Here is a 57,671-nt window from a genome sequence, read left to right as displayed (position 1 = left end):
GAACTTCCAGCGCAATTTGAGCACCGGGGAAGTCGAAGTGCAGGATTCCGTCATTTATCATAAAACCGAATACCGCGAGCGCAGAAATCACTACGCCTTCTACTCTGTCAACCGCCGCATCGACGGCTTCGATACGGACCGCGAATCGTTTGTAGGCCTGTACAACGGCCTTCACGAGCCGCAGGTCGTCACCGCAGGCAAAGCGACGAATTCGATCGCTAGCGGCTGGTCTCCGATCGGTTCCCATGAAATAAAGCTGTCCCTGGCTCCAGGCGAAGAACAAAGCCTGATCTTCATTCTTGGCTACGTGGAGAACGAAGAAGATGAGAAATGGGAAGCGCCCGGCATCATCAACAAGAAGCCTGCCCTGGCAATGATCGAGCAGTTCGCGACTGACGAGGACGTCGATCGGGCAATGCAGGAGCTGGCTTCCTATTGGGATGGCTTGCTGTCCAAGTATCAAATCCAAAGTGATGACGACAAGCTGAACCGGATGGTCAACATCTGGAATCCGTATCAGTGCATGGTCACATTCAACATGTCCCGTTCCGCTTCCTATTTCGAATCCGGAATCGGACGCGGCATGGGCTTCCGGGATTCGAACCAGGATTTGCTTGGCTTCGTTCATCAAATTCCGGAAAGAGCCCGGGAGCGGATTCTCGATATCGCGGCAACCCAATTCGAGGACGGCAGCGCTTATCACCAGTACCAGCCGCTTACAAAGAAAGGCAACAATGAAGTCGGCAGCGGCTTCAACGACGATCCGCTGTGGCTGATCCTTGGCACATCCGCCTACATCAAAGAAACCGGGGACATGAGCATCCTTGACGAGCAAGTTCCGTTCGATAGCAATCCAGACAATACGGCCACCTTGTTTGAGCATTTGAAGCGCTCCTACTACCATGTCATCAACAACCTTGGCCCTCATGGCCTGCCACTGATCGGCCGCGCCGACTGGAACGATTGCCTCAACCTGAACTGCTTCTCCAAAGAACCGGGCGAATCGTTCCAAACGACGGCCAACATTGAAGGGCGTGTGGCGGAATCCGTCTTTATCGCCGGATTGTTTGTCTTCGTCGGTCCGGATTTCGTGAAGCTGTGCCGTCTCCGCGGCTTGGAAGAGGAAGCTGGCGAAGCCGCAGCTCATATGGAAACCATGCGCACAACAACGCTGGAGCATGGTTTCGACGGCGATTGGTTCCTGCGGGCTTATGATCATTACGGCGAGAAAATCGGCAGCAAGGAGAACGAGGAAGGTCAAATCTTCATTGAGCCGCAAGGCATTTGCGTCATGGCCGGCATCGGCGTCGAGGAGGGTCTGGCTCAAAAGGCGATGACCTCCGTTGAAAAGCGCTTGGATACGAAATATGGCATCGTTCTGCAGCAGCCGCCGTATTCCAAGTACTACCTGAACCTTGGCGAGATTTCATCCTATCCTCCTGGATATAAAGAAAATGCCGGTATTTTCTGCCACAATAATCCTTGGATCATGATCGGGGAGACCGTGCTAGGCAACGGGGATCGCGCCTTCGAGATTTACTCCAAAATTGCCCCAGCGTATCTTGAGGAGATCAGCGACATTCACCGGACGGAGCCTTATGTATATTCGCAAATGATCGCGGGTAAAGATGCGGTTAATCACGGAGAAGCGAAGAACTCCTGGCTGACCGGGACGGCAGCTTGGAACTATGTGGCGATTACGCAGGCCATCCTAGGCATTCAGCCTGAGTTTGACGGCCTGAAGCTTGATCCGTGCATTCCTTCCTCCTGGAATGGCTTGCAGGTAACCCGCGTATTCCGCGGAGATACGTTTGAAATCTCTATCAAAAATCCAAGCCATGTGTCCAAAGGCGTGAAGAGCATCACGATTGACGGCAAAGCCATTGAAGGCAATGTCATCGCTCCAATCGGCGATGGACGCACGCATCAGGTCGAGGTTGTGCTTGGCTAAGCTTGCAACTCTTATCCATTTATAAACAATAAACAGCCCACCATCCTTTGATAGGATGATGGGCTGTTGCTTTCTGCTAATCTGACGCTAGTTAAAATTTAGCGGCAACCACTTCAATTTCAACCAAACCGTCCTTCGGCAGCCGTGCGACCTCAACGGCGCTGCGTGCCGGATAAGGCTCGGCAAAGAAGTCGGCATAAGCCGCATTGACGGCCATAAAATCATTCATGTCCTTCAGGAATACGGTTGTCTTCACGACATCCTCCATACCATATCCCGCCGCTTCCAGAATCGCCTTCACATTGAGCAAAGAACGCTTCGTCTGCTCTTCTACAGTTGCCGGAAATACGCCGGACGCATCCATGCCGAGTTGTCCCGACGTGAACAGCAAATTTCCGAATCGAACCGCTTGTGAGTACGGCCCGATCGCTCCTGGTGCCTCTGTTGTCGCTACTACTTGCTTGACTTGTTGTTGTTCCATTGGTATTCTCTCCTCTTCTCTATTTGTTTATTTTATTGTCTCTTCGTCATACTCCCGCAGCATTTCCTGCTGCTGTTCAGGCGTCAGCTTGGCAATACCGATGCCGGTAAAACCTAAAATCGTGGCGAAGAAAATCCCCGTCCAGCAAAGCACTGCCCAAGGCAAATAGCTAAGCGTTGCGACGCCCAAAGTTCCTGCCATATAAGCACCTGCAGCCGTCCACGGCAGAATTGGTTCGATGATTGTTGCAGAGTCTTCAATCGTCCGCCCCAGGTTCTTCGGATGCAGGCCGCGGCGGATATAAGCTTCCCGCAGCATTTCGCCCGGCATCAGGATGGACACTTGACCGTTGCTGGTCACGCCGATCATCGTCAAACCGGTGATGATGGTCGTAACGATCAGCGAGCCTGTCTTATGAACGAACTTCAGCAGTTTGTTAACGATGAGCTCCAGGGATTTCGTCAAGCTGATCGTCCCGGCGAACGTAATCGCACTAAAGCAAATAAGCAGCGTTCCCATCATCGAATTCATCCCGCCGCGGTTCAAAAGACGCGGAATATCGGCAATAACGGTGTCAGCATTAAAACCGGCAGCATGCACCATCGCAACATCAAAGCCGTTGATTACCGAAGATACAACATCATGCAGAGTAAATCCTTGGAAGATCATCGCATTCGCCATCGCGAAAAAGGATGAAAACAGCATGACCGGAATTGTAGGCTTTTTCGTGATAGATCCGTATAAAACAATGAGTACAGGAACCAGAAGCAGCAAATTCCAGTCGAAAATCGTATCTAAGGTCGACATGATCATTCCAACCTTCTCAGGTACTACCGCGCCTGCAGCGTTCGCATTAAGCCCGGTAATGACGTAAACGATGCCCGCAACAACAAACGATGGCAGCGTCGTATACAGCAAATGACCAATATGTTCATACAAATTAACGCCTGTGGATAGTGCAGCAATATTCGTCGTATCGGAAAGCGGAGACAGTTTATCGCCGAAATACGCGCCCGCGACTACTGCACCTGCCACAGCCGCCAAGTTGACATCCATTCCAGCGCCAACGCCCATAAAGGCTACCCCGATCGTTCCGGCGGACCCCCAGGAGGTACCCGTACAAATCGAAACTACAGAAGTTACGAGAAACGCTGTAATTAAAAGAAACTGCGGGTTAATCACTTTCAAGCCATAGTAAATCATCATCGGAATCGTTCCACCGACCATCCATGCCCCGATCATAAAGCCTACCGTAATCAAGATCAGGATTGCCGGCATCGTCTTGGCTATTTTCTGCGCGATCGATTCCAAAATATCATCGTACTTATAACCCAGCTTAACGGCGATCAGGCCGGCCACGACCGTAGACGCGATGATTAACGGCTCTGGCGGCAGCTCGAACATGACGTAGCCCAAGCTGAGGAATAGCACCATCGTCAGGATGGGAAGTAGGGCCAAGAATAATGTCGGTTGTTTTACATTAGGGTTTATGTTCTGCTTGCTCATGATGTATTTTCCTCCTAAATTAGCTCTTCTTCAATGGATAGGCTGCAGCCATCCGCGTCAAGGCTTCTTTAAGCACGCTGCGCGGCGCGGCAATATTAATGCGAATAAAGCCTTCGCCTTCTGTCCCAAAGGAGCACCCGAAGCTCACGCTTACTCGTGCGGTTTGCTCGATCCAGCGCTTTAAACCGCTTTCCGCCTGGTCGACAGCTCGGCAATCGACCCATAGCAGATAGGTACCTTCTGGTTCAATGACTGTTAATTCCGGCATATGCTCTTGGATAAACGTTTTTGCATAAGCCATATTATCTCTTAAATATTTACGCAGCGCCTCAAGCCAATCATCGCATGCGGTGTAGGACACTTCCAAAGCCGGTACCGCGAAAAAGGTCGGGTTATGGATGCCGGCTTGCTGCAAGGCCTGCTTGAATCGCTCCCTGATCGTCTCGTTAGGGATGATGATATTGGAAATTTCCAAGCTCGCCAGGTTAAACGTCTTACCTGGGGATGTACAGACGATGCTGCGCTGAGCAATTTCCTCCGACAGCTTGGCAATGACGGTATGATCATGCCCTTCGTGGACGAAATCGGCGTGAATGTCGTCGGAGATGATCAGGGCGTCATACTTGATGCACAAAGCGGCGATCCGCTCCAGCTCCGCTCTCGTCCATACGCGTCCCACCGGATTGTGGGGCGAAATTAGAAGTACGATTTTTACCCCTTGCTGCATACGCAGCTCCATATCTTCGAAATCAATTTCATAACGGCCGGAAACGAGCTTCAAAGGACTTTCTACCAGCACGCGATGGTTTAAAGTAACCGCTTTAGCGACGGGCTGATAAACAGGCGTATGAATAAGAATGGCGTCTCCCTCATTCGTAAACTGCTGAATGACCAAGGATACCGCTTGTATGATCCGCGGACAAAATACGATCCACTCCTGCGGCACCTGCCAATGGTAGGAACGGTCCAGCCAATTCTGCACTGCATTGTAATAGGAAGCAAACGCATCCGTGTAACCGTAGATGCCATGTCTTGCGAACGCTTCAAGCTTCTCTACTACTGCAGGCGGTGCTTTCACATCCATATCGGCCACCGATAGAGAAATCATGTCCTCGCCCATCGATTCGACAAGACCATCCCATTTTGCACTGTTCGTCCCTATGCGTGAAACGACTTCGTCAAAGTTGTATTCCATCCTGCATCCTCCTTGATGTCCATTACTGGGTGCATGCCCTCCCCGCCTATCTCAGCTTCTGCAGGTAACGATACACTGTAGGCTCGGAGATCGATAGCGCGCTGGCGACCTGGGAGACGCCCCCTTTAAGCAAGAATACTCCCTGTTCATTCAATTCTTTCACGATTTCGATTTTTTCATTCGAGGATAGGCGGTCAATCGGCAGATTCAATTTGCTTAGGGCATTGGCGATAATATGCTGCAGCAAATCATCCACATTGCCTTGTAGAAATTCCGATTCCTGAGGCTTGTCCTCGGCAGCCATGTCCATAGGCACCGGAAGCGTAAGCGAACCGCCCTGCAGCACATGATTGATCCACTCAGCCGCAACCTCCATATGTGTAATATCGATGTTTAGACACATCAAGCCTACCAGCGTCCCCTCGGTATTCTTAATAAAATAAGTCGAGGATCTGAACTGCTGTCCCCGGGAACCGGTGGCCTTGTAATTAACGATATACTGTCGATCCCGATATGCCTCTCCCTTCAATATTTTGAGCACAAGATCCGTGGAACCGTCTCCAATCTTCCGACCGCTGATATGCCCATTTTCAATGAAAATGATTGAACGCTCCGGATCGCTGATATCATGAACGACCACTTCGCACTTTGGACCGACAATGGCCGCGATAAAAGAAGCTATCGGAAAATAGGACTCCAGCAGCCGCCGAGTTGCTTCCATTCGTATCCCCTACTCTCGTTTTATTGTTTGGATGATAATAATTTTCTTATCTTGATAATAATTTATTATCTAATTTTATGATAAAAGATGCTTTAAGCGTTTTCAAGTGTTTTTTCAGGATAATTTCCTGCCAATTTCCGCCACTAGTTCTACCAAATTTTCGAAAATCGATATATCCGCTTGGCCTTTCGGATGATATAATGGGATAAACATCCTATTTTTTAAGGAGGGCATCATTCTTATGTCATGGTTCAACAGACTTCCCCTTGGCGGAAAGATTTCAGCAGCTTGCTATTTCATCGCCGCCCTATTCGGAATACCGACGCTGATATTATTCATTCTACAGGGCCACTTATTGACGGGGATCGTCTTGGTTGTCATTCTAGGAGCGCTTACTATCCCTTTTACTCGCTACGTTCAGAAAGCGCTTACGGAATCATTCGATGACATCTCCAACGCTTCGGCCAAAATTGCCAAAGGTGACTTCACGAGCCGTATCAGCGAATCGGGAGCCATGGACAATTTAAGTCGGACTTTCAACAGCATGATAGACAGACTTCGTAAAATTCTGCAAGAGACATCTGATATTACCCGTAAAGTCATGGATTCCAGCCGGGCTATTTCGGACAGAAATGAGGAGCTCATCCACGTTATGGGCCAGGTGGCCCAGTCCTCGAACGAATTGGCGATCGGAGCCAACGAGATTTCCGAGGATGTCAGCGACATGACGGACTCGATCCGCCAGATCGAAGATAAGGTCAGCAATTATACCGATTCTACCAAAGAAATGAATGACCGTTCCCGCGAAACGCTGGGACTTGTCGAGAAGGGCCGGGAATCCGTATCCAGACAGGCCGAAGGCATGCGCCGCAACATAGAAGCCACGCAGAAGGTGGCGGAGTCGATCAATGAGCTCGCCGTGAATGCCCAAGGCATTACCCGCATTACGGCTACGATTTCGGAAATCGCTGAGCAGACCAACCTGCTGTCGCTCAACGCCTCGATCGAAGCGGCTAGAGCAGGAGAGCATGGCGCAGGCTTCGCCGTCGTCGCCCATGAGGTCCGCAAGCTGGCTGAGGAATCCACCGCCTCCACGAAAGAGGTATTCAGCCTCGTGCGCAGCATTGAGAACGACGTGAAGCTGGCCGGACAAAATATTAAGATTAACGAAGAGGTCGTACAACAGCAAAATCTGATGATCCGGGAAGCCGAGCAAATTTTTGCGCAAATCGTACAGAGCGTGCAATATATTTCCGAGCAAATCGAAGCTTTCTCCCAAGAAAGCGAAAGTATGCTGGACAGTGCGCACCATATTTCCCAATCCATTCAGAACATTTCAGCCATTACCCAGCAGTCTGCTGCTGGTACGGAGCAGGTATCGGCTTCGATGAATGAGCAGATCCAATCGATCCAGAAAATGGCGGAAGAAACAGAAGCCATGAAAAACGCGGTTTTCCAGCTGCAGAAAACGATACATATTTTCAAATTCTAGATGTTGATGCAAAAAGAAAGAAGCCATGGCCGGAGGCCATGGCTTTCTTCATCCTGCGTTCTTATTGCGAAACGGCTCTTAGGTGCACGACTCTGCTCTCGAAATCGCCCCTAATGTTGGTGATCGGCAAGCCGGCCGCCATCAACCGGTCACCGCCGTAGACGGTATCCGAATCTCCCAACTGGTAGTCCAGCAGCGGGTCGAGACCTTCCAGCTTTACGCGCTTCAGCGGTGCATTCGGCTCGGCGAGTACATGGAAGTAGAACAGCAGCGCTTCCCTCCGGTCTTCGCTGACGAACATCCATGATGTTTCATTGCCTTCGAAAGGACTTAGCAAGCGATACAGATCTCCCTGCTGCACCAACCCGCGAATTTCCTTATAGCCTGCGATCTGGGCTTTGGCGATTTCCACTTCCTCCGGCGTAAATGTCGTCAAATCGAGCTCATAGCCGAAATTACCGGACATGGCTACGTCCCCGCGGAATTCCAAAGATGTCTTGCGGCCGACCTGATGGTTCGGCACCGCCGACACATGAGCGCCCATCGTCGAGATCGGGTAGACGATACTTGTGCCATATTGGATTTTCAAGCGCTCGACGCCATCGGTATCGTCGCTCGTCCAGGTTTGCGGCATGTAATAGAGCATTCCCGGATCAAAACGCCCTCCTCCTCCGGAGCAGCTCTCGAACAGAATATGCGGGAACTCGCTGGTTAAGCGCTCCATCAACTCATACAAGCCGAGAATATACCGGTGTGCCGTCTCGCTCTGCCGCTCGGCAGAGCTGAGCGCCGAGCCGATCTCCGTCATGTTGCGGTTCATGTCCCATTTAATATATGAAATCGGCACGCTGGCAAAAATATCGCTGAGCCGCCCGTACAGATATTCCCGTACATCCGCGCGCGACATATCGAGAATAAGCTGGTCGCGCGCCTCGGTTCTGCGGTGATTCGGCACGTGCAGGCACCAATCTGGATGACTGCGGTACAATTCGCTGTCCGGGGAAATCATCTCCGGCTCGAACCATAGTCCGAACTGCAGCCCGTTCCGCTTCACCCGCTCCACAAGATCCTTCAAGCCTTCTGGCAGTTTGCGGCGATCCTCGAACCAGTCGCCAAGCGAGCTGTTGTCGGAGTTCCGCTTGCCGAACCAGCCGTCGTCCAGCACGAACAGCTCGATACCGAGCTCACCGCCCTTTTTAGCAATGGCTTCAATCTTATCGGCATTGAAATCAAAATACGTAGCCTCCCAGTTGTTGACGAGAATCGGGCGTTCGCGATCCCGGTGCACGCCTCGGCACAGTCTCGTACGATACAGCTTGTGGAATGTACGAGACATGCCTCCAAGCCCTTCTGCGGAATAGACGAGTACAGCTTCCGGTGTCTGGAAAGATTGTCCCGGCGCAAGCTTCCAGGAAAAATCGAAAGGATTAATGCCAAGCGATACGCGCGTCGTTCCGAATTGATCCACTTCGGCCTCGGCGGCAAAATTCCCGCTATAAATCAAACTGAAGCCGTATACCTCGCCCTGGCGCTCGTTCGTCTCGGGACGGAGCAGCGCGAGAAAGGGGTTAAACTGATGCGAGCTCGACCCTCTGCGGCTGTTGATTCCGGTTACCCCCGGCGCAAGCGCTCTTCGCTGAATATGGCGCTCTCTAGCCCAAGCTCCGGATAAATACAGCGCATCGTAATGGGCATCGGGCAAGTCGATCGAAGCGCTCAACGCGCGTTCCAGTTGGAGTGGTTCTCCGGCTTCGTTCGACAGCCTAGCCGATCTAGCTATGGCGCTGAATTGCTCGAATACCGTGTAATACAGTGTTACGCTTAGCCCTGCATCCGCATCATGCAGCACCAGTTCCAACGTCTCAGCTTCACTCTCTTGCTCGATATAAGTCGCTGGAAGCCCTTCCAAGGCTGGTTTTCCGGCTACGATGCGGTGGGATTGATACACCAGCTCGGAAATGCGGGTTCCGTCGGACAGCTTGACCTGGTAGGCCGGGTTCCGGAAATCGCTCGTGCCATACTGCGGGTACTCCTGCGGCAGAGTGTCCAGCGATATCGTCTTATCATCCGGAAATGGATTAGGACAGAACGAAGAGCGCTCCACCCTGTAGAGCAAATCATTCAAATTACTTCCTTGCCGAAGCTGCGGACCGAAATATACATGTGCAGGCAAGCCCCGCACGAGTTGAATTACGTAACTGGTTTGATGCGATTGCAGATGAAAAATACCGGAAGTTTCGTCATAATAAATAGGCATTCCATATCCTCCTATCAATAGCTGATACCCTGTATTCTACTATGTTCTCCTAGTTACGTAACGTCAGTAAAGTGATATTCTATATGGAATTTTGTGTCCTAATTTCAGTGGATCGCTCAATCTGTGTCATCTTCATGACGTGAATTGGCCTGATCATCCGCTGCCTCTGCCTGGCCTGGTTGCTTGGTTTCGGCCGGGGTATGGACTGTATTTTTGCGATGATGACGATATTCCCTAGCTTTAAGCAGCCGCTTGCGGTGTACGATCCAGATCGGGGCAGCAATGATGCCGATGAGCAGCAAAATCGGCAAGGATCCGGACAAAATAATGATAATCCATTCCACAACCGTGGATAATGCTTTCAGGCTGCCGTCCAAAGCGCTCCACGCCCGGTTACCGAGCGGCTCCTTTCCCTTGGTAGAAGGTTTGATCTGGTTCACCTCCGGTTGATATAACCGGATCTCCACCGTAGAATAGGCCACGTTTTGGTCAATGTAGCGCATCCGTCCCCGGATTTGCTCGATTTCAGTCTGAATCCGCTCCAGTTCATTAGCAAACTCCACCATTTGGCTGCTCTTCGTTGCTTCCTTCAGAAACTGCAAATATCTGGATTCCATCGCCTGCTTCACTTTGAGCCGCGACTCCAAATCGACATACTCCTCGGAAACATCCTGCCCCTGCATACTGCGCTGCAGTGATTCATGCTCCAGTTTCTCCAGCCGGTCCAGAAATGAGGAAAATCCGGACGACGGCACCTTTAGGATAATCGTGCCGCCCTGCTCATGCTGCGACTGATTCTCGGTAAACTCCACAATGTAACCGCCAGCCATGGCCACCAAATTCCGTACCTCGGACTGGGCCTTGCCATAATCCTTCACTTCCAGTACGACGTTCGCCCGGTATATCAGCTTCTTATTCAGCCCGGCCGAGGCATCGACCCCCTGCATCCCAGGGCTTCCCCCTGACATCTGAATGTCGCCGGTCTGCGGAACGGACAACTGCTCTCCTACAGGCGTTTCCTTGCTGTCGGCAGCCTGCATGCTCTGTTCGGTTGCTGTGCTCATGCTAACATTCGCGCTCGAGCTCATGGACTCAGACTCCGAAGAAAAACCGCTGTCCGCCCTGCTGTCGGCTGCTTTATTGTTGCTCGCGCTTCCGCACCCGCCTAACAGCAAAGACAATGCCATTATGCCTATACATAGTACCAATTTCCATTTCTTGATCATTCTATTACCCCCTTTGCACCCTGGACGCTTCCATTGTTTGGAAAGTTGCAGCAAAGCGGTAATTATTTTGTCTGACGACGTAGGCTCCTAAGCCAAATAAAAAAAGAAGAACAGGGTCTAAGCCTGTTCTTCTCAGTTTGTTTGATGATGAATTTAATGTTATAGGAAGATAACCATAGACAGGATAAACATAAAGATCACGCCTGCGATCATAGGAACCGACGTTCTTTTTACGATAGCAATTGGATCCGTCTTCACTGTACCAGCAACGATCAGCACGACGGCTGCCACCGGCGACACCGCGCGGAACAGATTACCCGAAAGTCCCATCGGCACCGAAATTGCAATCGGGCTGATTCCTGCTGCGTCCGCTAATGGGACAATCAGTGGCACCATTGCGAAGATCAAGGCCGTGCCGCTGCCGCTAAGAATAACGATCAGCGCCGTAATGGCTACAAGGACAAGCGGCAGAATGAAGTCTAGTCCGTTTCCTTGAATATTTTGCATGGATTGCTGAAGCGCATCTACCAGACCGATGGATTTCAGCCCTGTAACGAAGACGGAAGCCGCAACGAGCAGAGCAACGATCGGAACCGCTCCGCCCATGCCTTTAAAGAAGGATTCCGTTTTTTCGAGTACGCTTTTGTCGCCTTTATGGCGAATGATTTCGCAGACGATAGCGAGCACGAACGACACTAAGGTCGCCACCTCTACGCTAAGTTCGATGGCATTGCCTGTCGTAAGCTGAATCGCGTAAGTACCCAGCAGCAGGATAATCGGGAAGATCGGCAGGATTGCATACACTGTTTTGAACAGCTTGCCGCCCTTGATCTCAATGTCTTCCTTGATTTCATGATTCATCTCGGCATCAGCCTGCAAATGGCTGGATTTCTTGTCCATCCGCTTCTGCCAATAATAATGAACCAGTGCAATAAAGATTAAGGTCGGAATAGATACGATAGCATGATATCTGAATACATAGTCCGTTACCGACATGTTGGCGAACATCGCGTGCTTGGCCAATTCCTCCGCGATGGCGACGTTGTCGCTTCCGAGCGGCGTAGGAACGATCGTAGCGGATGTAGCGATGACCGCCGCCGCAGAAAGCGCCGACATACCCGCTTTTCTAAGGATTGGGAACAAGGTTGCCAGCAAAATGATCGCCAGGTTCGATGCACTCGGAATGACGAGAGACAGCAGATTGCCTAGCAAAAATACGATAGGAACCAGAATATAAGCCGACTTAATTTGGGAAATAGGTTTCGTTAAAGCGCTGACCGTCACTTCGTTCGCTCCAATGGAGGACATATAAGCGGTATAACCTCCAAGCAGGAGGATGATGAAGCCCGCAGCCGTGAAAGTCTGCTTGAACTGAATCACGATCACCTGAAGCGGATCCAGCCACAACGAACCCGTCGATTCGAAATCCTTAACAGCGACACCGTTGCCCATTGCCGTTGCGACCAATATTAAGATGATCCCCATGAGAAAGAGAGTGATTTTGATGTCCATTTTCTTGATTAACATATAAATGACGATAAGTACAGCGACAATCGCTGAGCCGTACATGACTAAATTAGACCCCATAAAGACGTTCCTCCTAAAGATGCAGATTGGGTGCTGATAAAAACTAAAAATCAGATGCAGATCACAGTATCCTAAGATCAGGCAAAGATTCGTAGTACGGAGCCCAGTTGATCAATCGTAGCTTAGTTGCACTTGCTCAAGCCTTCCATAAACCACATTTTGAACATTTGCGGGTCAATATCAACGCAAACTTTAGCGTTGCTGTCCTGGCCAAGATATCCTTTCAGATCGACAACGGTACAGCCGGATGTTAGGGTACCGCTTAGTTCTATATCCACGAAAGTATCGGCAACGGTGAACATTTCCGGTTGCAAAAGATAGGCAATCGCACAGCTATCGTACATTTTCAGTCCCGTCTTCATGCTGCCGCCTCTATATTTTTGGAACAGCTGATAGATCATTCGTCCCGTCTCGTTCATATCCTTCAACTGCTCGCTATCTTCAGGATACACGAGTGCTTTCAATCCAACGTCAAGCCCAACCATGACGACAGGCAGATTGCTTTGGAACACAATCTTCGCCGCTTCCGGATCGGCAAATATGTTGAATTCGGCCATAACTCCGGCGTTGCCGCGGGCCGTCGATCCGCCCATGATAACCACTTCGGCGATCTTCTCTTTCACTTCCGGGTACATTCTCAATAGAAGCGCGATATTCGTCAAAGGACCGATCGGGACTAATGTCATCGGCTGCTCACTTTCCATAATGACCCGATACATCGCGTTGACCGCATTCTCCTGCAACAAGAGCTCTTTCGTTGGCTCTTCGAAATCATAGCCGTCCATGCCAGTAGAGCCATGGACATTACTCGCATCGATCGGCGCTTTGATCAGCGGTCTATCCGCACCCATCGCTACCGGGATGTCTTTCTTGAAAAACTTCAGCAATTTCAAGGCATTCAAAGTCACCTTATCCAGACCCACATTTCCGGCTACAGTCGTGATTAAGCGAACATCCACTTTCTCGCTATACAAGGCGATCGCTAACGCAACTGCATCGTCGATTCCTGGATCGGTGTCAATAATAATTGGTCTTTTGTTCATTGGATTCGTCCTCCTTGAATAAACTGCGCAACTTCATCTCTAGTAGGCATTCCGCTCTGAGCCCCAAGCTTCGTTGTCGAGAGGGCAGCAACGGCATTGCCGTATTCGCAAGCATCTCTCAAGTCCATTCCTTGGCTTAAGGCAACGGCCAGTCCCCCGTTAAAAGAATCTCCCGCTCCGGTCGTATCAACGACCTTGATTGTGTAGGCCGGGACATTCACTTCTTGTCCTTTATCCATAACCGATACGCCCTGGCTTCCTTTCGTAACGACCAGCTTGCCGCTGATATCCTCGTCATGAAGCTGCTCCTTCAAGACGGCCTGCTCGTGTTCATTTGGCGTAAGATAGTCCACCTGACGTATCAGCTCTGCTGGCAGCTCCTGAATCGGAGCCGGGTTTAGGATAACGGTAACCCCGTTCTCTTTAGCAATCTCAACTGCTTTTTGCACACCTTCCAGTAGTATTTCCAGTTGCACAAGAAGAATATCACTATCTGCGATAACTTCTCGCTTAGATTCTACAAAAGATGCGGTTACATGATGGTTAGCTGCAGGCACGACAATGATACTGTTGTCCTGATTGTAGACGGTAATCGTAGCTGTTGCCGTATAACCTGTAACCGGTTCCACATCACTTACATCAACACCTTCGTTTCTAAGGTGCTGCAAGATGTCCTGACCAAAGCGGTCATTCCCGACACAGCCAATCAAACGAACGTCTGCTCCAAGCCGTGCTGCCGCTACCGCTTGATTGGCTCCTTTTCCACCGGGATTCATTTGAAACTGCTTGCCCAGGAGCGTCTCACCGATTTGAGGCACTTGAGTTGTTATGGTGACTAAGTCCATGTTGATGCTGCCAACAACAGTAATTTTAGGTTTACGCTCCATTCCTATTTCTCCTTCTTAGGTTGATTCTCTCTCTATAAGGGTTACATCCAGTATTTTATAAGTCTCCTGATCCGTGGTCTGCTGTTGTTCCATTAAGCTGACCAGCAGCTTGGTTGCCTTCTCACCCATTTCGTAGATAGGCTGTTCTATCGTGGTTAGTTCCGGCGTGGTCGCCTTGGACAAGTTGATGCCGTCAAAACCGATGATGGCTATATCTTCGGGCACTTTTTTGCCAAGCTGATATGCCGCCTTAATCGCTCCAATAGCCATAATGTCATTCGCCGCAAAGATTCCATCGATATCAGGATGCCTTTGCAGCAGTTCCAGCGTCGCTTGAATGGATGACTGCATGTCATATTGGCCCTCCGCGATATATGTTTCGTTGAACCATGGCTCTTCACCGACGATTTCCTTGTAGCCTTCACAGCGCTCTTCCGCATTGACTACACTGCTGTGTCCTTTAATGTGGCCAATCCTGTGGCAGCCCTTGCTCTGTAAAAAGCGCGTTGCCATCATGGCCCCTTTCTTATTCTCTACGACAATCGTCGGCAGGCCTTTACTAATCACACGGTCGATACTGACGACCGGGATGTTAAGCCGTTCGATTTGAGCCGCGGTCAGCGTATTGGAAGAAACAATAATACCGTTTACATACTGCTGCTGCAGAACATCCAGGTAGTTCTGTTCCTTCTTCTCATCTCCATCCGAATTGCAAAGAATTACATTGTATCCTAACTGAATTGCCGTATCTTCAACCGCTCTCGCGAGCTCAGGAAAGAAGGGGTTCATAATGTCGGGCACGATCAAACCGATGGTGCTGGACTGTTTCTTGAACAGGCTTCTTGCCACCTCGTTCGGCTTGTAATTGAGCTCTTTAATCGCTTTTTCAACTTTAACCCTCGTATCCTGGCCTACATATCCGCTATTGTTCAAGACTCTGGATACAGTCGCTACAGATACGCCTGCATGCTTGGCAACGTCTTTGATTGAGATCATATGTTCACTCCACTCATAGGTAACCGGTTACACACAAAAATATACTCCCCATTTCGTAAGAAGTCAATATGTTTTTAATTTTGGGCAAAAATCCTTGTACTTTGAAAACCAGAATCAACTATTCTTTCATTTTCAAATTAACTAATTCACGAGATCACCAGCAGCAATATTCCGGTGATCTCGTGGTCCTTTAAGACAGACCTACATATTTTTCAACTTGTAAAATTCGCCTTTTAAGTTCAACAGCTCGTCGTACGTACCGCTCTCCACGATTCTCCCCTTCTTCATGACCACGATGCGGTCCGCATTCTTCACGGTCGATAAGCGATGAGCCACGATAAACGTCGTCCTGCCCTGCATCAGCTGCTCCATCGCTTGCTGTACATGGCGCTCCGACACATTATCCAGCGCCGAAGTCGCTTCATCGAGAATGATGATTTTCGGATCGCGGACAAGCGCCCTGGCTATGGCAATCCGCTGGCGCTGGCCGCCGGACAGCTTGCCTCCATGCTCGCCAACTGTAGTGTCTAGCCCATCTGGCAGGCTGTCAATGACATCTTGCAGATTCGCCATCCAGATGGCCTGCTGCAGCTTCTCTTCGGAAATATGCGGAAGTCCATACGTGATATTCTCCCGAATCGTCCCGGAGAATAAAATATTGTTCTGCAGCACGATGGCCAGAGACCGGCGGTATCTCCTCATGCTCAGCTCATTCATCGGGATCCCGTCGATCATGATTTTCCCCGACTGCGGCTTGTAAAATCCAATAATCAGATTCAGAATGGTCGATTTACCCGAGCCGGACTCCCCGACAAACGCAACGGTCTCTCCCGGCTTGACGGTTAAAGAGAAATCCTGCAGGACATGGCGCCCCGATCCTTTGTACTTGAATCCGACTCCTTCAAAACAATATTCGCCCACGATGCGCTCGGGCTTCTGCCGTCCTTTGTATTCCTCCGTCTCATCGGATATGATCACTTCCGTAACCGAATGCAGGGACTCGAAGCCTTTGACCAGATTAGGGTACACGTTCAGAATCGAGCTGACCGAGTTGATAATCATAGCAAAAAAGCTCTGATACATCACAATGTCCCCGATTTCCATGTATCCCCTATAAGATAAGTATGCAGTAAAGAACAAGCATCCGACCTGGAATAATTGAAACACGGCCCAGTTCGTAGAACCGAAGTAAGCCTCCAATATGTCCAAGCGGTACCCGCGCTCCCGGATGTTCTGCAAAGCGTCATCTACCTTGCGTATTTCCACTTCCTCGAGGCCATGGGCCCGGGTGACCGGAATCATCTCGACGGTTTCAGACACCTTGCCGGACATTTCCTCGATCTTTTTACGTACCTCGCGGTTTTGCTTCGACATTTTTGAGCGAAAAAAACGTACAAGGGTGATCGCCGTTGGAGCCATTAAGACGAAAAACAACGCGACAACCCAGCTATGGTATAACGTAAGTCCAATAACAATAATGAGATTGATGGCCGCCGGAATAAGGCTAGTCATCATTTGCCGCGACAAAAAGTCGATGGCTTCCACATCCCGCAGTACTTTGGACTGGAGCCGGCCGGCGCTCATATCCCCGTGATAGCTTAAGGATAATTGCTGCATCTTTCGCACCAAAGTACTGCGGAGCCCTGCCTCCACATGCCGGACAGCCTTGCTGATGTAGCTGACATGAAGAGTATGCATCGGAATATTCTGCAGGATCACAACGATGATGACACCTAGATTGATCCAAAACTCGCGCATGGAGTGGCGGTCGGGATAGCTGACGATATTGATGATATTTGCGGTAACGATCGACAGCACCCATTGAGGAGACGATTTGATCGCATAGCAAAATGCAGAAAGAGCTACCTTGCTGATATGTTCGCGATACAATCGGCCCAGCAGCCTTAGCGGCTTGATCTTGGCGTCCTGCTCGTTTTCGAACACTTTGGAATAATCAAGCGAAATCTCTGATTTAGCCATGTTGTTCACCTGCTTTTTAGCTTATGATAGGTATATCGAATCAGGCCAATGTGAGGGCACAATCAAGTATAGAACTCTCCCTATGTAATCTCTATAACATCTTCGGTCTGATTTAAAACGCAAGTTTTAACCAAACCGGACATGAAGGAGCTTAGAATATATGATTACGACTTATCCTGACCAGCTGTTTCCCCATCTTCGCTCCGAAGCCGTGCTGTTCGCGCCGCACACAAGAACGGTTGAGCATGGCTGGATATGCGGACGCCATATTCATCATATGATGTTCGTGGTGATGGGCGGGGGCGGACCTGTAGAGGCTGGCGGTCCTGCTGCACCAAGCGACTGGCTGGAAGACATCTCCCGCAAGCTTGGCATCAGCCGCAGGCACTGCCACCGGATATTCCGCCAAGCCTATGACATGCCGCCGCGCGACTACTTAATGGTGCTGAAGCAGCAAGAAGCCGTACATATGCTCATGACGAGCAGTGAATCCATAGAGCGTATCGCCCACCGTATCGGATATGAAAATGTGCAAAGCTTCAGCCGGCAATTTACCGCATGGGTCGGCTGCACCCCTGGAAATTTTCGCAGAAACAATCGATAGCGGTAGAAAGCCAACAACGGCTCGAGCCTGATGCCCGAGCCGTTTCTTTTTTGCCGATTGCTGCAGCCTATTTGCTTTTTCCTTTGCTTTTTCCGTTACTTCCCCCCGTTTCATACCAATCGAATTCATTCCAGTTGCTCTTGATCTGCTCGATCTGCTTCCGCATGCTTGTGCCCTCCAATTCCGCGACAAGTAAATATGTAATCCCGAGAATCAATGCGATCGTACTAAGTATAGTCGGACCATCACCGATAAAGTTCAACATTTCATTGAAGTGATCTGCGTTCCATGCGGAGGAATTAGACCCATAAATTGCTGCAGCCAAGTATCGTATGCCGTACAGAAATGCCGCGATCATAATCAAGAGCATTCCTGTAGTCCTTCTATGCATCATTTATCACCTCAGCATATGTATGTATTCGGGACCAAACGGTGTATGCCTCTGTCCTCATGTCACAATTTTACAAGTAGTTAATGGCATTATACAAGGGACTTAACTCATACTATTCAATCTTGCTTTATACTAAAAAAAAGAGGACGATAGCGAGAAAAATCCCGCTATCTTCCTATGAAAACTGCAATTTAAACTAAATTAGGCCCTATATCTTCATCCGCTGTAGTCTTAAAGCATTCAAAACGACGGAAACGGAGCTCAGAGCCATGGCAGCTCCTGCAATCCATGGGGCTAACAACCCAAATGCTGCGATCGGAATACCCAGAGAATTGTATCCAAGCGCCCAAAATAAATTTTGGCGAATATTGCTCATCGTTTTGCGGCTCATATAAATCGCATCCGGGATGCTGTTCAGGTCGCCTTTCATTAAGGTTACATCAGCTGCTTCCATCGCAATATCGGTCCCTGTTCCGATAGCCATGCCTATATCGGCCATCGCTAGGGCTGGAGCATCATTGATCCCATCGCCGACCATGGCAACCTTTCTCCCTTGCTGCTGCAGCTTCTTGACTTCCTCGGCCTTCCCTTCCGGAAGCACCTCGGCCAGTACGGTCTCTATGCCAGCCTGCTTGGCAATGGCTTGAGCGGTACGCTCATTATCTCCGGTGATCATGATAACGTTAATGCCCATCTCTTTCAATCTGGACACGGCGGCCTTGGAGGTTTCTTTTATAGTGTCGGCAACCGCGACAAGCCCTGCATACTTCCCATCTACCGCCACGAGCATCGCCGTCTTTCCCGCTTGCTCCAGCGCATTCATCCGTTCATGGACCGCATCGCCGACTTGTACGTCCTCTCTTGCCATTAATTTGCGCGTCCCAATCAGGATATCTTTACCTTCGACGGAAGCTCTGACTCCGTAGCCAGGGATGGCTTCAAAGCTTGCTGCATCTGGCGGTGTTACGCCTCTCTCTTGTATACCAAATACAATCGCTTCCGCCAGCGGGTGCTCCGAGTTTCTCTCGGCCGCTCCGGCCAGCCGGAGGAATTCCTGCTCAGCCATCTCCTCAGGATATACATCGGTCAACTCGGGTTTGCCTTTCGTAACTGTCCCCGTCTTATCCAATACGATCGTATCGATTCTATGCGTCGCTTCCAAATGCTCCCCGCCCTTGAACAGCACGCCCAGTTCCGCCGCGCGGCCAGATCCGGCCATGATTGAAGTTGGCGTAGCCAATCCGAGCGCACACGGGCAGGCAATGACCAGAATAGCGATCGCGATCTCAAGCGCATGGGCGAAATTGCCCGGTGCGGCCCAGAAATACCAGACGATGAAGCCTAGTATGGCAATCCCAACCACTATGGGAACGAAAATACCCGAGATGACGTCTGCAATCCGCTGTATCGGCGCCTTGGAGCCTTGGGCTTCCTCCACGACCTTGACGATTTGCGCCAAGGCTGAATCCTTGCCGACTTTGGTCGCTTCCAGCTTCAGGCTGCCGTTTTTGTTGATCGTTGCTCCGATGACGGAATCTCCCGCTTTTTTCTCTACCGGAATACTCTCCCCGGTTAGCATCGATTCGTCAACCGACGATGCTCCTTCAACTACTTTACCGTCCACCGGGATCTTCTCTCCAGGCTTAACGATGACGATATCGCCGCGAAGCACATCCTCTACCGGAATACTCTGCTCCTGCCCCTCCCGGACGACAAGAGCCGTTTTGGCCTGCAGCCCCATCAAACTCTTGATCGCTTCCGAAGTGCGTCCTTTCGCTAATGCCTCGAACCACTTTCCAAGAATAACAAGCGTGATCAATACAGCACTCGTCTCATAATACATTTCTGGAGCATGCTGTCCACCGCCTGACATCCACTTCAACGTTAAATATAGGCTGTAGAAATACGCGGCAGACGTTCCAAGCGCAATAAGCACGTCCATATTGGCGCTCCTGTTGCGCAGCGCCTTATAGGCTCCTGTATAGAACTGCTTCCCGATATAAAATTGGACCGGTGTAGCCAGCGCCAGCTGGACCCATGGATTCATCAAAAGATCAGGCAGCCAGATCCATGACAGGAACGAAAAGTGGCTTACCATCGCCCCAAGCAGCGGCAGCGATAAGATCGCAGAAATGAACAGCTTGCGTTTCTGCCGGGCAATCGCCTGTTCCCGGTAATCGCCCTGGTCTGCTTGCTCCTGCTTTACTACAGCTTCATAACCGAGCTTCGCAACGCGCTCCTGTATATCTTGGACGGATACCTCCCCGGGGTTATATTCTACCTTTGCCGTTTCCAGCGCAAAATTAACGGACGAGCTGGATACCCCTGGCATTTTGGCTATCGTCTTCTCGATTCTAACCGCGCAGGCCGCGCAATACATTCCGCGCAGCTGCAAATCAGCAACATCCTTGGCTACGTCGTAGCCGAGCTTATGAATCGTCGCTTCCAGCTTGGGAACGCCGGTGATTTCCGGGTCATACGTCACTGTTGCCCGCTCTAAAGCGAAATTTACGTTCGCTTCCTGCACGCCTTCAAGCCGGCCAAGACTTTTCTCGATCCGGTTGGCACAAGCGGAACAAGTCATTCCCGTAATTTGCAAAGAAGCCGTATTATTCTCCTTGCCCATTTTAGTACACCTCAATTCTATGAGTCATGCCACACGAACCTGTCGTCCATGCAGCATGTTATGTACTTATAAAATATACCCCCACGGGGTATATGTCAATCCCTAATTTCATTAAGGTCAGGAGGTAAGCGGTGCAGCGTAGCTTGTTCAAACCCATAAGCTAAGCGAATCAAAATGGGCTCGCTGAAGGCCGTACCTACAAAAGTTATTCCGTGCGGCCCTTTCGTCGTATACCCCTCCGGGGTAATAACCCCTTCCGAAACAAAGCCTGCAGGCACAGTAATGGATGGATATCCTGCCCGGGCAGCGAGATCGTTGACATCGTCGTCCCCCAAAATTAGCAATGCATCCAAATGATATTGCTCTATTGCAGCAGCGATTCCCTGTCTCCCTGCCAATTCGAGATTTCTCCGCTTACTGTCCAAATACGCCTGCTCGGTCAAGGTACCGCTTGTCCGGTTCGACGAAAGCAGCATATCCTGTCCGTATTTCAAAGCGGCCTCCGCATGCTGCTCGTTAAACCGGATTACATCCTCCAGCGAACGAGCATTAACTGTTTCCGGCAGTTTCTTCAAATAGTCATTCAGATATTTCTTAAATTCGAAAAGGAGTACATTGAAGTCCCATTCTTGCCCCTCACATGGCAGCACGACAGGATCGATGATCGTTGCCCCTTCGGCCTCAAGTACATGAATGGCTTGTTCGACCAGAGCCAATCTCCCTTCGTCAAGTTGCCGATAATAATATCGCGGAATGCCGATGCGAGCCCTTGCCAGGTAAGTGCGGTCGAGGAACGGCCTATAATCCGATAACGCCAATCGGTCCTTCGACATAGTCGCAGCATCCCTCGGATCTTGGGCAGTGAGCGCACCCAGTATAATCGCAGCGTCGGCAACCGTGCGCGCCATTGGACCCGGCGTGTCCTGCGTTTCGGTCAAAGGGATGATTCCATGCCGGCTAATCAGGCCTACCGTCGGCTTAATTCCGACAATGCAGTTATGACTGGCTGGGCTGATAATCGAGCCTGTCGTTTCCGTGCCAATCGCCGCAGCAGCCAAGCCGGCGGCAACTGCCGCAGCCGACCCGGAACTTGAGCCACCGATAAAGATCTCTCCTGGGCCATAAGGATTTAACGTTTGTCCGCCTCTTGAGCTGTATCCTGCCCACATCGTGCTCGACATGAAATTTGCCCATTCGGTCATATTGGCTTTGCCAAGAAGAACAGCGCCGGCAGCGCGCAATTGCAAGGCGACGGAAGAATCCTCCTTCGGAATGGAATCCGCCAAAGCTATTGAGCCCGCGCTAGTGCGGGTCTGGTCATGTGTCCCGATATTGTCTTTCAGCAAAATGGGAATACCGTGCAGCCCTCCCCTGCTGCCCCGCTCCTTTCGTTCCCGATCCAAAGCTCGCGCTATATCCATCGCTTCCGGATTGACCTCAATAACCGACTTCAGGCGATGATCATAACGATCAATTCGTTCCAAATATGCCGCAACCAATTCCTCGGAACTAATCTCCCCCTTCTCCATCGCCCGCTGCATCATATCCATGTTGGCCTCGATAATCCATTCTTTAAGCTGAATCCCCATAGCCTGCTCCCCCATTCCTATATACTTAACAATTTCTACTCTTATTTTGCACGATCCGCAGATAATAAAAAAGCCAACACGAGCATAGCCGTCCCTGCAATCCTAGCCTGTTTCTTATCCAACTTCCTGTTCACGCTATACCTCCCTCAGATGAAACATTCTGTGCTTGCCGCAATATTCATTAAGTATATGCGCATTAGAACTTTTGAATTGCATATATCCATGTTAAATAGGCTATTTTCGGAATAAACAAAATATGACCTAACTCGCTGAAATACAGCAGAAAACGCAAAAAAGGCCCTGAAACGCTTGTGGCGGTTCAGGGCCTTGCCCGTCTATAATGATCATTTATTGCGGATTTGTCGTCCAGATGCCAGCGGTTTTCACAAAAACGCGCTGCGGCAGCTTCAAAGTGGCCAGCGCCAGCTCAGCGACGTCTTCCGGCTGCATCATCCGGTCTTCGTCACCGATACTCAAGCCCGCATTTACGGCAAGCTCGGTATTAACCGTACTCGGCGTCAGGGCGACAACGCGGATATTGTTTTTACGAACCTCCTGCATGACGGCCTCCGTCAGGCCCATGACCGCAAACTTGGAAGCATTGTATGCAGAGCCTGTTGCAAAGCCTCTTTCACCGGCTGTCGAAGCGATGTTAATGATATTCCCTTGATTTTGAGCGATCATTTTAGGGAGCACTGCCCGGGTCATGTAATAGGTTCCCATTAGATTAACCTGGATAATTCGCTCCCATTCCTTCGGATCCATGTCCACCAGCTTGCCGAATTTGGCAATGCCGGCGTTATTGATGAGGATGTCCACGCCGCCTAGCTCGGTTACCAGCGCATCCACCGCCTTCTCTGCCGCTGACTGATCAGAAATATCGGCGGAAGCAACAGCTACCTTAATGCCATGCTGCTCTCTCAGCTCGGATTGCAGCGCCTCCAAATCAGAAGCCGTCCGGGCGATCAAGCCTAAATGAACTCCCTCCTGTGCTAATGCCTTTGCGATTGCCTTGCCAATGCCTTTGCCTGCGCCCGTAATAATGGCTACTTGATTATTCAAGCTCATTGCTATCTCTCCTTTTTCTAATCCTAACCAAAAATGATATATTGGTCACTCCACACCCTATTATAGCGAATCGCCTATGCCTATAACAAATTATGGAACCCAAAGATTAAAGGGCACATTGCTCGATTTCAAAACCAAGATCTTCGATCATTTGATGATCCGCATTCACCGCTTGCCCTCCGGTTGTCAAATAATCACCGACAAACCATGAATTTGCCGCATAAAGAGACAGCGGCTGCAAATGTCTAAGACTGGATTCTCGGCCTCCAGATACGCGAATCTCCTTGGATGGGCAAATGAAACGGAATAATGCCAGCACTTTGAGCGCTTGCAGAGGTGTAACTTTCTCCGAAGCTTCCAGCGGGGTTCCCGGAATAGGCACCAGAAAGTTGACCGGAATCGAGTCGGCATTTATCTCGCGAAGCGCATAAGCCATTTCCACAATTTCGGCCTGGCTTTCCCCCATGCCGATAATTACGCCGGAGCAGGGCGACATCCCCGAGGTCTTCACCTTCTCAACCGTCTCCACGCGCTGCTCATAGGAATGCGTCGTCGTAATGGCGGAGTAATTGGCTGTACTTGTGTTCAGGTTATGGTTATAACGATGGACACCTGCCTCTGCAAGGCGTTTAGCTTGGTCATCGCGGAGCAGCCCGAGGCAGGCGCATATTTTGAGAGGCATCGTGCTGCGGATTTCCGTAACAGCCTCAATCACTTGTTCCAGCTCCCGCGGAGTCGGCCCCCTGCCTGACGCTACAATACAATACGTACCCGCCTGACGGGCCATCGCTTCACGCGCTCCCGCCAGCAATGAATCTTTATCGAGTAGGGAATATTTAGATACAGGGGCGCTGGAAACAATCGATTGCGAGCAATAGCCGCAGTCCTCAGGGCAAAGGCCGCTTTTGGCGTTCATGATCATGTTCAGCTTCACTTTGTTGCCGTAATAATGGCGACGAACCTTATATGCAGCCTGCATGATGGACAGAATCTGCTCATCTTCCCCCTGAAGAACGGACAACCCTTCTTCCATTGTTAACCGTTTCCCTCGCAATGCTATATCCGCAAGCCGCTCCCAGTCTGTCTGTATTTTCTCTTCAACGTTGTGCATATCTGCACCATCCTCTCTGGGTATGTATCGAATGACTATGGATATCCCAAAATAATTGTCAACTTATTTTAATATATTTGGTTAACAATAATGTTAAACGAGAACATCTTACCAGAGATGTTTCCCGGTTGTAAATACCCTCTCGCGGATTCCCCGGTAAAATGCCGTAAGCTCTTAATATCCAAGAAGCGTTCGTGCACACATTTATAATGCCTGCACAACCAGAGTGCCCGCCTCTTCTCCTATGACTTGCATCTATACCAATAGGTATATAAATGCCGATAATTCAATTTTTCATACAGGCGATTCGCAGAGGCATTGCTCTGCACAACGAGTAAGTAGCTTTGTACGGCCCCGTTCTCTTTCGCCCATTTCAAAATGTGCAGCAGCAATTGTTCACCGTGGCCCATGTTGCGGTACGCCTCATCCGTAACGATGTCATATAAGCCAACATACCCCTGCTCAATGACGGCAAGTCCGCACGCAACCGGCCTGGAATCGTTCAACAATGTGAAGAATCCTTGTTTCAAACCAGGATTTTTCAATAACTTTCTCGTGATTTCCTGCTTCTCTTGTGACAATAAATTCATGATGGACAGCGTTTCTAGCCAGCCTTCACTCAGTTCTTCCTCAATAAGAATTTCCTTCATTCGTGGTTCTCTTATGCCGCTCATATCGTCTAAAATTTTCACGCTTGAAGGCTCGGCGATCGTATAACCACGCTGCTCAAGCCGCCGATCCAGCGATTCAGGCACAAACGGAGTCATCTTGAATATCGTGGTTAAACCGACTGAATCATACATGTTCTCGCAGTAATCAATTTGCTGTTCGATATTGCTAGTGTCGTTCGAATAAATGGCTTGAATCGAATTCGATCTCTTGGTGTATCCTTCGGCAAAACGCAGCAGCCAGCCTTGATGCACGATTGTTTGCAAAGAAGGCCAGGCATTTAAAGCAAGTTCCTCGATCTGTAGTGACATCAATTCTTTCCTCCCCGATTTTTCTTCCATTGCTTTCCTGTATTTTATCTTAATTTTGAAATGGAAGAAACGCCCACTTTCATATGAATAAGCGCAACAACAGAGCCGCCCGAAATCGAGCGGCTCTGTTTCATCTATCTTTGCATTACAGCGAACATTTTGCATCAAATCTACTACAGCTTAAATCTGCCCACCATCGCCAGCAGGTCATCAGACATCCTCGCAAGCTCGCTGGAGGAGCCAGAAATTTGCTGCATCGTCGCGACCTGCTCCTCCGTAGCAGCAAGAACATTCTGAGTTCCTAATGCATTGGAATCGGAGATTTGCGCAATCGTGTCAAATGCCGCCTGAGAAAAAGCCCGTATATAGTTTCGCACCGATACTCATCTTCATCGCCATTCTCCCCTTCTACCCTGCCGCCAAAATTTTGTTTGCTTCTTCACGGAACTGCTTTGCCGCTTCTTCAGAAGTGAGTTCATTATTCAGTACTTTGGCCTCATAGCGTTTGAGGACGCTCAGCACCTTAGAGCCCGATTTCGGGGCCGGGGGGTCGATCTCCCGGGAATGCTTCTGCACATACTCGATATATTCATACTGAACCTTCTCATTATCGCTGATTAACGGCATGATCTCCTCGCGAATCTTGGCGGAAATCGGCACGCCGCGCTCTCCCAGCAGCACTTTATTGGCCTCAACGTCGTTTGTTATGAAATCTACGAACCTCGCTGCCGCTTCTTTATGCTTGCTGTATTCCGTTACCGAAAAAAACGTAGCCGGACGAATATAGTTGCCTTCCATGCCTCCCGCAACCGAAGGAAGAGGAAGAATCTTTACCACTTATCCTCGTCATAGGAATAAGTGAATGAAAAAAGACTGCTCGTGATGAGCAGCCTTCATAGATTAAGAATCATGAGTCAATTATTTCACCTTAGTTCATCTATGAACTAGCATTTACAAATCATTAATTGATTGCCGTCTGGGTCCCTGAAATTGAACCATTGATCATACATGATTTCCGTTGTCAGTTCTACCTGCTTGGATTTCATGTAGTCGTATGCTTGCTTGATGTCATTCGTGTTGAATTGAAATGCTGGCGCTTCGAAGACATTGTCTCCTGTATAAATTTTGCTGTCCAGTATGAGGTCGGTTCCGCCGTTCATGGGCAAAATATACAAATGTCCAAACAATATTTCACCATCCGCAGGAACCCCTAGAATATCGCAGTACCAGTCGCGTGCCTGTTCAATGCAGCTTACCGGGATAAAAATCCCGCCAATTTGACTTAAAATCGGACTAAAGCTCACCAGCACAACCTCCAGTAACAAGCATTTTCCACAATTATACATACAAAAATGAAGGCTGTCACTTTGAAAATCTTACGTAAGCTCTCTTAATTTCCGTTTTAGAAGCGTCTAGGTTTATTTTGAATTGGTACTAATGAGTAAGTTCGTTTCGTCAATTACTCTCTGTCCCTCTATTTCAATTTTATAAATGGCTTCGTCCACGGAGAGTGAATTTTGTATGGCCTCCTCAACAATTCTCTGTCCAACAACTTTAAATGCATTTAAAATTTCATAATCTATATAATCATAAGGATTATTACTGTTAGTTACAGGATTTAATGAGTATAGCGGGCTTAGGTCATGGTGATCAACTGCTTGAATGAGTTCAGTCCTCGCAGGTAGACCATTGATTAGTTGACTATCAACATTAGCCTTCATTTTATGAATATCCCCTGTAATGAATTCGATTAATTTCCAAGCTTCTTCAGCATGATCTGCCGTTGAGGATATGCCGTAAATCTCCTGGATATCATAATAATCGCTTTGGTCAGACATCCGAGTCGCAACAGGTACGGTTACCAGATCCCATTTAATCGTCGGTGCTCCAACAAACTGACTATGAGCATCAAAGTTATATGCAGCCGAATAAGATTGAATTTCCATAGCAGCTTTGCCAGTTAACATCGGTGAAGGCACAATTTCGCCAGTCATAGTGTCCTCTTGATCATAAACAACGTTATAACGAAATAATTGAATAACGTCTGAAAAAATTGTCTTCCACTCATCCGATTGAAAATTAACTTTCAAAGATTCGGGGTTAATAAATTGAAGACCTTCCGTCTGACCCACTCTTAAAATCATAGAAAAAGCAATCGCTGTATAATAATTTGATTTAAATCCATATATTCGTTCTCCATCAGATCCTTGATTTGGAAACCTTCTTGCTAGATCGAAAATTTCTTTCCATGTCATTTGGCTTTTAGGAAGTGGAATCCCGTTTTTCTCAAAAAGGTCTCGATTGTAATAAAGAGCGTGACTGATAAATGACGGGCTCAGTCCATATATACCTCCATCTATCTCTGAACGCAATGAATTAACAACTACAGGAGAAAGCTCTGATATTGGAAACGCAGTTTTATGTATTTTGTTCTCCAAATTGATTAATTTCCCTTCCTCAATCAATCGGTTATAGACATGTAGTTGATCTATAAATAGAACATCTGTAGAAGGTTCAACGGATTGTTCATTCATTTCTTGACTAATAATTTTTATTGTAATATATGGATATTTTTTCTCAAAATCATGAGCATACATTTGATAAAATTGTTGTTCAGAAGGGTAATTGATTGTGAGAGTAACAGGTTCATTCTGCTTCCCAAATGAACAGCCACTCAGTGACAACAATAAAATAATTAAAATAATACGTCCTCTGCCTGTCATTATATTCCTCCAATATGTAGAAGAGGTGGTGAAAACCACCCCTACCCTTGCAACATAAATACTAGATAAGCTTATTCGTTAAATAGATATAATTCAGGTTGTCTAATTTACCAAGTATCTGATGCATACGATTGATCACTAGATGTTCCATCTTTATAATACGTTCTTGATGCCGTCTGTAAAGTATGAGAAGTGGAACTGGAGTATGTCTTGTCCTTTGTATACCATGCTGCTTCGTTTCCCTTAGTAGAAGTGGATGCTGTCCCGCTTTCTTTAAGCGATGTGCCTTGATATAAACTACCCTGAACATTAAGACTCTTAAAATTAGAATTTGTTGAAGATGCATAAGACTTTCCTACAATGTAAGAATTCGAAGTTTGTGAGTAATTAATGTATGCGTAGGTTTTTGCATCTGAATCTTTTTCTGCAGCGTAACCTGGTAATACACTAATAAGCGCCATACCGGTAACAACTACTACAACACTCAACTTTTTCCTCATACAAAATTTCCTCCCTTAGATAATGAATTTTGTCAATCGGAAGAACCTTCTTATGTAGGTATTTCATGTTGTAGGAAAGCTTATAAACTAACACTAGTAATTAGCTTACAAACTCGTATTCATATATGCAGAAGTCAAATGACTTCACCTACATCATTTCCCTTCTTTCAATCCCCCTAGTTCTCGTTCAGCTTCTTGCTGTAATACATCCAAACCTTCCTGTAAAGAAATTGAGCGATTTAGTATCTTATCTATTATTTGACTGAATAGTTCGCTATCTACTAAAGGGAGTTCCTTGCTCTCATCGTTTAATTCAGGGGATAATTGATAAAATGGCAGAAGCTGATCCTGATTCAATGTGTTTAATTGTTCCAAACGTGTTGAAAATCCATCATTTGATTGGTAGTCCCAGCGTGCTGCTTCGTTGGAAACAAAAAACTTCAGCAATTCCCAAGCCGCTTCCTTATTGCCAGATGAGTTAACTATCGCATATATTCCTGGGATCCTAATCTCATCTGATCGATCTGGCTGCTCCGGGTCGACTGGCATGGTCACAATAGACCATTTAAAAGAAGGCTTTTCTTGCTCAATTCTCTTATAATCCTCGTATGAAATGACGGCCATCGCTCGTTTGCCGGATAGAAAGGGAGATAAATAATTATTAAGATCAGCATTTAAATCAAGAGAACCGGATTCATAGGCTCGAAGTACATTCTCCCATACTGTTACCCAAGAACTGCTATTCAAAGTTGCTTGATTGGGATTACTAAAGAATTGAAGCCCTTCTACCTTTCCGATATGCTGTATTAACTCAAATGGGGATGAATATCCAATAGATATACCCTTCAATTCGGAATTAAGCGTTGAAAACTTGGCTGAAAGTGTCAGAATCTCCTCCCAGCTCATCTGATCGTTAGGATATTCGACATTGAATTGATCAAAAAGCTCTTTATTAAATATAATGGCTCTACTATAAAAGGTCGGGGGTAAACCATATAACTTCCCGTTCCCATATTCTCTTGTTAGTTCAATAACACTTGGAACAAATTGTTCCAAATCTAATTGATCTCTTTTGATAAGGGATTCAATATCGGTAACCAATCCGGATTCTATGAAATTCTTTATTCGAAAAGATGGGATATAGATGATGTCAACGGGATTTTGTTTTACCCATAATGAAAAATCATCTGATTGGATTAGTCCTTTCGTAGATACGATATTCAACCGCATATTAGGATACTCTACTTCAAGCAAATTCGAATATCTCTGCTTAAAATGTTGTTCACTCGTATATGCTATATCAATTGCAAGCTTAGCATCCTTTGGAAATGGTTCAGTCGATCTCATAGAGCAACTAGTTGTGATCATTGCTATTAATATAGTAACTGCTAATAGTGGAACTGACTTAATCAATGTTGAACCTCCATACAGTTTTTTACTTATATATCATATTATTCCAGTAACTCCATATTGTCAACATTACCCAAATAGTCCTCAACAAAAAGCATACTATTCATTTTCTATTTACTTCTATTAGTTGATCCAGCTTCTCAATGAGCAGTGCATCTTTTTCCTCCATTCTCCTTAATCTGACATCGATACTGATTATTCCAAAAAAGATCAGCAATAATATAATAACGACTAAAAAATCCATAATGTCCAGTCCTCCCAAAATAACTCTGCAATTTTATTAGAACCAATCAATGCGTCTCGTCCTGATACAACAAAATGACCCAGCTCTAAGATTCGCTCCTATCTTAGGCTGGGTCATGTAGTTGTTGAGCTTTATTTGTATCCCTTAGTAAACACCGGATGGTTTGATGCGTCAGCCTTAGAAAAAAAGTGTGTGGTTACTTATTCCTGCTTGCCTAGCACGTCTATCAACGCACGAGGAAGGCTGAATTTCTGATTATTGATAATGATGCTGGTAAGATCCTCACTTGAATGCTCGTCGTTCAGATGCTTGATCGTCTGGACTTCATTCATCAAACGCTCCATCTGATGATCCAGTTCATCTGCGGTATCTGCGGCGTCCTTGAGTTCCTGCAGCAGGCGCTCGGGTACAGATTGATTATATTTATAAAAAATTTTATGCTCCAGGCTAGCCCAGAAGTCCATGGCGATGGTGCGGATTTGCACCTCGACGCATACCTGCTCAACGCGGTCAGACATAAATACCGGAACCTCGATCAGCAGATGCAAGCTTTTATAGCCATTGGGCTTCGGATTTTTGATATAATCCTTAATTTCGAGCACTTTCAAATCATTTTGCTTCTGCAGCATGTCGCTTACCCGATAAATATCCGATACAAAGGAGCAAGTGATCCGCATTCCTGCGATATCCTTCACCGTTTCCCGAATCGATTCAAAGGAGAAATCCGCGCCTTTGCGATACAGCTTGCTCATGATGCTCTCCGGCGATTTCAGCCTCGTCTTCGTATGCTCGATCGGGCTATAGTCATGGAGAGATTCGAACTCTTCTTTCAAAATTTCAATTTTCGTCTCCATCTCGTCCAAGGCAAATTTGTACGTCAATAAAAAACGGGTAATTTCGTTGCGCATCATCTTCAATTGCTCTATTTGTCGTTCGCTCATATGGCTTTCCCTTCCTGCTAATTCACTTTTCTATTATTATAACGAATTCGCATTCCCGATGCACGAAGCCAAGAGCCGCCTTACTGGCTATCGCCGTAAACGAATTCAGGACACCGCTCCATGCCGCCCTTCATACCATTGGGCAATCCCAATCATGACGCTCAGCCAGAACCCGCTAGCCAGCAGCGCTCCTGCAATATCGCTTGGATAATGAACGCCTAGATAGACTCGGCTTATGCAAATCATCACTACCATGAAACAGCTAAGCACAATCAAGAGGATACGCCCCCATTGAGGGCGGATATGCCGCCATAAGAGGAAGGCCAACGCCCCATATAATGCGAAGGCTGCCATGGCATGCCCGCTGGGGAAGCTGAAGCCCGTCTCTTCTACCAATCGATGCACGAAAGGCCGCTCTCGCTGAAAGATAATTTTCAATAGCTTATTCAGTAAAGACGCTCCGCCTAGAGTAGCAGCGAGAAACAATAATTCCATCCGGTGCTGCAATACGAAAAACAAAATAAGCATAGCCGACAAGGTGATCAGAATCGTAAACTTGGTCGCGCCCAGCGTGGAGAAAAAGACCATAATACGGGTCAATGACGCCGCCTCGAAGCTCTGTACCCATGCCGCCACATTGAGATCAAAGGAATTTAGCGGCTGCCGGACCGCAAAAAAAGCAACCACGCCAAATCCGGCTAATGCCAGCAATGCCCAGAAAATGACATGCGGACTTACAACAGGCCGCTGTCTATGCGAATATCTCATTACATTACCTCTCTTCTTGTGTCACTTCCATGATAAGTCACGGTAATGGTATAGTCTCATCTTTATGCATCTTCACGCTCAGAACAAGTCCGATCGCCATCATATTCGTAATCAGAGAACTGCCCCCATAACTGATAAAAGGCAACGAAATCCCCGTTAAAGGAACGAGCCCGATATGCATCCCGATATTGACGAAAATTTGGAACACCAGCATGGCCGTAATCCCGACCACGAGATATGAACCCGCCCTGTCTTTACTATCGATAACGATGTTGATCAACCGGGTCACCAAGCTAAAATACAAAAGCAGCAGCACGGCCGAACCCAAAAAGCCGTATTTCTCCCCGATTACTACAAATATAGAATCGGAGTAGGCGTAAGGAATATATCCCTGCTCCAAGAAAAATCCTTCGTCCCCGGTCAAGCTGCCGGAGCCAATCGCCAGCATCGCGTTCTTGACATGCCATGATTTATCAGGGTCGCTGGCAGGATCCAGGAACGTCTGTATTCTGGCCATTTGATGCGGCTTGATCACCTTGGCCAACAATGCATTATCGGCATAATACAGCCAAACGATCACTCCGATTATCAAAATGACACCGCCTAGGAAAATGAGCATATATCTTAACCGGATATTGCCCATCCAAAGCATACTCAACAGCACGCCAATAAATACGAGCGCCGTACCCAAATCAGGCTGCTTCATAATAAACAGCACCGGAAGCAGAAAGACCAGGCAGATCGGCGCAACGTCCTGAACCAAGCGAAGCTTCCTCCCCTGCTTCTTGCTCAACATATGGGCAACAAGCAGTATCGTAAATATTTTGGCAAGTTCCGAAGGTTGCAGCTGAAATGACCCGATGCTTAACCACCGAACCGCACCGTTGATGTTCTCCCCTTTAAATTGAACAAATGCCAGCATCCCTATCCCAAATGTATAGAGGATATATATCAGCTTGCCGAAAATGATCCTGTAATCAAAAGAAGCCGCAAGCAGCATCAGGATGGCAGAAAAAGCGATGAGCAGCATGCTGTTCTTATGCAGGCCCTCCAGCTTAGTCCCCGCTGTTGCTCCATATACGGCTACCGTTCCGATGGCATTTAAACACAAAATAATGAATAATGTGACTTTATCCAACTTTTTTAACTTTTCAAAAAAAATCATACTTGACCTCAATTCATGATGCAGAATCGTCGCTGCGGCGGACTAGTTCGTCATCTCTTTTAAGTCGATGTTTTCGTGGTATCCTTTTCTGTCCTGCAGCTTCAATGTGCCCTTGTCCCATTCATAAATATCAAGACCGTTAACCCCCGCGCCGAGCGACCACCCCAAAAGGATTTCTACGGCCCCATCCCTGTCCACATCATAGATGCCCGCATAGTCCAGACCATGACCGCTGCCCTCGCCATGCCAAACAATCTGCCAAACTTCCTGACGTCGCATCAGCAGAGCCGCTTTCAGCGTTCGTTCGCGGCCGTCGTCCTGTTCATATACAACGATAGCCTCATTCTGTCCGTCACCATCCAGGTCACCGTAGGAAATGCCGTTGTTAGGTTTACCGTCAGGCATAGTAAGCAGCCGCGCTCCATCAGGCAACAATGCTAGCAGGCTCGTATGCATTCCATCTCCACCGCTATATCTATCATCAACAGCATACGGAGCCGTGATCAGGTCGCTTGGCATCGAAGGAATCCCGCATCCGCCCAGCATAAGCAGCACTGCGGCCACCAGTAATATTTTCATGAGCTTATTTGACATATTACGTCCTGCTCCTCACTTATTCTTTGTCCTATTCTAAATGGTTTAAGAATCTAAGAGGTTATGAAATAGTTAAAATTCACTTTGCTTCCCTACCGGAAGATAAACCGATACTTTCGTGCCTTTACCAGGCTCGCTATCAATCTTAAGCTGTCCTTGATGAAGCTGAATGATCTGCTCGGAGATGGACAAGCCCAATCCGCTGCCGCTCATCTTATGATTTCCCTTGTAAAACTTCTGAGGCAAATTCCGGAGATCCTGCTCCGGAATACCGGCTCCCGTATCCTCGACGGCAATCATGACCTGTCCTTCGGCCGGGCACGCCGAAATAACGATAGACCCGCCAGAGTCCGTAAATTTCAGCGCGTTGTCGAGCAAATTAATCATGACTTGCTTCATACGATTTTCGTCAGCCGAAATAACAGGCAGCGGCTCCGCAATTGTAACCTCTAGTTCAATGCCCTGCCGGGCAGCCCTAGGCCGCAACTGTTGACCAATATTCGTCAAGAACTCCTTTAATTGGAGTGAAGACCGGTTAAGCTCCATTCGCCCGTCCCCAAATTTCGAAAAATCGAGCAGTTCATCAACCAGCTCCGTCAAGCGATCCGTTTCCGACTCAATGATGTCAAGACCTTCCCCCAATGTAACCTTCCCATTCCAGAGATTGGCCTTTAGCGTAACGACCCAGCCTTTAATCGACGTTAGCGGGGTACGCAGCTCATGCGAAACTGAAGAGATGAAGTCATTTTTGAGCTGGTCTTGCTGCTGTATTTTTCCAGCCATCGTATTTAGCGTATCTGCCAGCGCACCCAGTTCGTCGTCATATGGCTTCTCCGCTCTAGCGCTGAAATCTCCATCCGCTATTTTCTCAGCGGCCCGCTTTAGTCCGGTAATGGATTTCGTAATCGTCCCGGACAATACGATGCCGACAGCGGCAACAACCGCAATCACAACAAGGCCTATAGTCACTAGAATGACAGAAATTTGCCTCACCGTCTCCTTCGTTTGCATTAATGAGGTTACGAAACGTACGGCACCAATCGCCTGGCCTTTGGCTAATAGCGGATAGGAGACTGCAAGCACCTCCTCCTGCGAAGACGAATCGCGGCCACGCCATACATCGGCATTGCCAGCAATTGCGCTTTGCACGTCCGGATAACCGGCCATATTTTGCCCTAGCCGATAACCCGTGGAATCTTGGATCAGTTGTCCTGAGGAGCTAATGATTTGGGCCTGACCGGCAAAATTATGCGAAAACCCTCTTAATAATCGTTCGGCCTGCTGCTCCAAATCGTCATTCGCAAAGTATTGTTCATAAAAAGAAGCCGACAACTCGGCCTGGGTAACCATGGTACGCTCAATATTGTGGTAGTAATAATAGTTCACAGCGGCAATCAATATGGCCTCAAGGGTGATCACCGTAATCAGAATGACGAGCAGATAGCTTCCGACCAGCCTTTTGCGAATGCTCACTTCAATCTTCCTTCCTCCAGCGATAACCGACGCCCCAGACGGTCTCAATCATTTCGGGCTTGGAGCTGTCCTTCTCCAGCTTCTCCCGCAGCTTCCGCACATGAACATCCACTGTTTTCGTATCACCGATAAAATCTTCGCCCCAGACCAGATTCAGCAGCTCATTTCTCGTTAGAGCTACGTCCGGATTCTCCATAAACGCCTTCATCATCTGAAATTCCTTGGGAGTCACGTCGATAACTTCGTCCTGCTTATAGAGCTTATTCGAGGTCAAATCGAGGCGGATCACTCCGGCGCGGAGAACAGTATGATCCGATTCCCGCTTATTCCGGGTACGCCGCAGCACCGTGCGAATTCTGGCCGTCAGCTCCAGCGGATTAAACGGCTTTACAATATAATCATCGGCTCCGAGTTCAAGTCCCTTGATTTTATCCAAATCCTGACCACGAGCCGTCAAAAATACGATCACCACTTCAGAATCTATTTCTCTTAACCGCTCGCAAATTTCAAAGCCGTCGAAATCCGGAAGCATGATATCCAGCACGACGACATCAGGCCGATGAGCCGTGAAACTCTTGAGCGCGGCCTCTCCTGCCGCGGCTTCATAAACTTCGAACCCGCTGCCCTCCAAATTGATGGCGATAAAACGCCGTATATGATCATCATCTTCCACAATAAGCACTTGATTGCGGTTGTCCAAATCCATATGGTCCTCCCTAAAGCTTGTTCGTTAACAATTATCCCTATTAAAACACTTATGTCACTGCCTTGCAAAATCCCCTGCAAAATTCGTACGAACCAAAAAATAACCCAGACAGTTCATCAGAACCACTGGGTTATTTAGCCTCTGCCGCTCTATTCCTCTACTTCAAAAATGGAATCCACGATAATCGGCAAATTATCTCGCACTGAAACCGCACCGAATACCGACCTTGCATGGCTTCCCCTGTCCTCGAATACTTCCATGAACAAATCGGAGAACCCATTTAATACTTTGTGATGCTCATCAAACTCGGGGCTCGCATTGACGAAGCCCTGCACCTTGACCGCCCTTTTCACCTTGTCCAATGTTCCAAGAGCCGATTTAAGGACTGCCAGTACTTCAATACCGGCTTGCCTGGCGAACTCGTACCCTTCCTCTGTCGTATAATCGACTCCCAGCTTGCCTTTCGGATTGCCCATCGGCCCTTTGCCGGAAACAAACATCAATCCATTGACGATAACGTAATTCGCATACTTCGCCGCCGGATCGCTGGCCGCTGGCAGCGTAATATTCAATGCTTCTAATCTTTGCTCAATAGAGTTCATAGCAACCCTTCCCCGCTTTACTGGTGTTATAATCATTCAGGCGCTTTAAACCGATATAGCACTTAAGTATGTATTTACTATTATATGATTCGTAAGGAGGCTGTACGATGAAAAAAATTATTGCTCTTGTTGTCAGTCTAACTTTGCTATTATCCGCTCAGACGTCCGTTCTGGCCCATTCCGGAAGAACTGACGCTAACGGCGGGCATAATTGCTCCGAGAAGTCGAAGCAAAAAGGGCTTTGCAGCGGTTATCACTATCATAATTCCGGCACGACGAACTCCAGCTCCAAATCAACATCCACAAAATCATCGAGTACTTCTACCAACAAAAGCTCTTCTTCCAGCAAAACCGGAACGAGTAGTAAAAATGCCGCCCCTAAAAAAGGATATACGACGGTAGACATTACATTGATCGTAAATGGCAGCGTCGTACCTTTGGAGCAAAAAGCCGTCATCGTCAATGGCACGGTGCTTATCCCGCTGAAAAACTTGTTTGATGCCCTCGGCGCCACCCTTGAATGGGATCAGGCCACGAAGAAAATCACCGCATCCAAAGGAGATACGAGCGTTGAACTGACCGTGGACAGTACGGCGGCCCGAAAACAGAATAAGCCGCTTACTTTGCAGGCTAAGCCGATTGTCATCAACGGGTATACGATGGTGCCTGCCCGCTTTGCCGCCGAATCCTTCGACGCTACCGTCGAGTGGGATTCGCAATCGAGCACGATTACGGTTACGACGCCCTAATCCTGAATCGACTCCCCGAATCCGATCGTATAGCCGTCTGGATCCATAATGGAAAATTCCTTCATGCCAAACTCATTGACCTCCAAAGGTTTATGCAGTTTGGCTCCTTTTTTGGCAAGCTCATGGTAAAGCTCTTCCACGCCATAAACCATGGCGAAAATATCCAACGCGTCTTCGTGATGATAGGGATAATTCGGAGTAATTCGATCTTTATTCGCCGTTTCATGAATAATAATTTCAAGCCCGTCCCGTTCGATGAAGCCCATGCGAAAATCGCATTGGAAGCCAAACGAGCTATAATACTCAAGCGTCTTCTGGCGATCGGCAACAAACAACACGGGGCTGAGATGCCTGATCGTACTTCTATTGTCTGAAGAACTCATTATCATCATTCCTTTCCCGGGAAATCCATTCGCATCCCTTCCATAATTATACATCAACAACATTTCATTCCGAAAGGCTTAGCGGCAAATCATGCGAATGAATAGAACAAAGACCCGGCCTAAAAACCGGATCTTTGCTGTTCAAATATATAAATATGTTGAAGGCAATCGCTTAGCCAACGATCAATTTTTCCAATTCCAGCGGCTCCACATATTGGCCATCCTTATAAGCGCGCATATTGCCGCCGGAAATTTCGTCGATCAGAACGATTTGTGCGCCATCGTCTACTCGGCCGAATTCAAATTTGATATCGTACAGCTCAACGCCCTTCTTCGCAAGCTCGTCTTTAACGACATTGCCTATCGTTTGCGTCAGCTCTTTAAGCACCTTGTACTCGGCGGAAGACAAAATCCCCAGCATGTCCAGTGCATCCTCCGAAATTGGCGGGTCTTGACGCTCGTCGTCTTTAATGGTCACTTCAACGAAAGCGTTCAAGGCTTGGCCTTCCTCGGCATACATACCATAGCGGCGCAGGAAGCTTCCCACCGCTCTGTAGCGGCAAATCACTTCAAGACCTTTACCAAATACAGTTGCCGGTTTTACCGTCATCGTTGCGTTGTCGATATCAGCATCTATATAGTGCGTAGGAATCTCTTTTTCCTTTAATATTTCAAAGAAATACTTCGTCAAGCGGAGTCCTGCTTTACCCGCGCCTTCCAACGTTAACCCGACCGTATTGGCGCCTGGATCGAATACCCCGTTTTCCCCGGTCACATCATCCTTGAACTTCAGCAAAAAGTTTCCATCTTCCAGAGCATATACATCTTTGGTCTTGCCTGTGTAGATCAATTTCATTCGTGCAGATCCTTTCTCGTAAAAAGATTTTAATTACAATATAGCACGCCTGCCTGATCCTGCACCAATTTTTTATCATTCTCCGGCAAGACACCGCCAACTATTCCTTCACCTTCTCATCCATAAGCGACTGATTGTACCGTTCCAGCGCCGTCTGCTGAAGCTCTATGGCCCGGTCGATATTTAGCGATTTCAATTGATCCACATAAGCGTCAAAAGTGCTAAGCGGCTCGATCCCCAGAATAATTTTCAACGACATCTCATCTACCAGCGTCGTTACGTCCTTCATAATCGCCGACAGCTCTGCGCTTTCCTTCTCTGTCTTCGGGGTAGCGGGCAGCGCATATTTCGCCGCATCGGTATCCGACCATAACCGGATCGCCTCTTTTTGCTCCGGCAGCATATAATATTGTTCCATATATCGGACATCTTGCACAAACGGCCCGAAGTAGCTCGCCCGCGTATACATCGCAAGCGCCTGGGATGGGGCCAGTTTATCTGGATTGTTCAGAATCAAATCCGTATATCTCGGATAGCCGTCCTTCATCTCGTAGCTGAGGCCTTCAATACCGAAATTGAACAGCATATGGCCTTCAGGGCTATATCCATAATCCAACATACGGACGGCCAGCTCTACATTTTTGCTATTGCCCGATATCGCCACACCGCTAAATCCGACCGCAGAGGCCCTTTGCCCGAATTTGGACCGCTCCCCCTTGTGCAGGACGGGGTACGGGGCGGCGATCAATTTGACCCCCGGATCATTCTCTCGCAAGACTGGCAGCCACGTGCCGATCCCGGCCCCTGCATTCCAGATGCTGGCCCCGCTCCGCCCCGTGAGCATGCTTACATCCTGCGTCACGGAATCGACCGCGGCAAAATTTCTGTCAATAAGCCCCTCGGCATACCATTCCCGGAATAAGGCCAAGAAGTCCTTATAGCCAGGCTCCTGCGGGCCAAATTTCACCTGTCCGTTCTCCAAGTAGAAATCCTTCTTGATGCCGTATGCTCCGATGAATCCGCCGCCCTCTATGCCAAACAACGGACTAGGAACACCTAGAAAAGTAAGAGGTGCCTCGACCCCCTTCTTCTCCTTAAACGCCTTGAGCACCATATGCCATTCATGAATCGTCTCCGGAACACCAAGTCCGAGCTCATCCAGCCAGTCTTTCCGCAGGATCAGCCCCTGATATGTCCGCAAGCGATCATCCCCTTGGATGAACGGAAAGATGTAATAGCTGCCGTCAGCCGTCCGAATCTGTTTGTCAATATCGGGATGCTCGCTTAAGTATTTTTTCAAATTCGGAGCATAAGCATCGATCGCCTCATTCAGCCTTAAAATGTAACCGTCCTTGATCGCCTTCTCCGGGCCTCCGGGAAAGCTGTTCCATTCGTATTCAATCATATCCGGCAGCTCGCCCGAGGCAAGCAGCACGTTAATGGCGTCCTTCGCCTGATTCTGAGGAGGCTGAATGAAGTTCAGCTTCACTCCCGTTTTCTTTTGCCATTCTTGGAAAAAAGGCACCTCCTGAAAAGTCGGCTTTATACCCGCAGCATTGCCATTCAGCTCTGCCCAATACGTCAGCGTCTCACCGTCCGTACCTGCTCCTAAGGACTCCGGCTCTGTATCAGCGGCATTCCCATAAATTTGAGAAGCGGCGGTATTCATATCGCAAGCGCTTAGCATCGTCATCGTCAGCGCCAGTACAATTGCCAGTACAACCGCTCCAATCCCGGAGAAAGCTCTCTCCCCTCTCATCTGCGAAGGCCCCCTCCCGTTAATAAATTTCTTTATATTTGCCTGGTGTGATGCCTTCATATTTCTTAAACACGCGAATGAAAGTAGCTACGTCATTATAACCGACAAGCTTGGAAATTTCGTTTATAGAGTTCCGCTTGCCCTGGATCATTTCCTTGGCTTGCGCGATACGCGTCTTATGGATATAGTCAAGCAATCCTTCGCCTGTTTGACTCTTAAACAGCCGCGACAAATAGCTGCCCTTCAGATCAAAATGATCTCCGATCGCATTCACGTTCAGATTGGCGTCCTGGTAGTTTTCTTCAATATAACTAGTTACCTTCACGGTCAGATCGCGCAATGACCCTTCCCGCTCCTCAGATACATTCGACGTTCGCTTGGCAGCGGCGAAGGCGCACACTTCCCCAAGCAGCGTTTGCAGCTCCTGCTGCATCTCCTTGATCGTGTCGCAGGCCATAATGGTATCCATCCAGAGCGGATTTTTTCTCAGAATGTCGCTATCTCCTCCGCCTAGCTCGTTGATTGCTTTAATAACCGTAGCGGCCAGATTGAAAATGAAGCAGCGGGCCAACGTCAAGGACATCACCGGCTTGCTGAAATTGCGCTCGGTAATTTCGTCCATGTAGGCAGAAGCCTGCTCAATATCGCCAGCCTTGATTAAATTAATGAGCTGCTGCTCCACCTGCAGCGGATAGTAGTAGCCAGACTGTGCGTTATACGCCGAATCCAGCCGTATATCCTCTAAAGCGATAATCCCCTTTTTCCCCAGCACCATCTTATACTCCATAGCATCGACCGCCTCCTGGTACGCTCCAGCGATCCCCGACCAGTTGGAATAGCGGCTGCTGATGGAAATCGTAAGCTCCATCTCATATTGTCCCAGGAAGCTTTGCGCCTCTGCTGCGATATCCCGCAGCTCCAGCAGCACATTTGGAACATCGGGCTTCAGGTTGACCAGGCACACCAGCATATCGTCAATCTCTGTCACATATCCGGCATGCTGACGCTGTCCAACCAATTCTTCCACGACGTTGGCGATAATAAACGGGATCAGCTTCCTTCTCTCATTAAGATCAATGCCCGGAAGCTTCTCATAGAGACTTTCTTCATTTTCGAGAACTAATAAAATAACTGCGAACTCATTGGAATGCAGCGTCATATGAAAAGAGCGGAACGCCTCCTCATACGGCACCGGGGTGTCCAGCCTCCCCTTAAGCAGCCGATGGATCATGTTGGACCTGAGCACCTGCTGATGCTTTTTCAATTGCATCGCGATTTGATCCTTTTCACTTCTGGCGTTCAATATCGCCCGCAAAATGATCCGCAGCTCGTTCCCGTCCCCAAGCTCTTCCGCCATATTCTTGTCGTTGATGGATTGAACGAGCTCCTGAATCGGCGAATAATTACGGCGCATAAAAAACCAGGTCAACACCCCGGCACCAATGACGCTGATCAGAATGCTGATATAAGTAAAACTGCGGACATATTCCGCCTTCTCCCAATAAATGCCGCTTGGAATGATCAAAGCATACTTTAGCTCTGATACTTCTGATGGAATATAGAACAACTCGGACTCCCCGACCCGGGAAGAGGATAGCCGGACACGTTCTCCCTCCATGAAAGGCTTCAACTCCGGGGCCTCCGGCCGATTTGATAGAAGAATCTCGTTGTCCTGATTCAAAATAAGCAGCAAACCGCCGCTAAAACCAGAGATATTCTCGATCGCCGCATGGAATTTCTCCGCATCTGCCATTACCACGACAGTCCCGGTCTCCCTGCCGTTCAAATCATTGGGCAGCTGCGTAATGTACGCGATGGAGGTCTGTGCCGGAGCGGCGTCCAGACGGGGAAGCACTGTGAAACGTTTTGTCCCTGCCTGGTGAATCGTATCCAGCCATTGGTCATAGGAAAGAGCCCCCGTATTGTGAATCGTATGATAAGCCGTTGTCATATCTCTGATATTTCCGGAACGCAATACGGCATCCCCTTGATCCCAGACGACGTAGAACTCATCGATTGAAGCATAAGATGTTTTGTACAACCGGAATTCCTTCACGAGCTGATAGGCTGCGAAGGGCGCTTCATTGGCAGGCTTGTTGGAATACATTAAATTTTGCAGCTTGCCGTTCCAGGTTATCTCCATATTAAGACGTTTCATTAGATCGATCTGATTATCAATCGTGTAGCGCATCTGCTTCAGCAAAGAATCGTTAGCGCGGTGAATCTCGCTCTTCAGCGCATGGTTAGCCTGAGAATAGATGACCAGGCTGATCATAATAGGCACAAAGAGAACCGCGCTGTAGGACAGCAGCCAAGTGACAATAATGCTTTTGCGTCTCTGCCATAAATAATGAATATTTATCAAGCTATCATCACCCGTATATTCGATTAAAATGATTAAAATTAAAACGTTTACAATTCTATTATAACGATAACATGCCGCATCCCGGAATGCCTAAAAGCTGCAATTCGATTGACAAAACCTTTAACCGAAGGCGTATTTGCCCATCAAAAAAGCACAAATAGCCCGAAGGACGCGAGGTCCAGCCGGGTTTTCTGCGCTAATTTTTTATTTTTTCATCTGTCCGTTACTTGATTAGAATATACGATGGCTCCAGCCGTTCAACTTCGCAATCGCTTCAACGAAGAAGTAGTCGCCGTAAATGAGCGAAACGTTGACATTCTGTCCGGCGGGCTTATGCCCAGTTCCCTGCAGAAGTATGCCTTCATGCATCGGGAGATCCCACGTTCCATAGTTCTCGTACAAAGAACTGAGAATCCGCTCGGCTCCCATGCGGTAGCACCGTCCTTCCGGCTCAGGCAGCAAATCAGCCAACTCGAGCAAACCTGAGGCCGCACAAGCACCAGCCGAGCTGTCCCGCGGCTCCCCCTCCAGACCGGTCTCTACCCGAAAATCCCAATGCGGAACATGATCTTCCGGCAAATGGGCGATAAAGAAGTTTGCTACACGCTGTGCAGCGTGAAGATACTTTGATTCTCCAGTGTAACGGAAGGCGTTGGCCATGCCATAGAGCGCCCATGCCGCCCCCCTGCTCCAGGCCGAATCCGGCCCGGCCCCCTGCCCGCCGATCGTTTCTGCGAATTCACCGGTCGCCGGGTCGAAATCGATAATATGATGCACCGATCCGTCCTCTCTGATGAAATAGCTCAGCATCGTATTTGCATGCTCCTGAGCGATATGCGAGAAACGCGGATCGCCGCTCTCTTGGCCCGCCCAAAAAAGCAATGATAAATTCATGCCCGTATCGACGATGGACCAGCCATGCTTATCCCCGTTCCAGGCTCGAATGAACTTGCCCCGCAAATTGAAACGCCCCGCCAGGAAGTTGGCTGCGTAAAGCACACGCCGCCTTGCATCAGCGTCCCCGGTCAGCTTATATTTGATAGCTGCCGTCGGCAGGAACTGAAAACCAACGTCATGATCGAAGTTATTCGGCTGCAGCATTAACTTCTCCAGCCGTTCATCCCAGCTCCAGGCTGCCGTCTTGTACCGTTCTGCTCCCGTCATCTCATAAGCAATCCAAAGAATCCCTGGCCAAAAACCAGATGTCCACCAATCAAGCCGCATATCATCATATTTCCCTGTGGATCCGGCGACATGCGGGGATTTCTCCCCCATCGCCGCAATCATTCCGTCGAGCTTCAAGCCGATTTGCTCCCAAACGGCTGCCGCGTTCAATGCCTTCAACCCACTCATATCCATTCCTCCTTCTCTAAACGCGATCCTGATTTAGCCTTTTAATGAACCGATCATGACACCCTTAACGAAAAACCGCTGCACGAAAGGATAGACACATAAAATCGGAACTGTAGCGACCATAATCGTCGCATACTTGATCGTCTCGCCGATTTGATGGCGGTCACCCGCCGATGCCCCTGCCGACATGCTGTCGGTCGAATTGGCGATCAGAATTTCCCTGAGCACAAGCTGCAGCGGGAAGAGCTCGCGGCTCTTAATAAAGACCGACGCATAGAACCAACCGTTCCATTTATCTACCGCATAATACAAAATCATCACGGCGATGACCGGCATCGATAACGGAATAATGATCCGGAACAGAATTGTAAAATGGTTCGCTCCGTCGATCTTGGCCGATTCCTCCAGACTATCGGGGATTCCCATAAATGAAGTCCGCATAATAATCAGATTAAACGTGCTGACCGCAAACGGAATGATCGTGGACCATAGCGTATCAAGCAGACCAACGTCCTTCACGATTAAGTAAAGCGGAATAAGTCCGCCGCCGAAAAACATCGTAAACACGATGAGGAACATCAACACGTTGTTCCACATCACATTTTTCCGGGACAATACATATGCGCCAAGCGCTGTCATAAATAAATTCACCGCAACGCCCATAATGACGATAAAGATCGTGTTGCGGTACCCGATGCCGATGCCAGGATTAGCCATTACACTTTTATATGCGTCCAGGCTGAAGCCTAGCGGCCTCCACAGAATCCCCTTATTCACAATTAGCTTGCCGGCATCGCTGAATGAGGCGAACAGCACGTAGAGCAGGGGATACAGCGTAACGACAACCAACAAAATCAATATGATATAAATACCGATATCAAAAGCCCGGTCGAAAAAACCAACCTTCGTTTTGTTCATCCTTTTTTCACCTCACCATAGACTGCTTTTGCTCACTCTGCGGCTGATATAGTTGGCCGACACAAGCAGAATGAGATTGATCACCGAGTTAAACAAGCCAACCGCAGCGCTGTAGCTCCAACCGAATTCGAGCAGCCCTTTGCGGTAGACGAAGGAAGAAATCACGTCAGCCGTCTCGTAGGTGACCGGATTGTACAGAAGTATGATTTTCTCAAAGCCGACATTAAGCAAATTCCCCATCCGCAAAATAAGCATAATAGCGATCGTCGGCATAATGCCGGGCAGCGTAATGTAGATCATCTGCTTAAATCGGTTGGCACCGTCCATCCGCGCCGCTTCATACTGCTCCTGATCGATGCCCATCAAGGCGGCGATATAAATAATCGACTCCCAGCCGATCCGCTGCCAGATCTCCGACAATATATAGACCGGGCGGAACAGCTCCGGCTTCTGCAGCATCGCCTGCCCATCGTAGCCAAGCCAGACGAACAACCGGTTGATCAAGCCGTCAGCATTCGTAAAATCGGTAATAATTCCGCAAATCACGACGAGCGAGATGAAATAAGGCATGTACGTAATCGTTTGAACGACTCGTTTAAATAAGCGGTGCCGTACTTCATTAATAAGCAGTGCAAGCAGGATGGGCGCCGGAAACTCGAACAGCAGCGAGTAGAGACTAATGAGCAGCGTATTTTTCAGTATTCGCAGGAAATAGTAGCTGTTGAAAAAATCCTGAAAATGCTGAAACCCCACCCAATCGCTGCCGAGAATGCCCTTCATCGGCGAATAGTTCTTGAAAGCGATCAGCGCTCCGTACATCGGCCCATAATGGAAAATAATATAGTAGGCAATGACCGGTAGTATCATCAGATAGAGATATTTATTTAGGATGAAATCCCGGATAAGACGGCTCTTGAAGGATTGCGGATTCGCCATAGCGTTGTCATTCACCTCGTTTCAATTGGAGAGGGCCGCGCAGGCCCTCTTCCTTGTATTTTCTTAGCGGCTGTTATAGCGCTCCAAAGCAGCGTTCTGAATCTCGATTGCGCGATCCAGTTTCAGCGACTTCATCTTGGCGACATAGCTTTCGTACTGGTCGATCGGCTCCGCACCCAGAATAATCTTAAGCGTCATTTCATCCACGAGCGTATTAATATCGTTCATAATCGCCGCATACTCCGAGCTCTCCTCCGGCGTTGGTGTAATCGGCGGCAAATTGTATTTCGCCGAATCCGTATTCTGCCAAGTAGTCACCGCATCGCGCTGGGTTTGGAGCGCAAAGAATTGTTCGGCATAGCGTTTGTCCTGAATGAACGGGCCGTTGTAACTGCCTCGGGCATACAAGGAGATGCCTTGGGCCGGAGCCAGCTTATCCGGATTTTTCAGCACTAAATCGGTATATGTGGGATAACCGTTCTCCATGTTGTAGCTAACGCCTTCGGTTCCGAAGTTGAAGAACAAGTGGCCTTCCTCGCTATAGCCGTAGTCCAGCATGCGCACCGCAAGCTCGGGGTCTTTGGCTGCAGTTGTTATTGCCACGGTGCCTTCGGAAGCATAAGCCTGGTTGCGCTGTCCAAATTTCGGCTTATCGCCCTTGTGCAGCACCGGATAAGGCGTACCGACAAGCACGGCTTTGGCATCGTTCGCTTCCACGAGTGGCTGCCATTTGCCGATCCCGCCCCCGGCGTTGCCGATCGTTGCGCCTGTCGCACCGGATGCGATATTGCTGTCCAGCGATTTTGTATCCGCCGTAGCGGCGTTTTTGTCGATTAAGCCTTCCTTATACCAGTCATGGAACACACGTAAATATTCTTTGAACCCCGGCTCGGCCGGACCATATTTGATCACTCCGTCTTCCTGGTAAAAACCGCGGTTTACACCAAATGCGCCGATAAAAGCACCGTTACCGGATTCATTGAAAAATCGCGGCTTGCTAACGAAGGAAAGCGGGGCGGCTGCTCCTTTTTTCTCTTTAAATGCCCGCAGCGTCTCCGTCCATTCGTCGATCGTTTCTGGCACCGGCAAGCCTAGCTCATCCAGCCAGTCCTTGCGGATGATTGGGCCCTGGAACACCCGCAAGTATTCATCGCCCCGCACGAACGGAAACGCATAATAGCTGCCGCTATCGGTCTTGATCATCTTGTCAACGTCTGGATTCTCCGCTAAATATTTCTTCAAATTAGGCGCATACTGATCGATTAGATCATTCAATCTGACAATATACCCGTCGCTGATCGCCTTCTCCGGCCCGCCCGGGAAATCGCCCAGGAAGTTATACTCGATCAAATCCGGCAAATCGCCCGATGCCAGCAGCACGTTCATCGCTTCTTTAACCTGCCCTGTCGGCGGAGCCGTAAATTTCAAAGTAACCCCGGTTTTTTTCTGCCAATCCTGAAAAAATGGAATTTCGTCATGCGAAGCCTTGACGCCGATCAGGTTGCCGTTGATTTCTCCCCAATAAGACAGCGTCTTAACGGTCTGGATCGGGTAAGCCGTCGCTTCTTCTGTTTTTGGCGCTGCTGCGCCGCCATTGCCGTTCTCACCGGCACCCGCTTTGTCACCGCTTCCGGACGAACATCCGAGCAGCGTGCCTAACATCATAATGATTAGGCTGGAAGTCCATACTTTTCTCATTGCTTCAAACCTCCGCTTAGGAATATATTGAATTGCATTACGCTCTCAGTCTAGCTAAGGGAGCACCGCTCCCGATATGTGCAAAACATCAAATCGCGTGCCGATTTCGTAACCTCGAACTGATGTTTTCTACAATTCAATCGTGAATTTATGCATTAAAAAGAGGAGGGACATCCCTCCTCTTTGCCTCAAACACTCCTACTCCATTGCCTAACTTGAGCACCCTCAGTGTTCGTCGTCAGCCGCATGTACCCATATCTCCAGGATGCTGTTCCAGCCGTTGACCTCGTTGCCTTGTCCAACGTATTTAATAAACTTGGCCTTTACAGGCGCAAATTCAAAAGCTTCGATGCGATTGGGATTATATTTATGGCTGGCCGCTCGCTCCAGTACTTTCTCATAATGGACGCCGTCCGTCGACACTTCAAGATCGAAATAGTTCACTCGCTGGTTCCCGTTATAGAACAAAATGCTGGCTTGATCCACCCACTGCTCCCGATCCAGCTCAAGCAGCAAATATTGTCCGCTGCCTTCTGCCGACCATCTAGAATCGGGATCACGATCCACCGCATTCGCTGGAACGTTGCCGTCATCCGCGCTTGCTGTTACCTTTGCAATTTCGGCGAGCTTTCCTTCCGGCCCCTGCATCGCTTCCTTGATCTCAAACACTTCCGTTCTCTTTACCGTCACGCCTCCGAGCATGCTCTCTGCAGTAATATTCACGAGGCCCGGCTTCTTTGCAGTGAACATGTTCCCTTGTATCTTTCCAAGCTGCTTATGATCCACCGTGTAGTTAACTGGAATGCCCTCCTGCCCGGCATGGACAACTTCGCCGCTGTTCATCGTAATATAAGCTTTGAGTTGTCCGCTGCTGCCTGCGCTGATTGCGTTACCCACTGCTCGCCAGCCGGAAGCGGAACGATCGGGTTCAAAAGAGATGCTCTGCGGCAGCGCAGGATTCTCTGCCACGCGAAAATTGACCTGATACTCCTGCGAGATGCCATCCTTTGTCACACGAATGATGCCTGTTCCGCTCGTACCCGACGGCTGCGTAATTGATATTTCCGCATCGGAAGCCAGGGCTGCCGCTTGAATTGTCGGTGTCAGCGTCGATCCGTAAGGCAGTGTGTACGTGTAACTCGTTCTCAAAAACTGCATGCCGTCAATCGCCTCGCCATTCACAAGCAGAGACGAAAGCCCCCAACTGAGCCTGCCATCCCTACGCTCGAATTGATCCGAAAACAGACTTTCCGGTGTCAACTGTTCGCCTTGCCCGATCCCTTCGGCCATATCAAACGGCCTCGTATCCGTGTCGGCGATCGAGCCGGCGATTTGCACATTTACTCCGGTTACAGCGCCTTTTGTTCCGATAACGTAGCCATGGCCGAACTGTTCTGACTCTACGATGATTCCGTTCGCGCTTTTGCTTGGATGCGCCGCCTGGCCTGTCGTATTCCAGAACACGCTCTCCGTCGTAACAACACCGTGCCGGTTCGTCTCGGAAGAACCGTAGTCTCTCGTAATGGCAGAAATCCCGTCTCCGTTCAACGTCATATTATCGATCAGGTTAGCCATGCTTAAGTACATGTGAAAATCGGTTAATAGCGACGAATTTTCCGAATACACGTTATGCATCACGTTTCCATTCGCGGAAAAATTGGCGAATGTAAAGCTGTGCCGCGCTCCTACAGCATTGCTGTTAGCAATTAAATTATCGTTGCCGATAAATTGATATAAATATCCATTGCCGTTTGCACCGCGATACTGCGGGTACTCCATCGTCACCTGGTCAACGGTTACATTCTTCGTACGGTCAAGGATAATGCCCTTCGATAAAATATGGTACGTTGCATTCCCCACAGGTTTATATGTGTTAATATTGCGAATCCAACTGTCGGCCGCGGCGATTACATTAATCACCTTCGCGTTATCGCTCTCGTAGCCCGCCGTACCTTCCACTTTAAAATCATCTTCGCCTAACCCGCTTTTCGAATTTTGAATGTTGGCAATAGAGAAGTCCTCTATCCCTACTTCCGTAATTGGTGCTTCTGTCTTCGTAACCGTAATATGATCTCTCACCTTCAGCGGATAACGGGTCGGAATATCAACCGTAATCGTCCGGTTCTCCGAATCAACCGCCACGATTTGTCTGTAGAACAACGGCTCTACTCGCCCCAAACGTGATGCCCATTTATTGTGCATACCGAGTTCAGCCAGGAATTCCTGCGTCGTATCAAACGTGATCAGCACATAGTCACCAACCGCAAAACCGCCCGCATCCTCTACCGGAAGCAATACCGTCGGTTCGGATACGGATTTTCGCAGCTCCGTCGTTACGTTCGTTTTTTTCCAATCTCCGTTTCCGACGCGAATAATATCTTTGCCTTTCATATTTTCGGTCGCATTGTAAATGAAGGTTTTGTCCATTCCCGCCCCTTTTAACACGATGTGGCTTGCAGGGATATTCAAGGCATAATCTTTGCTAGCAGGCGGATTGACTTTATAAGTACCCTCTGGAAGATAGACTACGCCCCCGCCCTGCGAGGCGGCATCGTCAATAGCTAGCTGAATCGCCGCCGTTGCATCGCGGCTTCCTGTCCGGTCAGCCTGGTAAGGCGCCTTCGTCACATCAATGCCGGCGGAAGAATCGACTTGAGGAATAGGCATCTCCCCGCGATGATAACCGGCGTACGAGAAGTCATGTAGAAACCTGCCCTCTTCATCTTTAAATCCTGGATACCAATCGGCCGGATACAATCGGCTTCTGCCGTCCGCCCCAAGCGATAAGCTCCCGGGTGCTGCCAGCAAACTAAACATTTCGCTGACTAGCGCATCGTCGGCTGCTACTGCTTGCCCTCCCCCTGGCCCATGAAGCCATATTCCGAAAGTCAAACAACATGCCGTCAGCAATGCGACTATTTTTTTACTCATCTAGACGTCCTCCTTTATAGTATGTTTGCGGTTTCTATAGCTACCCATATTATGGAACAGTGGTATTTCTTTTGAGTATAAGCAAAAGCTCTGTTCGCATTGATAAATTGAACAAGGAAATGAACAAAACATCCAACTAGATTGATATTTTATGGAATTTATAGCATGCATAGGTTATTTAACAACAAAAAAGATCATGCATGACTCGTGATCGAGTCCATGATCTTTTTATGTATCGATAATGAGTTCCCCACTACGATTTGTTTCAGGTTTTCCATAAACAGTATTTATTTATTGGATAATTTATACTTTTCCTATTAAAACTATTGTAAATAATGTAAATTTTGCTTATTATTGCATTATGTAAGCCCTTTCTTTTTAAGTAATAAAAATCTTTTTAATTAAAACGAAGGAGGTATACACATGAACTATTCTACGAGAAACAACGTCAGAAAAGCAATGCAATGCTTTCTTGTTCTTCTGTTATCGCTGCCTTTGTTCACAATGGGAGGCACCTCTTACGCGGCAGCTGCCAGGCAAATGGAGTCGCTCAAGCGCGGCGTTGTCGCCGTTAAAGTCAGCAATGGGGTATTCGTAAGCTGGCGCTTGTTCGGCACAGAGCCGGACAATATTGCATTCAATCTGTACCGGGGAAGCACCAAGGTCAATGCCAGCCCCATCACGAACAGCACCAACTATATCGATCCACAAGGGACAAGCAGTTCTACCTATACGGTAAGAGCAGTCCTGAACGGGCAGGAGCAGGCGGCTTCCGAGACGGCAGCGGTCTGGGGGCAAAATTATTTAAGCGTTCCGATTCAGCAGCCTCCCGGCGGCACCACGCCAGACGGAGTTGCTTACACCTACAGCGCCAATGATGCGAGCGTAGGCGACCTGGACGGAGACGGGAACTATGAGATCGTGCTTAAATGGGATCCTTCCAACTCCAAAGATAATTCCCAATCCGGCTATACCGGACCGGTAATCATCGATGCCTACCGACTGAACGGTACCCGGCTATGGCGTATTAATTTAGGCAAGAACATTCGGGCAGGCGCTCACTATACGCAGTTTCTCGTCTATGACCTAGATGGGGACGGCAAAGCGGAGGTCGTCTTCAAAACAGCGGACGGAACCGTAGACGGCGTCGGCAAGACGATTGGCAACGCAAGTGCCGATTACCGCAACTCCAGCGGGTACGTACTGTCTGGTCCTGAATATTTGACGGTGTTCAGAGGAAGCAACGGCGAAGCTTTAACAACCGTCAATTATGAGCCCGCCAGGGGCAACGTCTCCGACTGGGGGGATAATTACGGCAACCGCGTGGATCGTTTTCTTGCCGGGGTCGCATACTTGGACGGACAGCGTCCTAGCTTCGTCATGGCCCGTGGCTACTATACGAGAAGCGTGCTCGTTGCCTACAATTGGCGGGACGGAAAGCTGACCAAGCTGTGGACGTTCGATTCCAACACGTCGGGCAACAGCGCTTATGCAGGACAAGGCAATCACAGCTTAAGCGTCGCCGATGTCGATAACGACGGCAAGGATGAAATCATTTATGGCTCAGCGGTCATCGACGACAATGGAAAAGGCCTGTATACGACAGGACTCGGCCATGGCGATGCACTGCATGTAGGCGATCTCGATCCCGACCGTGCGGGTCTGGAAGTATTCGGTGTTCACGAGTCGACCAGCGCGGCGTACGGGGCGGAAATCCATAATGCGGCCACAGGCCAAGTTTATTGGGGCATCCGTACCGGAGCGGATACGGGCCGAGGACTCGCGGCTGACATCGACCCGCGGACGAAAGGGACGGAGCTGTGGGCTTCAGGCATCGGCCTCTACTCCGTAAAAGGAGTCAAAATCAGCGACGCAACGCCGAACTCTACAAACTTCGCCATCTGGTGGGACGGCGATTTGCTGCGCGAGCTGCTAGATCATACCGGTGGTACAGGCAAAATCGACAAGTGGAACTACAGCCAGAGCACGACCAATCGTCTGCTGACGGCTACGGGAACCGCATCGAACAACTCGACCAAAGGCAACCCGAGCCTCCAGGCCGACATCCTCGGCGACTGGCGGGAGGAAGCGATCTGGAGAACCGCCGACAACACTGCATTGCGTATTTATACGACCACTGACGTTACTTCCCACCGCATCTATACTTTGATGCATGATCCTGTTTACCGCCTGAGCGTGGCTTGGCAGAACGTTGCCTATAACCAGCCTCCTCATACGGGATTCTATCTTGGAGACGGGATGAGCGCACCGCCCAAGCCAAACATTTATTTGACAGGAAATTAATAATTTAAAGGACCGACACTAATACAAGAGAGAGGATCAATTCCTCTCTTTCGCATATAGAAATATTTTCTGGCCAATCCTAAATATAAACATAGAAAGGAGAATAATTATGAACCTTTTTCGTAGAGTTCCTCCTTCTCCAGAGGTCACCGCATACCTGGTAAACGAGTATCAAAGAAGCTGGAAGCCTGCCGGCTTCACTTACAGCCAATTTCTCATCGCCCGGGGATATCAAAACCCTGCCCACAACCATCCGGGAATGGATGACCATGTAACAGGCATGCCTCCTGCAGGGGCCGAACTGATCCACACGCCGCGCAAACCGGTTACGGGAGAACTTAATGTCAAAGTACTGCTCGTCGATTTTTCCGATATGGCGGGTGTCCTCCCTAAAGAGCATTATGAGGATTTACTCTTCTCCAGGAACACACATACAACGGGCAGTATGGCGGATTATTATGACGAAGTCAGCCGTGGGCTGGTGCAAATCCACGGTGAAGTGCATGGTTGGCTCAGAATGCCGCAGGCATACTCCTACTACACGAACGGCAACTCAGGCCTTACCGACAAGTTCAATCGGGCATACTATCCGCGGGATGCCAGAAAACTCGCTGAAGACGCCGTCGAGGCCGCGCTGGCGCACGGCGTTTCCTTTTCTTCCAAGCTGGACGCTCTCGACAACGGTACAATTACGGCGCTATTCATCGTTCATGCCGGACGCGGGGCTGAGAAAATCCTCCCGCCGCTTAGCGGCAACCATATTTGGTCCCATAAATGGCAAATGGTTCGCCCTAAAGAAGTTGCTCCAGGACTTAACGCCGTAACTTACTTGATGGTTCCCCAAGAAGCACTGCTCGGGGTTTGTGCGCATGAGCTTGGACATCTTGCTTTCCAATGGGATGACTTCTATGACCCGAACTATGATGCCGACGGCGATCATTGGGACGGCAACGGGATGTGGGACGTGATGGCCAGCGGTTCCTATGCCGGTAGGGAGATGCGGCCGGTTCATCCGGCCGGGCTCCATAAATTGCAGCATGGATGGATTGAAGGCGAGAAAATTCATCAAAGCCAAAGCGGGCTGACACTGCTCCCGGTGACATCGGCCGATGGCAAAGTGGTCAAAATTAAAGGGCCGGGTTACAACAGCAATCAGTATCTTCTGCTTGAGAACAGAATCCGGGAAAAATTCGACGGTGAACTGCCGGGCGAAGGCCTGTTAGTGTGGCGAATCGATGAGGAGCTAGATCAAACGAGAAGTGCTGCCCCTGGCATGTATTTGATCCAGGCGGACGGAAATGAGGACTTGAACGATCCGAATGACCGCAATAGCGGTGATCGGGGTGATCCTTTCCCCGGAAGCAGCAACAATACCGAGCTTCTGGATCATGGAAAACTGTCCACCTCTTTTCCGGGGCAGCCATCGGGTATATCGCTGAAGAATATTGCCTTTAACTCAGAAACGAAGGAAATTACGCTTGATATCGAAATTGAAGAAAGATCATGACGACGAAAAAACAAGATCCAGCCTTCAGCAGTTTGCTTGCTGAGGCCGGATCTTGTTTTTTTAGTTTCAGCAGAAACCTATCTCTTGTAGTGTGGGAGCTTTGATTTCTAACCACCACCTTCCACCGATACCCTGCGTTGGTGATTATCGACAAATTACGTGATGCAAAGTACATTTAAAGTCGTATAATGTCAAAAAAACACGAATTGAGAGGTAGCTAGATGGATTTTATTACACGTTACATGAAAAAAACGAATCGCAATTTGTTCCTGCTAACGCTGGGGATTTTTATAATTGCGATTTGGCTTGGCTACACAAATAGGCAACTTATTGGCTCTGTTCTTATAGGACCAAGCCAGCTCTCGGCGGCACAATTAACAAACATGAAAGAAACAAAAGATTTTCCTAGTGGACGGATAAGCGTCATCCAAGCAGTTGACGAATACTTTCCGCCCGTCATGTCAGAAGTCAATAAGGCATCCATTGCTGGCACGCGGATTGGTGAGGGCAAAACAGCGTATGAATTCGCTTATGCACGAGTTGGAGAGAAGTATCTTATCGTTCGAACGGAACCAGGTGCTTATGCCGATAACATGCCTTTAGTAGGGCAGTTAGATCCGCTCCACCCTGGAATAGCTGCAAATTTTGCTATGTATTCAGAAGTACCAGGTATTAAGGCAAAGTTGCTTCCTTTTGAATTAAATACTTCACATGATTTCAACTATCATGCATTTATTATGCTATTCATAATATGCTCCGTCGTCATTATTGCTTTATACAATACATATCGATTGGTAAGTCGCATTATTAATCCAACAAGACATATTATTTATCGCCGGATTGTTCAGCAGGGAGACCCGGAACAAATTATCCAACAGCTGAATGACGAGCTGAGCGAGGGGGATTACAAGGAAGTCGATCAATATCTGATTACAAAATCCTGGATCATAAAACGAGGCAAGCTGTCGCTGAAAATTGCCAAAAACTACTTCGTACCTGGTTCGAGTTACATATTGGATGATGTTTTCTAAATACCGAGAGATACATTTCTAATATGAACAACGCCCCGGCTTTTGCACTATGTGCTTTGGCGGGGCGTTCGTTATTACTGAATGACTTTGCAGTCTATTGAGCAGCCCCATAAGACGTTCGTCTATCAACAGTTAGGAATTGAACTAGCCATATTATTAACAGGCATATCTTTTGTGCTATCGGCCCTTGCCTTATTATTTATACCTGCAGATACAAAGCAATCCGGTGGGAATCCAGCCGGTTCAGGCTCACTGCTCCATGAGATGGCGGACGGTATCCGTTATGTCATGGTCAAAAAGGAATTACTGCTTCTTAGTCTGTGCTTCATGTTTGTAGGATTGGGAGTGGGATTAATCTCGCCGCTCAGCATTTTCCTGGTCACAGAGCGTTTGCGTCTGCCTGTACAGGATTTGCAATGGATCACGATCCCTTATGGATTGGGCGAGATTATCGGCGGGATCGTCACTTTTGCCCTGGCAGCAAAAATCACTCCAAAACATTTTTTGACTACAGGATTGCTCGTCAATGGCGCCTGTTGACAGGATTCTCTAACGCATTGTGGTTGACGATGATTGCCCAGTTTGCCGTAGCGCTGCTTCAACCCGCGATTTATATGGGGAATAATGCGCTGGTCATGCAGCATACAGAGCATGGATATATTGGCCGTGTCACTGGCATTCGGACTCCATTAATGACCGGTTCCATGCTGCTCATGATGAGTTTATCCGGCCTGCTAAAGGATGCACTCACATTAGGCGTCGTTTACGGACTAGCGGGATTATGTTTTTTTGCGGGATTGGTGATCTTGCTTCTTCCATCCGGCTTAAGAAAAAATAGTAGAATATCAGCTTACTGATTCCTTCTCCACTCTTCATGAACTTGTAGGGCTTTCGTCCATAATTCGTCTTGTTCGAGCTGGCTTAAGTGATTTAACGGTTCTCCAAATACGTCGCTTAGTAATTCAAACCATTCGGAACGAACTGTAATTTCGCTTTTGGCCAGCCCGCGCTCATCGCGCCTGCTGTATACGCATCCTCTAAGCTCATTACTGCCTGTCTTATGCCTGTTTCGCACCAGCAGCAAATTGATCCAAGTTGAATCCGGAGACGAGCTCAGATACTCATGCTTCGGAATAAATTCGGCCATATTGGGTACAGCTTCAGGGTCAATATCAACTCCGATAAAAGCTCCTTGAGGATCATGCTCCAATCGCCATCCCGGCGTAATGACGCTGGACTGCGCAAGCTTATATGTATGAAAGCCTTGCTTATGCATCCCAAAATTTAATGGAACGGGCTCATACGGCATATCGCCTAATCCAACGTCAACCAGCCATGTTTGCGCCTTGGCATCTTTGTCATTTTCATTCTCGCTTGGCAAACGAACGGATAGACTCAAATGAAAGGAATTGATTCTGGGTTCCTGACCATGAGATTGCACTCCAGCCCGGTGCATGGACACATGATATCCCAACGCACGCAGAAGAAGCTGGAATGCCCCATTAAGGTGAAAGCAATACCCGCCTCCACGATAAATAATATGATGAACCAAGCCTTCGGAATCGATCGGAACAGGCTTGCCGGCAACTACATCAATCGTGTGCCACGCAATTCTCTCAACGTGGGCACGATGCAGTGCAACTAAAAATTCTGCCGTTGGCTGCTGCCGCTCCATGCCTAAACGCCGCAAATAATCATCGGTTTGTTGTATTGTTAACATAACATCACTCCAGGTGCTTTGTTCCAGCCTCTTCATCTATTCATCGGCTGTGATATGAATCTCTCTGTCGATTTCAAGATCGATGATCTCAGTATGCAGCTTTCCTTCGTTATCCTGCCAAGTGAGCTCTAGTGAAGTGGTTTCATAATTCGATTTGTCCTTCTCCAATTCCTCATAGGAATAGGCTCCGGTTAATGAACCGATATCCTGGACATTATCCAGGATGGACACTTCAGCGTTATTAGAGCGGAACTCATTCGCATATACGACTTCCTTCTCGCCACGGCTATTCACTTCATAAATTTTATATTCGAAAAAAGTGCTCTGACGAAGCTGCTCAGGAT

Annotated in this window: 51 protein-coding genes (2 of these 51 only partly in view); 9 read left to right on the top strand and 42 right to left on the bottom strand. The window is 48.5% G+C overall.

Annotated elements, in window-relative coordinates; translation table 11 throughout:
* Positions 1-1,951, top strand: the 3' portion of a protein-coding gene (locus tag ACYUJT_RS04585) for a GH36-type glycosyl hydrolase domain-containing protein (RefSeq protein ID WP_460319132.1). The gene continues 485 nt to the left of window position 1, outside the view; only the last 1,951 of its 2,436 coding nucleotides appear in the window; its start codon lies off the left edge, out of view; the stop codon is at positions 1,949-1,951.
* A gap of 91 nt (positions 1,952-2,042) precedes the next feature.
* On the opposite strand, the gene ACYUJT_RS04580 is transcribed toward ACYUJT_RS04585, so the two are convergent.
* From ACYUJT_RS04580 to ACYUJT_RS04565, 4 genes are read right to left on the bottom strand one after another with little or no spacing between them, the layout of a single operon-like run.
* Positions 2,043-2,432, bottom strand: coding sequence for a RidA family protein (locus ACYUJT_RS04580; RefSeq protein WP_460319131.1), 390 nt, complete (start codon positions 2,430-2,432; stop codon positions 2,043-2,045).
* A 27-nt stretch (positions 2,433-2,459) separates the two neighbouring features.
* A complete protein-coding gene (gene nhaC, locus ACYUJT_RS04575) occupies positions 2,460-3,938 on the bottom strand; it encodes a Na+/H+ antiporter NhaC (RefSeq protein WP_460319129.1) in 1,479 nt (492 codons plus the stop codon).
* 19 nt (positions 3,939-3,957) lie between these two features.
* A complete protein-coding gene (locus ACYUJT_RS04570) occupies positions 3,958-5,133 on the bottom strand; it encodes a MalY/PatB family protein (RefSeq protein ID WP_460319127.1) in 1,176 nt (391 codons plus the stop codon).
* A 46-nt stretch (positions 5,134-5,179) separates the two neighbouring features.
* A complete protein-coding gene (locus tag ACYUJT_RS04565) occupies positions 5,180-5,854 on the bottom strand; it encodes a helix-turn-helix transcriptional regulator (RefSeq protein ID WP_460319126.1) in 675 nt (224 codons plus the stop codon).
* A 241-nt stretch (positions 5,855-6,095) separates the two neighbouring features.
* Between ACYUJT_RS04565 and ACYUJT_RS04560 the strand changes: the two genes are divergently transcribed.
* Positions 6,096-7,346, top strand: coding sequence for a methyl-accepting chemotaxis protein (locus ACYUJT_RS04560; RefSeq protein WP_460319125.1), 1,251 nt, complete (start codon positions 6,096-6,098; stop codon positions 7,344-7,346).
* A 61-nt stretch (positions 7,347-7,407) separates the two neighbouring features.
* On the opposite strand, the gene ACYUJT_RS04555 is transcribed toward ACYUJT_RS04560, so the two are convergent.
* The 7 genes from ACYUJT_RS04555 to ACYUJT_RS04525 form a co-directional block, all read right to left on the bottom strand.
* The gene (locus tag ACYUJT_RS04555) at positions 7,408-9,603 is read right to left on the bottom strand and encodes an alpha-galactosidase (protein ID WP_460319123.1); all 2,196 of its coding nucleotides are present in this window, start codon (positions 9,601-9,603) and stop codon (positions 7,408-7,410) included.
* A 116-nt stretch (positions 9,604-9,719) separates the two neighbouring features.
* Positions 9,720-10,829 (bottom strand): DUF4349 domain-containing protein, encoded by a 1,110-nt coding sequence (locus ACYUJT_RS04550; protein ID WP_460319121.1) that lies wholly within the window; start codon positions 10,827-10,829, stop codon positions 9,720-9,722.
* Positions 10,830-10,988: 159 nt separating this feature from the next.
* Positions 10,989-12,416, bottom strand: a complete 1,428-nt coding sequence (dcuC, locus tag ACYUJT_RS04545) for a C4-dicarboxylate transporter DcuC (protein ID WP_460319120.1) — start codon at positions 12,414-12,416, stop codon at positions 10,989-10,991.
* 122 nt (positions 12,417-12,538) lie between these two features.
* Entirely contained in the window at positions 12,539-13,459 is a 921-nt protein-coding gene (gene rihC, locus ACYUJT_RS04540; RefSeq protein ID WP_460319118.1) for a ribonucleoside hydrolase RihC, read from the bottom strand.
* Entirely contained in the window at positions 13,456-14,346 is an 891-nt protein-coding gene (gene rbsK, locus ACYUJT_RS04535; RefSeq protein ID WP_460319116.1) for a ribokinase, read from the bottom strand. The genes rihC and rbsK overlap by 4 nt, the downstream gene beginning before the upstream one ends.
* Positions 14,347-14,361: 15 nt before the next feature.
* Positions 14,362-15,342 (bottom strand): LacI family DNA-binding transcriptional regulator, encoded by a 981-nt coding sequence (locus ACYUJT_RS04530; RefSeq protein ID WP_460319115.1) that lies wholly within the window; start codon positions 15,340-15,342, stop codon positions 14,362-14,364.
* Positions 15,343-15,543: 201 nt separating this feature from the next.
* Positions 15,544-17,322 (bottom strand): ABC transporter ATP-binding protein, encoded by a 1,779-nt coding sequence (locus ACYUJT_RS04525; protein ID WP_460319114.1) that lies wholly within the window; start codon positions 17,320-17,322, stop codon positions 15,544-15,546.
* A gap of 160 nt (positions 17,323-17,482) precedes the next feature.
* Here ACYUJT_RS04525 and ACYUJT_RS04520 point away from each other — a divergent pair, with 160 nt between their 5' ends.
* The gene (locus ACYUJT_RS04520) at positions 17,483-17,926 is read left to right on the top strand and encodes a helix-turn-helix transcriptional regulator (RefSeq protein ID WP_460319113.1); all 444 of its coding nucleotides are present in this window, start codon (positions 17,483-17,485) and stop codon (positions 17,924-17,926) included.
* A 67-nt stretch (positions 17,927-17,993) separates the two neighbouring features.
* Here ACYUJT_RS04520 and ACYUJT_RS04515 read toward each other — a convergent pair whose 3' ends face one another.
* The 20 genes from ACYUJT_RS04515 to ACYUJT_RS04420 form a co-directional block, all read right to left on the bottom strand.
* The gene (locus tag ACYUJT_RS04515) at positions 17,994-18,296 is read right to left on the bottom strand and encodes a hypothetical protein (protein ID WP_460319112.1); all 303 of its coding nucleotides are present in this window, start codon (positions 18,294-18,296) and stop codon (positions 17,994-17,996) included.
* Between the two features lie 229 nt (positions 18,297-18,525).
* Positions 18,526-20,943 carry a heavy metal translocating P-type ATPase gene (locus tag ACYUJT_RS04510; protein WP_460319110.1) on the bottom strand — a complete coding sequence of 806 codons (2,418 nt, stop codon included), beginning with the start codon at positions 20,941-20,943 and terminating at the stop codon, positions 18,526-18,528.
* Between the two features lie 95 nt (positions 20,944-21,038).
* Positions 21,039-22,532, bottom strand: coding sequence for an amidase family protein (locus ACYUJT_RS04505; protein ID WP_460319109.1), 1,494 nt, complete (start codon positions 22,530-22,532; stop codon positions 21,039-21,041).
* Between the two features lie 348 nt (positions 22,533-22,880).
* Positions 22,881-23,600 (bottom strand): 3-ketoacyl-ACP reductase, encoded by a 720-nt coding sequence (locus ACYUJT_RS04500; protein WP_460319108.1) that lies wholly within the window; start codon positions 23,598-23,600, stop codon positions 22,881-22,883.
* Between the two features lie 106 nt (positions 23,601-23,706).
* Positions 23,707-24,711 (bottom strand): biotin synthase BioB, encoded by a 1,005-nt coding sequence (gene bioB / locus ACYUJT_RS04495; RefSeq protein ID WP_460319107.1) that lies wholly within the window; start codon positions 24,709-24,711, stop codon positions 23,707-23,709.
* A 242-nt stretch (positions 24,712-24,953) separates the two neighbouring features.
* Complete coding sequence (locus ACYUJT_RS04490) at positions 24,954-25,691, bottom strand: GNAT family N-acetyltransferase (protein WP_460319105.1); 738 nt, start codon at positions 25,689-25,691, stop codon at positions 24,954-24,956.
* A 173-nt stretch (positions 25,692-25,864) separates the two neighbouring features.
* Positions 25,865-26,068, bottom strand: coding sequence for a hypothetical protein (locus tag ACYUJT_RS04485; RefSeq protein WP_460319102.1), 204 nt, complete (start codon positions 26,066-26,068; stop codon positions 25,865-25,867).
* Between the two features lie 31 nt (positions 26,069-26,099).
* The gene (locus tag ACYUJT_RS04480; protein ID WP_460319101.1) at positions 26,100-26,528 is read right to left on the bottom strand and encodes a hypothetical protein; all 429 of its coding nucleotides are present in this window, start codon (positions 26,526-26,528) and stop codon (positions 26,100-26,102) included.
* Positions 26,529-26,635: 107 nt separating this feature from the next.
* Complete coding sequence (locus tag ACYUJT_RS04475; RefSeq protein ID WP_460319099.1) at positions 26,636-27,037, bottom strand: VOC family protein; 402 nt, start codon at positions 27,035-27,037, stop codon at positions 26,636-26,638.
* Positions 27,038-27,109: 72 nt separating this feature from the next.
* Entirely contained in the window at positions 27,110-28,414 is a 1,305-nt protein-coding gene (locus ACYUJT_RS04470; RefSeq protein WP_460319097.1) for an ABC transporter substrate-binding protein, read from the bottom strand.
* Positions 28,415-28,521: 107 nt separating this feature from the next.
* On the bottom strand, positions 28,522-28,914 hold the full coding sequence (locus tag ACYUJT_RS04465) for a hypothetical protein (RefSeq protein ID WP_460319096.1): 393 nt from the start codon (positions 28,912-28,914) through the stop codon (positions 28,522-28,524).
* Between the two features lie 153 nt (positions 28,915-29,067).
* Positions 29,068-30,327: an ABC transporter substrate-binding protein gene (locus ACYUJT_RS04460; protein ID WP_460319095.1), complete on the bottom strand. Its 1,260-nt coding sequence runs from the start codon at positions 30,325-30,327 to the stop codon at positions 29,068-29,070.
* Between the two features lie 100 nt (positions 30,328-30,427).
* Positions 30,428-30,568, bottom strand: coding sequence for a hypothetical protein (locus ACYUJT_RS04455; protein ID WP_460319093.1), 141 nt, complete (start codon positions 30,566-30,568; stop codon positions 30,428-30,430).
* Positions 30,569-30,768: 200 nt separating this feature from the next.
* Positions 30,769-31,509: a GTP pyrophosphokinase gene (locus ACYUJT_RS04450; protein WP_460319092.1), complete on the bottom strand. Its 741-nt coding sequence runs from the start codon at positions 31,507-31,509 to the stop codon at positions 30,769-30,771.
* 105 nt (positions 31,510-31,614) lie between these two features.
* Complete coding sequence (locus tag ACYUJT_RS04445; protein ID WP_460319090.1) at positions 31,615-32,277, bottom strand: phosphatase PAP2 family protein; 663 nt, start codon at positions 32,275-32,277, stop codon at positions 31,615-31,617.
* Between the two features lie 37 nt (positions 32,278-32,314).
* Positions 32,315-33,442 (bottom strand): FtsW/RodA/SpoVE family cell cycle protein, encoded by a 1,128-nt coding sequence (locus ACYUJT_RS04440; RefSeq protein WP_460319089.1) that lies wholly within the window; start codon positions 33,440-33,442, stop codon positions 32,315-32,317.
* 42 nt (positions 33,443-33,484) lie between these two features.
* Positions 33,485-34,036 (bottom strand): hypothetical protein, encoded by a 552-nt coding sequence (locus tag ACYUJT_RS04435; protein WP_460319088.1) that lies wholly within the window; start codon positions 34,034-34,036, stop codon positions 33,485-33,487.
* 72 nt (positions 34,037-34,108) lie between these two features.
* Positions 34,109-35,509 carry a sensor histidine kinase gene (locus ACYUJT_RS04430; RefSeq protein ID WP_460319087.1) on the bottom strand — a complete coding sequence of 467 codons (1,401 nt, stop codon included), beginning with the start codon at positions 35,507-35,509 and terminating at the stop codon, positions 34,109-34,111.
* Between the two features lies 1 nt (position 35,510).
* Positions 35,511-36,215, bottom strand: coding sequence for a response regulator transcription factor (locus ACYUJT_RS04425; protein ID WP_460319085.1), 705 nt, complete (start codon positions 36,213-36,215; stop codon positions 35,511-35,513).
* Positions 36,216-36,364: 149 nt separating this feature from the next.
* Complete coding sequence (locus ACYUJT_RS04420; RefSeq protein ID WP_460319084.1) at positions 36,365-36,817, bottom strand: RidA family protein; 453 nt, start codon at positions 36,815-36,817, stop codon at positions 36,365-36,367.
* A gap of 107 nt (positions 36,818-36,924) precedes the next feature.
* On the opposite strand from ACYUJT_RS04420, the gene ACYUJT_RS04415 reads away from it, so the two are divergent.
* Complete coding sequence (locus tag ACYUJT_RS04415; RefSeq protein WP_460319083.1) at positions 36,925-37,566, top strand: stalk domain-containing protein; 642 nt, start codon at positions 36,925-36,927, stop codon at positions 37,564-37,566.
* Here the strand turns inward: ACYUJT_RS04415 and ACYUJT_RS04410 are convergent.
* From ACYUJT_RS04410 to ACYUJT_RS04370, 9 genes are all read right to left on the bottom strand, one after another.
* Positions 37,563-37,949, bottom strand: coding sequence for a glyoxalase superfamily protein (locus ACYUJT_RS04410; protein ID WP_460319082.1), 387 nt, complete (start codon positions 37,947-37,949; stop codon positions 37,563-37,565). The two genes, ACYUJT_RS04415 and ACYUJT_RS04410, sit on opposite strands and share 4 nt — an antisense overlap.
* A 172-nt stretch (positions 37,950-38,121) precedes the next feature.
* Positions 38,122-38,805 (bottom strand): phosphoribosylaminoimidazolesuccinocarboxamide synthase, encoded by a 684-nt coding sequence (locus ACYUJT_RS04405; RefSeq protein ID WP_460319081.1) that lies wholly within the window; start codon positions 38,803-38,805, stop codon positions 38,122-38,124.
* 100 nt (positions 38,806-38,905) lie between these two features.
* The gene (locus ACYUJT_RS04400) at positions 38,906-40,564 is read right to left on the bottom strand and encodes an extracellular solute-binding protein (protein ID WP_460319079.1); all 1,659 of its coding nucleotides are present in this window, start codon (positions 40,562-40,564) and stop codon (positions 38,906-38,908) included.
* Positions 40,565-40,583: 19 nt separating this feature from the next.
* A complete protein-coding gene (locus tag ACYUJT_RS04395) occupies positions 40,584-42,929 on the bottom strand; it encodes a helix-turn-helix domain-containing protein (protein WP_460319078.1) in 2,346 nt (781 codons plus the stop codon).
* 231 nt (positions 42,930-43,160) lie between these two features.
* On the bottom strand, positions 43,161-44,282 hold the full coding sequence (locus tag ACYUJT_RS04390; protein ID WP_460319077.1) for a glycoside hydrolase family 88 protein: 1,122 nt from the start codon (positions 44,280-44,282) through the stop codon (positions 43,161-43,163).
* 33 nt (positions 44,283-44,315) lie between these two features.
* Positions 44,316-45,200 carry a carbohydrate ABC transporter permease gene (locus tag ACYUJT_RS04385; RefSeq protein ID WP_460319076.1) on the bottom strand — a complete coding sequence of 295 codons (885 nt, stop codon included), beginning with the start codon at positions 45,198-45,200 and terminating at the stop codon, positions 44,316-44,318.
* Between the two features lie 12 nt (positions 45,201-45,212).
* Positions 45,213-46,136 carry an ABC transporter permease gene (locus ACYUJT_RS04380; RefSeq protein ID WP_460319768.1) on the bottom strand — a complete coding sequence of 308 codons (924 nt, stop codon included), beginning with the start codon at positions 46,134-46,136 and terminating at the stop codon, positions 45,213-45,215.
* 63 nt (positions 46,137-46,199) lie between these two features.
* Positions 46,200-47,834, bottom strand: coding sequence for an extracellular solute-binding protein (locus ACYUJT_RS04375; RefSeq protein WP_460319074.1), 1,635 nt, complete (start codon positions 47,832-47,834; stop codon positions 46,200-46,202).
* A gap of 225 nt (positions 47,835-48,059) precedes the next feature.
* Positions 48,060-50,765, bottom strand: a complete 2,706-nt coding sequence (locus tag ACYUJT_RS04370; RefSeq protein ID WP_460319073.1) for a discoidin domain-containing protein — start codon at positions 50,763-50,765, stop codon at positions 48,060-48,062.
* A 423-nt stretch (positions 50,766-51,188) separates the two neighbouring features.
* On the opposite strand from ACYUJT_RS04370, the gene ACYUJT_RS04365 reads away from it, so the two are divergent.
* From ACYUJT_RS04365 to ACYUJT_RS04345, 5 genes are all read left to right on the top strand, one after another.
* Complete coding sequence (locus ACYUJT_RS04365; protein ID WP_460319071.1) at positions 51,189-53,069, top strand: rhamnogalacturonan lyase; 1,881 nt, start codon at positions 51,189-51,191, stop codon at positions 53,067-53,069.
* A gap of 109 nt (positions 53,070-53,178) precedes the next feature.
* Complete coding sequence (locus tag ACYUJT_RS04360) at positions 53,179-54,576, top strand: M6 family metalloprotease domain-containing protein (protein ID WP_460319069.1); 1,398 nt, start codon at positions 53,179-53,181, stop codon at positions 54,574-54,576.
* Positions 54,577-54,797: 221 nt separating this feature from the next.
* Complete coding sequence (locus tag ACYUJT_RS04355) at positions 54,798-55,607, top strand: hypothetical protein (protein WP_460319067.1); 810 nt, start codon at positions 54,798-54,800, stop codon at positions 55,605-55,607.
* Positions 55,608-55,688: 81 nt separating this feature from the next.
* The gene (locus tag ACYUJT_RS04350) at positions 55,689-56,147 is read left to right on the top strand and encodes an MFS transporter (protein WP_460319066.1); all 459 of its coding nucleotides are present in this window, start codon (positions 55,689-55,691) and stop codon (positions 56,145-56,147) included.
* 17 nt (positions 56,148-56,164) lie between these two features.
* Positions 56,165-56,464 carry a hypothetical protein gene (locus tag ACYUJT_RS04345; RefSeq protein WP_460319064.1) on the top strand — a complete coding sequence of 100 codons (300 nt, stop codon included), beginning with the start codon at positions 56,165-56,167 and terminating at the stop codon, positions 56,462-56,464.
* Here ACYUJT_RS04345 and ACYUJT_RS04340 read toward each other — a convergent pair.
* Positions 56,458-57,327, bottom strand: a complete 870-nt coding sequence (locus tag ACYUJT_RS04340; protein ID WP_460319062.1) for an arylamine N-acetyltransferase family protein — start codon at positions 57,325-57,327, stop codon at positions 56,458-56,460. The two genes, ACYUJT_RS04345 and ACYUJT_RS04340, sit on opposite strands and share 7 nt — an antisense overlap.
* A 36-nt stretch (positions 57,328-57,363) precedes the next feature.
* On the bottom strand, positions 57,364-57,671 hold the 3' portion of the coding sequence (locus ACYUJT_RS04335; protein ID WP_460319061.1) for a hypothetical protein. 223 nt of this gene lie beyond the right edge of the window; 308 of the gene's 531 nt are visible here — the last part of the coding sequence; its start codon lies off the right edge, out of view; the stop codon is at positions 57,364-57,366.

It is taken from the genome of Paenibacillus sp. YSY-4.3 (genome assembly GCF_054767475.1).
This window is presented reverse-complemented; position numbering and strand designations above follow the sequence as displayed.

Bases quoted from the DNA above. Each gene is read 5' to 3' on its own strand.
- ACYUJT_RS04415 (WP_460319083.1), top strand. From the start codon at position 36,925: ATGAAAAAAATTATTGCTCTTGTTGTCAGTCTAACTTTGCTATTATCC.
- ACYUJT_RS04380 (WP_460319768.1), bottom strand. From the start codon at position 46,136: ATGGCGAATCCGCAATCCTTCAAGAGCCGTCTTATCCGGGATTTCATC.
- ACYUJT_RS04550 (WP_460319121.1), bottom strand. From the start codon at position 10,829: ATGATCAAGAAATGGAAATTGGTACTATGTATAGGCATAATGGCATTG.
- ACYUJT_RS04570 (WP_460319127.1), bottom strand. From the start codon at position 5,133: ATGGAATACAACTTTGACGAAGTCGTTTCACGCATAGGGACGAACAGT.
- nhaC (WP_460319129.1), bottom strand. From the start codon at position 3,938: ATGAGCAAGCAGAACATAAACCCTAATGTAAAACAACCGACATTATTC.
- ACYUJT_RS04340 (WP_460319062.1), bottom strand. From the start codon at position 57,327: ATGTTAACAATACAACAAACCGATGATTATTTGCGGCGTTTAGGCATG.
- rihC (WP_460319118.1), bottom strand. From the start codon at position 13,459: ATGAACAAAAGACCAATTATTATTGACACCGATCCAGGAATCGACGAT.
- ACYUJT_RS04555 (WP_460319123.1), bottom strand. From the start codon at position 9,603: ATGCCTATTTATTATGACGAAACTTCCGGTATTTTTCATCTGCAATCG.
- ACYUJT_RS04465 (WP_460319096.1), bottom strand. From the start codon at position 28,914: ATGAGGAAAAAGTTGAGTGTTGTAGTAGTTGTTACCGGTATGGCGCTT.
- ACYUJT_RS04515 (WP_460319112.1), bottom strand. From the start codon at position 18,296: ATGCTCTTGATTATGATCGCGGCATTTCTGTACGGCATACGATACTTG.
- ACYUJT_RS04360 (WP_460319069.1), top strand. From the start codon at position 53,179: ATGAACCTTTTTCGTAGAGTTCCTCCTTCTCCAGAGGTCACCGCATAC.
- ACYUJT_RS04365 (WP_460319071.1), top strand. From the start codon at position 51,189: ATGAACTATTCTACGAGAAACAACGTCAGAAAAGCAATGCAATGCTTT.
- ACYUJT_RS04525 (WP_460319114.1), bottom strand. From the start codon at position 17,322: ATGGCTAAATCAGAGATTTCGCTTGATTATTCCAAAGTGTTCGAAAAC.
- ACYUJT_RS04440 (WP_460319089.1), bottom strand. From the start codon at position 33,442: ATGATTTTTTTTGAAAAGTTAAAAAAGTTGGATAAAGTCACATTATTC.
- ACYUJT_RS04505 (WP_460319109.1), bottom strand. From the start codon at position 22,532: ATGGGGATTCAGCTTAAAGAATGGATTATCGAGGCCAACATGGATATG.
- ACYUJT_RS04370 (WP_460319073.1), bottom strand. From the start codon at position 50,765: ATGAGTAAAAAAATAGTCGCATTGCTGACGGCATGTTGTTTGACTTTC.
- ACYUJT_RS04475 (WP_460319099.1), bottom strand. From the start codon at position 27,037: ATGTATAATTGTGGAAAATGCTTGTTACTGGAGGTTGTGCTGGTGAGC.
- ACYUJT_RS04405 (WP_460319081.1), bottom strand. From the start codon at position 38,805: ATGAAATTGATCTACACAGGCAAGACCAAAGATGTATATGCTCTGGAA.
- bioB (WP_460319107.1), bottom strand. From the start codon at position 24,711: ATGCACAACGTTGAAGAGAAAATACAGACAGACTGGGAGCGGCTTGCG.
- ACYUJT_RS04355 (WP_460319067.1), top strand. From the start codon at position 54,798: ATGGATTTTATTACACGTTACATGAAAAAAACGAATCGCAATTTGTTC.
- ACYUJT_RS04375 (WP_460319074.1), bottom strand. From the start codon at position 47,834: ATGAGAAAAGTATGGACTTCCAGCCTAATCATTATGATGTTAGGCACG.
- ACYUJT_RS04425 (WP_460319085.1), bottom strand. From the start codon at position 36,215: ATGGATTTGGACAACCGCAATCAAGTGCTTATTGTGGAAGATGATGAT.
- ACYUJT_RS04530 (WP_460319115.1), bottom strand. From the start codon at position 15,342: ATGATCTCAATCAAAGACGTTGCCAAGCATGCAGGCGTATCTGTAGCG.
- ACYUJT_RS04490 (WP_460319105.1), bottom strand. From the start codon at position 25,691: ATGTCACTACAGATCGAGGAACTTGCTTTAAATGCCTGGCCTTCTTTG.
- ACYUJT_RS04560 (WP_460319125.1), top strand. From the start codon at position 6,096: ATGTCATGGTTCAACAGACTTCCCCTTGGCGGAAAGATTTCAGCAGCT.
- ACYUJT_RS04455 (WP_460319093.1), bottom strand. From the start codon at position 30,568: ATGGATTTTTTAGTCGTTATTATATTATTGCTGATCTTTTTTGGAATA.
- ACYUJT_RS04435 (WP_460319088.1), bottom strand. From the start codon at position 34,036: ATGTCAAATAAGCTCATGAAAATATTACTGGTGGCCGCAGTGCTGCTT.
- ACYUJT_RS04450 (WP_460319092.1), bottom strand. From the start codon at position 31,509: ATGAGCGAACGACAAATAGAGCAATTGAAGATGATGCGCAACGAAATT.
- ACYUJT_RS04565 (WP_460319126.1), bottom strand. From the start codon at position 5,854: ATGGAAGCAACTCGGCGGCTGCTGGAGTCCTATTTTCCGATAGCTTCT.
- ACYUJT_RS04445 (WP_460319090.1), bottom strand. From the start codon at position 32,277: ATGAGATATTCGCATAGACAGCGGCCTGTTGTAAGTCCGCATGTCATT.
- rbsK (WP_460319116.1), bottom strand. From the start codon at position 14,346: ATGGAGCGTAAACCTAAAATTACTGTTGTTGGCAGCATCAACATGGAC.
- ACYUJT_RS04520 (WP_460319113.1), top strand. From the start codon at position 17,483: ATGATTACGACTTATCCTGACCAGCTGTTTCCCCATCTTCGCTCCGAA.
- ACYUJT_RS04580 (WP_460319131.1), bottom strand. From the start codon at position 2,432: ATGGAACAACAACAAGTCAAGCAAGTAGTAGCGACAACAGAGGCACCA.
- ACYUJT_RS04500 (WP_460319108.1), bottom strand. From the start codon at position 23,600: ATGAGCTTGAATAATCAAGTAGCCATTATTACGGGCGCAGGCAAAGGC.
- ACYUJT_RS04390 (WP_460319077.1), bottom strand. From the start codon at position 44,282: ATGAGTGGGTTGAAGGCATTGAACGCGGCAGCCGTTTGGGAGCAAATC.
- ACYUJT_RS04400 (WP_460319079.1), bottom strand. From the start codon at position 40,564: ATGAGAGGGGAGAGAGCTTTCTCCGGGATTGGAGCGGTTGTACTGGCA.
- ACYUJT_RS04350 (WP_460319066.1), top strand. From the start codon at position 55,689: ATGACTTTGCAGTCTATTGAGCAGCCCCATAAGACGTTCGTCTATCAA.
- ACYUJT_RS04510 (WP_460319110.1), bottom strand. From the start codon at position 20,943: ATGGGCAAGGAGAATAATACGGCTTCTTTGCAAATTACGGGAATGACT.
- ACYUJT_RS04385 (WP_460319076.1), bottom strand. From the start codon at position 45,200: ATGAACAAAACGAAGGTTGGTTTTTTCGACCGGGCTTTTGATATCGGT.
- dcuC (WP_460319120.1), bottom strand. From the start codon at position 12,416: ATGGGGTCTAATTTAGTCATGTACGGCTCAGCGATTGTCGCTGTACTT.
- ACYUJT_RS04470 (WP_460319097.1), bottom strand. From the start codon at position 28,414: ATGACAGGCAGAGGACGTATTATTTTAATTATTTTATTGTTGTCACTG.
- ACYUJT_RS04410 (WP_460319082.1), bottom strand. From the start codon at position 37,949: ATGAGTTCTTCAGACAATAGAAGTACGATCAGGCATCTCAGCCCCGTG.
- ACYUJT_RS04420 (WP_460319084.1), bottom strand. From the start codon at position 36,817: ATGAACTCTATTGAGCAAAGATTAGAAGCATTGAATATTACGCTGCCA.